Below are 56,876 nucleotides of genomic sequence, written 5' to 3' on the forward strand. Positions count from 1 at the left end.
CACTTCCCCGCGCACACCCGAGCCAGCCCAGGTCACCAGCTCCGCCAGCGGCCCGCGTACGACCTCCTCGTAGGTCTTGGTCAGCTCGCGGCACACGGCCGCCCGGCGATCGTCACCCCATGCGGACGCCATCGCGCGCAGCGTTGCGTGCGTACGGTGCGGGGACTCGAAGAACACCATCGTGCGTGGTTCGGTGGCCAGCTCGGCCAGCCGGCGTGCACGCTCACCACTTCGGCGCGGCAGGAACCCCTCGAAGCAGAAGCGGTCCACCGGCAGCCCGGACAGCGCCAGCGCGGTGAGCACGGCGGACGGCCCGGGTACGGCGGTGACCCGGATGTCGTGTTCCACGGCCGCCGCGACCAGCCGGTATCCGGGGTCGGACACCGACGGCATGCCCGCGTCGGTGACGAGCAGCACGCGCGCGCCGCCGAGCAGGGCCTCGACGAGTTCGGGCGTGCGGGCGGTCTCGTTGCCCTCGAAGTACGACACGACGCGCCCCTTGGGGGTGACGCCCAGCGCCTGGGTGAGGCGGCGCAGCCGCCGGGTGTCCTCCGCGGCGACCAGATCGGCCCCGGCCAGCTCCTCGGCGAGCCGGGGCGGGGCGTCGGAGATGTCGCCGATGGGGGTGCCGGCGAGGACCAGGGTTCCGGGAGTGTCTGTCACGGTTCCATCCTCGCAGGGGCCATGCACGGGACTCACACAGCGCCGTTCCCTACGATGGCGCGGTGACCAGTACCGCGTCCTCCACGGACACCCGGCAGGACCAGGCCGCCTCCGACCAGCGGCCGTCGTGGCAGCGGCGGCTGCGCCGTTTCGGCTGTGTCGCGGGCCCCCGCGGCGACGTCCGGGACCGGCTGGTGCCGCCGTACGCCGAGCCGAGCCCGCGGCTGTGGGCGGCACTCGGAGTGCCGGAAGGGCCGGCCGGCCGGCTGGTGCGCTGGTCCGGCTGGCTGGGGCCGCTGCTGGTGACGCTGTTCGCGGGGGTGCTGCGGTTCTGGAACCTGGGCAGCCCGCGCGCGGTGATATTCGACGAGACGTACTACGCCAAGGACGCCTGGGCACTCGTCCACCGCGGCTTCGAGGTCAACTGGGACAAGAACGCCAACGACCTGGTCCTGGACCTGGGGAGCAAGGTGCGGATCCCGGGGGACGCGGCGTACGTCGTGCATCCGCCGGTCGGCAAGTACGTCATCGGGCTCGGCGAGCTGGTCTTCGGCTTCGACCCGTTCGGCTGGCGGTTCATGACGGCGCTGCTCGGCACGCTGTCGGTGCTGCTGCTGTGCCGGATCGGCCGCCGGCTGTTCCGCTCGACGTTCCTGGGCTGTCTGGCGGGGGCGCTGCTGGCGGTGGACGGGCTGCACTTCGTGATGAGCCGCACGGCGCTGCTCGACGGCGTGCTGATGTTCTTCGTGCTGGCCGCGTTCGGCTGTCTGGTGGTGGACCGCGACAAGGCGCGCGAGAGGCTGGCCGCCGCGCTCCCGGCGGACGCCGACGGCCGGGTCCGCCCGGACGCCTGGACGGCGGAGCACACCCGCCTGGGGTGGCGGCCGTGGCGGTTGCTGGCGGGTCTGATGCTGGGACTGGCCATCGGCACCAAGTGGAACGGCCTGTACATCCTGGCCGCGTTCGGGGTGCTGACGGTCCTGTGGGACGTGGCCTCCCGCCGGGTGGCGGGCGCGCGGCGTCCGTACGCGACGGTGCTGCGGCGCGATCTGGGCTGGGCGTTCCTGTCGACGGTGCCGGTCGCGGTCGTCACCTACATCGCGAGCTGGACCGGCTGGATCCTCTCCCCGAGCGACGGCTCCGGTGGCTACTACCGCAACTGGGCCGCCACCGACGGCAAGGACAGCAGCTGGTCGTGGCTGTTCCCGGACTGGTGGCGCAGCCTGTGGCACTACGAGACCCAGGTGTACGAGTTCCATGTCGGCCTGTCCTCGCCGCACACCTACGAGTCGAACCCGTGGAGCTGGATCGTCGGCGGGCGGCCGGTGTCGTACTTCTACGAGTCGCCCGCGCCCGGCACGGACGGCTGCCCCGCGGACGCGGGCGAGAAGTGCGCGCGCGAGGTGCTGGCGCTGGGCACGCCGATGCTGTGGTGGGTGGCCTGCTTCGCGCTGCTGTACGTGCTGTGGCGCTGGTTGTTCCGCCGCGACTGGCGCGCGGGCGCGATCGCCTGCGCCATCGCCGCCGGGTATCTGCCCTGGTTCCTGTACCAGGAGCGGACGATCTTCCTTTTCTACGCGGTCGTCTTCGTGCCGTTCCTGTGCCTGGCGGTGGCGATGCTGATCGGCGCGCTGGTCGGCCCGCCCGGCTCGAGCGACTCCCGCCGGGTGGCGGGGGCCACGGGCGCGGGCGTGCTGGTGCTGCTGATCGCCTGGAACTTCATCTACTTCTGGCCCATCCACACCGGCACGGCCATCCCGATAGACGACTGGCGGTCGCGGATGTGGCTGGACACGTGGGTCTGAGCGGCCGGAAACCGCTGCCGGAGCAGCTGTCCCGGTAGCTGTATCTAACAAATGGAAAAACATCCGTCCTCGGTGTCACACCCCGCGCCTACAGTGCCAGGCACACAACGGGGAAACGGGGAGGGGAGCGCGGCATGCGCAAGGGGGTCAAGGGGGCCATCGTCGGCGCGGTGTTCACCGTGATGGTCGGCGGCGCCGGGTACGGGGCGTTCAACATCGTGTCCGCGCTGAACGGCGACGGGGGTGGGTCCGGTGGCTCGCAGCCCGTGAGGACCGGTCCGCCGAGCGGGGACGAGGTCGAGGAGACCACGCGGAAGTTCTTCGCCGCGTGGGAGCGGGCCCAGGGTACGACGGCCGCCTCCTACACGAACAACGCCGAGGCGGCCGGGCCGCTGCTGACGGCCTTCGGCGAGGACGCGCACATCACGGACGTCCGCATCACGCCGGGCACCGCCCGGGGCGCCACGGTGCCGTTCTCGGTGAAGGCGACGGTGTCCTACGACGGCAGGAGCGAGCCGCTGGCGTACGAGAGCCGGCTCACCGTGGTCCGCGGGGTCACCACCGGGCGGGCGCTGGTCGACTGGAAGCCGTCGGTCGTCCACCCGGCGCTGAAGGAGGGGGACACGCTCGTCACGGAGGAGTCGGCGAGCCCGCCCGTCAAGGCCGTGGACCGCGACGGCACGGTGCTGACCGAGGACGATTACCCCTCGCTCGGCCCGATCCTGGACGAGCTGCGCAAGCGCTACGGCGACAAGGCCGGCGGCACCCCGGGCGTCGAACTGGTGGTGCGGCACGCGGACGGGACCGGGGCGGCCGACACGTCGCTGCTGACCCTCGCCGAGGGCGAGGCCGGGCGGCTGCCGACGACGCTGAGCGCGACCGCGCAGGCGGCGGCCGAGAAGGCGGTGCGGCAGTACGCCGAGTCGTCGGTGGTCGCCGTCGAACAGAGCACCGGCGAGGTGCTGGCGGTCGCCAACAACCGCGCGGACGGCTGGAACGCGGCGTTCCTGGGGCAGGTGGCGCCCGGCTCGACGATGAAGATAGTCAGCGCGGCGACCCTCATCGACACCGGGCTGACCAGCATGGACGGGCCGGCCCCCTGCCCGCACACGGCGGTCTCGGAGAGCCAGACCTTCGGCAACCTGCCGGGTATGGAGCCCGACGAGACCGCCACCCTCTCGGAGAGTTTCGCCCGGTCCTGCAACACGGCCTTCGTCAAGTTCGCCGACGAGGTGCGGGTCGACTCCCTGACCCGCGAGGCCGAGGACCGCTTCGGGCTGGGCCGGGACGACTGGCAGGTCGGCGTCCCCTCCTTCGACGGTTCGGTCCCGGCCTCCGGCGGCCCGGACACCGCCGCCAACCTGCTCGGCCAGGGCCAGGTCCAGATGAGCCCGCTGAACATGGCGTCGGTGACCGCGACCGCGACGACGGGTGTCTTCCGGCAGCCGGTGATCGTCCCGCAGGACTTCGACGACCGGGCACTGGCCACCGCGCGGGGGCTCGACGCGAGCACGGTCCAGCAGTTGCGGGCGATGATGAACCGCACCGCCACCAGCGGCAGCGCGGCCGAGGTGATGGCCGGGCTGAGCGGCAGCATCGGCGCGAAGACCGGCTCCGCCGAGGTGGACGGGGCCAGGGCCAACAGCTGGTTCACCGGCTACCGCGACGACGTCGCGGCGGCGGCCATGGTGCAGCGGGGCGGACGCGGCGGTGACGCGGCGGGCCCGATCGTGGCGTCGGTGCTCCGCGCGGGCGGCTGACGGACGTCCTGAGGACGAGACTCCCCGAATGCGGGCGGTGGCTGATGTCACGCCCGCCGGACGGGACTCTAGGGTGGTGCCGTCGTTGCAGACGGTGGAGGCTGTGGGGCCGTAGAGGCCATGAGAGGCACCGGCGCTCCGGAACACCCGGGACGCCGCGGAGGATCGGGAACGCAGTGGGTAACAGAAGGCGCGTCGCCGAGCGACGGAAGACGAGACCCGCCGTCATCGGCGGGGTGATCGCCGTGGTCGTCGGCGGCGCCGGAGTCGGCGCCTACGCGCTGCTGGGCGGCGGGGCCGCGGCCGAGGACGGGACGGCCGGCGCCGCCGAGGCACACGTCAAGTCCGTGCCGGCGGGCCCGCTGTCCGCCACCGAGGTCACCGGTACGGCCCAGCGCTTCCTCACCGCCTGGCAGCAGGGCGATATCGCCCAGGCCGCCGCCGTCACGGACGACACCCCGGCGGCCACCGGCCTGCTCACCGGCTGGACCAAGAACGCCCATGTCGAGAAGGTGACCCTCACCCCCGGCCCCCGCACCGGCGACAGGGTGCCGTTCACCGTCAAGGGCACGGTCGCCTACAAGGGCGTCAGCAAGCCGCTGGTGTACGACAGCGCGCTGACCGTGGTGCGCCGCGCCTCGGACGGCAGGCCGCTGGTCGACTGGGCGCCGGCGGTGGTCCACCCGGAGCTGCGCGAGGGCGACACCCTCGTCACCGGCGAGGCCGGCACCCCGCCGGTGAGGGCGCTCGACCGGGACGGCGGCGAGCTGACCACGAAGAATTACCCGTCGCTGGGCCCGGTCCTCGACGGGCTGCGCGAGAAGTACGGCAAGACCGCGGGCGGCACGGCGGGGGTCGAGCTGCGGGTGGTGCGCGGCAAGGCGTCCGAGGCGAAGAAGCTGTCCGACAAGACGCTGCTGGAGCTGAGCGAGGGCACGCCCGGCACCGTGAGGACGACGCTCAGTCCCCGGCTGCAGGCCGCCGCGGAGGAGCAGGTCGCCGCCAGGGCGCGCGCCTCGGTCGTCGTCCTCAAGCCGTCGACCGGCGAGATCCTGGCGGTGGCGAACTCCTCGCCGGGCTTCAACACCGCCTTCCAGGGCTCGCTCGCGCCCGGCTCCACGATGAAGGTCGTCACTTCCTCGATGCTCATCGAGAAGGGGCTGGCCTCGGCGGACAAGGCGCACCCGTGCCCGAAGTACTTCACGTACGGCAACTGGAAGTTCCAGAACGACGACAAGTTCGAGATCAAGGGCGGCACCTTCAAGGCGAGCTTCGCGCGGTCCTGCAACACGGCCTTCATCAGCCAGGCGCCGAAGCTGAAGGACGACGACCTGACCAAGCAGGCCCAGCAGGTGTTCGGGCTGTCGATGAACAACTGGGCGGTCGGCGTGCCGACGTTCGACGGCTCGGTGCCGGTGGAGTCGAAGGCGCAGATGGGCGCGGCGCTGATCGGCCAGGGCGGGGTGCGGATGAACCCGCTGAACATGGCGTCGGTGTCGGCCACGGTGAAGTCGGGGGTGTTCCGCCAGCCGTATCTGGTCGCCCCGTCGGTGGACGGGCGCTCGCTGGCGACGGCCTCGCGCACGATGTCGGCGTCGACGCTGGCGCAGCTGCGGGACCTGATGTCCTACACGGCGGCGTACGGCACGGCCGCGGAGGCGATGGCCGGGGTGGGCGGTGACGTCGGCGCGAAGACCGGCTCGGCCGAGGTGGACAACCAGAAGAAGCCGAACGGCTGGTTCACGGCGTACCGGGACGATCTGGCGGCCGCGGGTGTCGTCCAGGCGGCCGGACACGGCGGTGAGACGGCGGGGCCGATCGTGGCGGCGCTGCTGAAGCTCGGGGGCTGATCAGCGGGTGGTGCCGACGGGGGTGGCCAGGTAGGTGCGGCGCAGGAAGCGCACCAGCGCCTTCGAGTCGAACTGGACGACCGCGACGCCGTCCGTGTCGTGGAACTCCACGACGGCCTGCACCCGCCCGCACGGCCACACCCGCACGCTCCCGGAGCCGGCCGGGGCGCGCAGGCCCTGTTCGAGGAGCGAGCGGTCGAAGGACCACTCGTGGGTGCCCGGCAGGTCTATGCGGACCGAGCGCGGATCGGAGTCCGGGTCGTACCGGAGGATGACCGGAACGACTCGCTGTTCGTCTTCCGGCCGGTCGTCGGTGTCGGTGAGGACATGGGCTCGCGCGCACTGCTCGACTACAGACATCGGACGGCCCCTTACCCAGCGTGACCAGTTCGGAAGCTGTGAACTCACTTCCCCTCCAATGTCCCATATTTTCCGTTTCGCGCCTCAGGAGAGCGGACGGATTCCGCAGCCGGACCGATATCACCTCGCTCTTGCAAAGGGTTTGCATTAAGCCACTATCATCGAACGGTGCACGTACCTGACGGTTTCATCAACGCCCCCACCTCCGTGGCCACCGGAGTCGTCGCCGCGGGCGCCGTCGCCGTAAGCCTGCGCGGCGCGCGCCGCGAACTCGACGAGCGCACCGCCCCGCTGGCCGGGCTCGTCGCGGCGTTCATCTTCGCCGTCCAGATGCTGAACTTCCCGGTCGCCGCCGGGACCAGCGGTCATCTTCTCGGCGGCGCGCTCGCCGCGATACTCGTCGGCCCCTACACCGGCGTGCTGTGCATATCCGTCGTCCTGCTCATGCAGGGCATCCTCTTCGCGGACGGCGGTCTGACCGCGCTCGGCGTGAACATCACCGACATGGCGGTGGTCACGGTGATCGTCGCCTACGCCGTCTTCCGCGGCCTGGTGAAGGTGCTGCCGCGCACCCGCCGCTCGATCACCGCCGCCTCGTTCGTCGCCTCGCTGCTCTCCGTGCCCGCCGCGGCCCTCGCCTTCACCTTCCTGTACTGGATCGGCGGCACCACCGACGTCGCCATCGGCAAGGTCGCCGGCGCCATGGTCGGCGTGCACGTCCTCATCGGCATCGGCGAGGCCGCGATCACCGCGCTCACCGTCGGCGCCGTGATCGCCGTCCGTCCCGACCTGGTCCACGGCGCCCACGATCTGCGCGCTCCGCTGAAGCTGCGGGTGGGCGGCGAACTCGTCGACGCGCCCGCCCCCGAGGCCCCGGTCGCGGCCCGCACCTCGCACCGCAAGGTGTGGCTCGCCGGGCTCGCCGCCTCCGTGGTGCTCGCCGGGTTCGTCAGCTTCTACGCCTCCGCCGACCCCGACGGCCTGGAGAAGGTCGCCGCCGACCACGGCATCGACCGGAAGGCCAAGGAGCACGCGGTCTCCGACTCTCCCCTCGCCGACTACGGCGTCAAGGACGTCGACGACGCCCGCCTGTCCGGTGGTCTCGCCGGGGTGATCGGCGTCGGCCTGACGGTCGTCGCGGGCAGCGCGGTGTTCTGGGCGGTGCGCCGGCGCCGCGCCGGCGATACCTCGCCGTCGTCCACCGCCGTCGAGAAGCTCTGACGCGGTCATGGGCGCAGGGCACGCGCATCGGCTGTACCGGCGGGGCGACTCGCCGGTGCACGCGCTGCCGCCGCACACCAAGCTCGCCGCCGTCTTCGCCTTCGTGGTGGTCGTGGTCTCCACCCCGCGCGAGGCGATGTGGGCGTTCGGGGTGTACGCGCTGCTGCTCGCGGTCGTCGCGTACCACGCGCGCGTGCCCGCCGGTTTCCTGCTCAAGCGGCTGCTGATCGAGGTCCCGTTCGTCGCGTTCGCGGTGCTCATGCCGTTCGTGGCGGAGGGCGAGCGGGTCGAGGTGCTGGGGCTGTCGCTCAGCGTCAGCGGACTGTGGGGCGCCTGGAACGTGCTCGCCAAGGGCACGCTCGGCGTCGCCGCCTCCGTGCTGCTGGCCGCCACCACCGAGCTGCGGGAGCTGCTGCTCGGGCTCCAGCGGCTGAAGCTGCCGCCGCTGCTCGTGCAGATCGCCTCCTTCATGATCCGCTACGGCGATCTCATCACTGACGAGATGCGGCGCATGCGGATCGCCCGGGAGTCCCGCGGGTTCGAGGCGCGCGGCGTGAAGCACTGGGGGGTGCTCGCGAAGTCGGCGGGCGCCCTGTTCATCCGCTCCTACGAGCGCGGGGAGCGGGTGCATCTGGCCATGGTGAGCCGGGGGTACGCCGGTGCCATGCCCGTCATCGACGAGGTGACCGCGTCCCGGGCGCAGTGGTCGTACGCCCTCGCCCTGCCCGTCGCCGCCCTCGTCGTCTGTCTGCTGGGATGGATGCTGTGACCGCTTCTGTGGATTCTCCGGCTCCCGGGGACGCTCCGGCCTCGCTGGAGGTCTCCGGCCTCGCCTTCGCCTACCCGGACGGGCACCAGGCCCTGTTCGGCGTGGACTTCTCGGTCTCGCGGGGCGAGCGGGTCGCGCTGCTCGGGCCGAACGGTGCCGGCAAGACGACCCTGGTGCTGCACCTCAACGGCATCCTGTCCGGCGGCACCGGCACGGTGACGGTGGCCGGGCTGCCCGTCGGCAAGCGGCACATGGCGGAGATCCGGCGCAAGGTCGGCATCGTCTTCCAGGACCCGGACGACCAGCTGTTCATGCCGACCGTGCGCGAGGACGTGGCGTTCGGGCCCGCGGCGGCCGGGCTGAAGGGCGCGGAGCTGGAGGCCCGGGTGGAGCGGGCCCTGGAGCGGGTCGGCATGGCGGAGTTCGAGGACCGCCCGCCGCACCACCTGTCCTTCGGGCAGCGGCGCCGGGTGGCCGTCGCGACCGTGCTGGCCATGGAGCCGGAGATCCTGGTCCTGGACGAGCCGTCGTCGAACCTGGACCCCGCCTCCCGCCGCGAACTGGCCGGCATCCTGCGCTCGCTGGACGTGACCGTGCTGATGGTCACCCACGATCTGCCGTACGCGCTGGAGCTGTGCCCGCGCTCCCTGATCCTCAGCGAGGGCGTGATCGCGGCCGACGGGCCGACCGGCGAGCTGCTGTCCGACGACGCCCTGATGCGCGCCCACCGCCTGGAGCTGCCGTTCGGCTTCGACCCGCGGTCCGTGACAATGGGCGCGTGACGCGCCGAGACGACGAGGGAGTCGAGCCGGCCGAGGGGCCGCCGCTCCTGGACCAGCAGCTGTGCTTCGCGCTGTACGCCGCCCAGCGCGCGGTGACCGCGGCGTACCGGCCACTCCTGGACGAGCTGGGCCTCACCTACCCGCAGTACCTGGTGCTGCTGGTCCTGTGGGAGCGCGGCGAGACGACCGTGAAGGAGCTGGCGGGCGCGCTGCGGCTGGACTACGGCACCGTGTCGCCGTTGCTCAAGCGGCTGGAGGGCGCCGGTCTCGTCCGCCGGGAGCGCGCACCGCACGACGACCGCTCGGTGCTCGTCGCGGGCACGGGGCGCGCGGAGGAACTGCGGGAGCGCGCGGCGCGCGTCCCCGTCGCCCTGCTCACGGCGACGGGACTCGGTGCGGCGGAGGCGGCCCGGCTGCGCGAGGAACTGTGGCACCTCGCCCACCGTGCCGAGGAGGCGGCGGCCCGCGCCCGCTGACCGCCCGCCCCCGGTCCGCCCCTACGCGGCGTGCCGGGTCCCCGCCGACGCCATCCCCAGCCAGGTGTGCGGGTTGCCCTCCCAGCACCAGCCCAGCTTGGGCATGCCCTGGCTGATCCAGATCGCCGGGACTCGGCGGTCGCCGGAGCGGGAGCCGCCGAGGGAGAAGCACTTGTTCTTCACCAGCACCTCGGGGAAGTGGGTGATCAGGGCGATGCCCTCCTCGATGGTGAGCAGCGTGCGGCCACGTCCGGCGACGGTCTCCATGGCGTCGTTCGGCACGACCCCGCAGAACTCCTCGCCGCGCTCCACGTCGCACACGAGATAGGCGCGGTGGCCGGGCATGGCCACCGACGGGACGGCGACGAACCGCTCCAGCGCGCCGGGCTCGAAGCTGTGGTCGACGAAGCCCGGCTTCTTCTTGCCGTGCAGCGTGGTGAGCGGCATCGTCCGCTCGACCGGTGCCGTCTCGCGGGTGACGACCAGCAGGAACGGCACCCGCCCGGCGGTCACGTCCGCCTCCTTCTCGGGCACCGCGGCGCGCAGGGGCGCGCACAGTGCCTCGAATTCCGCCGTGCCGAGCCCGCACAGGGCGGGGTAGCCCAGCTCGATCAGATTGCGTACCTGCCGGTCGAACTCGCGTGCAGTCATGAAGTCCCTTCGAGGGGAGAGGTTGACGGAACAAAATTAGGTTCGACCTAGAAATATGTCAAGCATAATTTTGTGCGCGACCTAGCTACACTGCCCGGCATGACCGATGCGAGGACCGGCCTGCGGGCCCTGAAGAAGCGCCAGACCAGGGAGAAGATCTCCAGCGAGGCCACCCGCCTCTTCCTGGAGCGCGGCTTCGACCACGTGACGATCGCGGACGTGGCCGCCGCCGCCGAGGTGGCCAAGATGACCGTCACCAACTACTTCCCGCGCAAGGAGGACCTGGCCCTGGACCTGGCCGGGGTCTTCGTCGAGACGCCGGCCCGCACCGTCCGCGACCGCGCCCCCGGCGAGTCCGCGCTGGCCGCGCTCCGCCGCGCCTTCCTGGCCGCCGCCGCCGAGCAGGACCCGGTGATCGGCTTCTCGGGCCTGCCGTTCGCCCGCATGATCACCGACAGCCCGGCCCTGGTGGCCCGGCTGCGCGAGTTCCACGACGCCCGCGAGAAGGCGCTGGCCCGCGCCCTCGTCGAGGAGACCGGCGCCGCCGGGGACGACATCCGCCCCCGGGTGGCCGCGGCCCTGCTGGGCGGCGTGCACCGGCTGCTGTTCGAGGAGACCCTGCGGCTGACACTGGACGGCCGCGCCAACGAGGAGATCTCCCGGATCGTCACCGGCCAGGCGCACACGGCGTTCGCGGCCCTGGAACCCGCCCTCGGCGACTACGCGGTACGCCCGGCCCGCTGACCGGCGGAGCAGCCCGGCGCCGTTACCCGCGGTTGCTCCCCCTCGCCGCACACGGCGTACCTACTGACCAGTACCTTGTGCACGATGCACCCGCACGTCCGTGTGCTGCCCGCCGCCGCGTCTGCCCTGGGGGAGGTCCCGCCGTGTCCGAAGGCGTCGCCGTCGACACCCGCCCGACGAAGATCATGTACGTGGCCGAGGCCACCGCGCACGGCGGCCGGGACGGCTATGTCACCAGCCAGGACGGCCAACTGGAGCTGAAGGTGGCGATGCCGCCGGAGCTGGGCGGCGACGGCAACGGCACCAACCCGGAACAGCTGTTCGCGGCGGGCTACAGCTCCTGCTTCCACAACGCGCTGATCCTGGTCGGCAACCGCGAGGGCTACGACCTCACCGGCTCCACGGTCGCCGCGAAAGTCGGCATCGGCCCCAACCGCCACCGCGGCTACGGCCTCGCGGTCGCCCTCAGCGTCTCCCTGCCGGTCCTCGACCCGGACCTCGCCTCGAAGCTGGTGGACGCGGCCCACGAGGTCTGCCCGTATTCCAACGCCACCCGCGGGAACATCGACGTGACGATTCTGCTTGGGTGAGTGGGGGACCCGTACCGGACCCGTACCGCAGGACGAGGAGGACGGACGTGGACGCGAACGGCACTGTGGCCGAGGGCTTCGAGCCGGTCAGGGACGCGTTCGTACGAAACTTCGGCACACTCGGCGACCGCGGCGCGGCCGTCACCGTCTACCGGGACGGGCACAAGGTGGTCGACCTGTGGGGCGGCACCCGGGACGTCGACGGCACCGAGCCCTGGCAGCCCGGCACCGCCCAGATCGTCCGCTCGGCGACCAAGGGCGTCGCCGCCGCCGTCCTGCTGCTGCTGCACCAGCGCGGCGAGCTGGACCTCGACGCGCCGGTGGGCACGTGGTGGCCGGAGTACAAGGCGGCGGGCAAGGAGCACACCCTCGTACGGCATCTGCTCGCGCACCGCGCGGGCGTGCCTGCGCTGGACCACCCGCTGACGCTCGCGCAGGCCGCCGACCCGGTGCTCGGCGCCGAGGCGGTCGCCGCGCAGGCACCGGCGTGGGAGCCCGGCACCGGGCACGGCTATCACGCGCAGACGTACAGCTGGCTCACGGCCGAGCTGGTGCGCCGGGTCACCGGCCGGCCGATCGGCGCGTGGATCGCCGACGAGATCGCGGGCCCGGTCGGGGCGGACTTCTGGCTCGGGCTGCCCGCGGCCGAGGCCGCCCGGGTGGGCCGGGTCGGCCAGGTGACGGCCGAGGAGGCGGCCGGTGCCCTGCGGACCCGCCCGAAGCGCGCCGTCTCCGACGCCTACGCCGACCCCGAGTCCCTGACCCGCCGCGCCTTCGGCGCGATCACCCCGCACCCCGACGAGAACGACCCGGTCTACCGCGCCGCCGCCCTGCCCGCCTCCAACGGCATCGCCACCGCCGACGGCCTGGCCCGGATCTACGCCTCCCTGATCGGCGAGGTGGACGGCGGGGTCCGGCTGTTCACCCCGGAGACGGCCGACCTGGCGCGCCGGGAGCAGTCCGCGGGACCGGACCGGGTGCTGGTGGTGAACACCCGCTTCGGCCTCGGCTACATGCTGCACGGCGGCGCGTCCCCGCTGCTGTCCCCCGGCTCCTTCGGCCATCCGGGCCGCGGCGGCGCGCTCGGCTTCGCCGACCCGGAGTCGGGGATCGCCTTCGGCTATGTGACGAACGGCTTCCGCAAGAGCGTCACGGCGGACCCCCGCGCGCAGGCCCTGGTGAGGGCGGTCCGCACCGCCCTCACCGGCACGTGACGCGCGCTCACACGTGGATGGGGTGCGAGGTGCGCCCCGACGCCGAGTCGATCTCCTCGTGCGCCTTGGTGAGCAGCCGCATCGCCAGGTCGTTCAGCGCCCGGGCGCCGGCGATCTCCTCGCCGACCCTGGGCTGATTCGCGTCCGTGTGGTGCCTGCTGGCATGGCCGTGGGAGCGCACCTCGCTGCCGTCCGGGAGCCGTACCAGCGCGGCGGCCTCGGTGTGCCGCTCGTCCTCCTTGAACTCCAGCTCGACGTGCCATCCCACTGCGGTGTGCATCGTCATGACGATCACCTCCGGAAGAACCTGCTTCCAGGGTGCGCCTGATGGCGTACGGATGCATCCAATCGGGACGTTCCGGCAATGCAGCGATGTCGCGGGCGCCCGGGATCTGCCTGACGCCTCTCAGCCCCCGCGCAGCATCAGGCCGATCCCGACGACCAGCAGCGCGGCCGCGGCGATCCGCGGCACGCCGAACCGCTCCTTGAAGAACACGGCGCCGATCGCCGCGCCCACGATGATCGACGACTCCCGCAGGGCGGCGACCGGTGCCAGCTCCGCGCGGGTCTGCGCCCACAGCACCAGCGCGTACGCGGCGACGGACATCAGCGCCCCGAGGAGACCGAGGACGGCGAAGGGCCGCACGGTGGCGAGGAAGACGCCGCGCCACCGGTGGAGGGCGTACGCCGGGATGATCGTCCCCTGAATCAGCATCAGCCAGGCGATGTACCCGAGCGACGAGCCCGAGGAGCGCACCCCGAGCCCGTCGACCAGCGTGTACGCGGCGATGGTCAGGCCGGTCGCCAGCGCGGCGCCGAGCGCGGCCCGGTCCGGGCGCCGCCCGCGCAGCCCCCACAGCGCGACCCCGGTCAGCCCGGCGCAGGACAGCGCGATCCCGGCGACGGCCCAGCCGCCGGGCACCTCGTGCGCGAAGACCGCGGCGAGCACGGTCACGACGAGCGGCGCGCTGCCCCGGGCGATGGGGTAGGCCTGCCCGAAGTCGCCGAGCCGGAAGGACCGCATGAGCAGGGCGTAGTAGGCGATGTGGAGGGCGGCGGAGCCGAGCAGGTACGGCCACGCGGCGGCGGCCGGCACCGCCGTGAACGGCACGAGCGCCAGCCCGGTCAGCGCGCCGCCGCCGGATATGAGGGCGAACCCGGCGAGCTTGTCGGTGATGCGGTGGGCGATGGCGTTCCATCCGGCGTGGGTGACCGCGGCCGCCAGGACCGCCGCGGTGACCAGCGGGGTCACCCGCCACCCGGCTCGCGGACGTCCACCGGGGTGCCGCCGGCGTGCGCGACGAGCGTCTTCGGTTCCATCGGGAAGACGGTGTGCGGGTCCCCGGCCGCCGCCCACACCACGTCGTGGTCGAGCAGGCCCCGGTCGGCGAGCACCCGGGTCCTGGTCCGGTGCCCGAACGGTGGCACGCCCCCGATGGCGTACCCCGTGGTCTCCCGCACGACGCCGGCCTCGGCCCGTGTCACCTCCCGCGCGCCCAGCGCCTGCCGCACCAGCTCCACGTCGACCCGTGAGGCGCCGTCCATCAGCACCAGCACCGGCTCCCCGTCCGCGGCGAAGACCAGCGACTTGCAGATCTGGCCCAGTTCGCAGCCGATCGCGGCGGCGGCCTCGGCGGCGGTTCGGGTCTCGTCCGGGAACCGGCGGACCCGCTCCAGCACCTCCGCGATGCCCATCTCCCGCAGGGCCTCGGCGAATCGGGGGTGGGCTCCACGGCCCTCGGTGTCGGTGGCTGCGCTCGTCATGCGGGCAACCTAGCGGTGTGTGTAGAGGGCACGCGACCGGGTTTCGCGCCGTGGAACGAGGAAGCCGGTGAGGGCACCCCGTCCCCACGGAGCCCTCACCGGCCGGTCCCCAGCCGCGAGCGTGATCGGACCGATCAGACGCGGACCAGTTCCCGGTCCTCGTCCGGGTCCTTGCGGCCGTCCCGGTCGGAGGCGGTGCGCAGGCCCTCGCCCTCGACGTCCACGTTGGGCAGCGCGCGGTCCAGCCACTTCGGCAGCCACCAGGCCGCCTTGCCGAGCAGCGCGAGCACCGCCGGGACGATCGCCATACGGACGACGAACGCGTCGAAGAAGACGGCGATCGCCAGGCCGAAGCCGATCATCTTCACCATGGACTCGCTGGAGCCGATGAAGCCCGCGAACACCGCCATCATGATCACCGCGGCGGCCGTCACGACCCGCGCGCCGTACTTGAAGCCGGTCACGACCGCCTGGCCGGGCTTCTCGCCGTGGACGTAGGCCTCACGCATCCGGGTCACGAGGAACACCTCGTAGTCCATCGCCAGGCCGAAGACCACGCCCACCATGAAGATCGGCATCATCGACATGACCGGGCCGGTCTCCTCCACGCCCATCAGGCCGGACAGCCAGCCCCACTGGAAGACCGCGACCACCGCGCCGAGCGCCGCCAGCACGCTGAGCAGGAAGCCGAGGGCCGCCTTCAGCGGGACGAGGATCGAGCGGAAGACCACGATGAGCAGCAGGAAGGCGAGACCCACCACGAGCGCCAGGTACGGCAGCAACGCGTCGTTCAGCTTCTGCGAGACGTCGATGTTCATCGCCGTCGCGCCGGTGACCAGCACCTGGCCGTCCTGGCCGGCGGTCAGATCGGCACCGGTGTCGCGGATGGCGTGCACCAGGTCCTCGGTGGTGGCCGAGGACGGCTTGGCGCCCGGGATCACGGTGATCGTGGCGGTGTCGCCGGCCTTGTTGGGCGCCGGCGGGGTCACCGTCACCACGTTGTCCAGGCTCTTGATCTCCCCGGCGACGTCGCCGAAGAGCGCCTTCGGGTCCTCGCTGCCCTTGCCGTCGACGACCACCATCAGCGGGCCGTTGAAGCCCGGGCCGAAGCCCTCCGAGAGGAGGTCGTAGGCGCGGCGCTGGGTGGTCGAGGCCGGCTGGGAGCCGTCGTCGGGCAGGCCCAGTTCGAGGGAGGTCGCGGGGACGGCCGCGGCGCCGAGGCCGACGACGCCGAGCAGCAGCACGGCCACCGGGCGGCGGACGACGAAGCTGGCCCAGCGGGTGCCCATGTTGGGGCGGTCCGCCTTCTTCGCGGCGCGCCCGCCGCCGAGCAGCTTGCTCTTCTCGCCGGCCGGGCGGACCTTGCGGCCCGCGTAGCCGAGCAGCGCGGGGATCATGGTGAGCGCGATCAGGACGGCGATGGCGACCGTGCCCGCCGCGGCGATGCCCATCTTGGTCAGCATCGGGATGTTGACCACCGACAGGCCGACCAGGGCGATCACGACGGTGAGACCGGCGAAGACCACCGCGGAGCCCGCGGTGCCGACGGCCCGTCCGGCCGCCTCCTCGCGGTCGCGGCCCTCGGCGAGTTCGGCGCGGTAACGGGAGAGGATGAACAGGGCGTAGTCGATGCCGACCGCGAGGCCGATCATCGTGGCGAGCGTGGAGGTGGTGGAGCCCAGGTCGAGGGGGCTGGCCAGCGCGGTGATCGTCGCGACGCCGATGCCGACGCCGATGATGGCGGTGAGCAGCGGCAGTCCGGCGGCGAGCAGCGAGCCGAAGGTGATGACGAGAACGACCGCGGCGACCGCGATGCCGATGATCTCGGAGCTGCCGGTGTGCGGCACGGCCTGGAGGGCGTCACCGCCGATCTCGACGGTGAGCCCGGTGTTCCGCGCGGCCTCGGCGGCGCCTTCCAGGGCGTCCTTGGTGGTGTCCTTCAGCTCCATGCCGGACACCTTGTAGGTGACCTGCGCGTAGGCGGTCGTGCCGTCCCGGCTGACGGACCTGGCCTGGTAGGGGTCGGCGACGGCGGCGACCTCGGAGCCGTCGGCCAGTTCCCGGACGGTCTTCTGGACGGTCGCCTTGTTGCCGGCGTCGGTCATCTTCTCGCCGGCCGGCGCCTTGAAGACGACGCGCGCGGTGGCGCCGTCGGCGCTCATGCCGGGGAAGCGTTCCTCCAGCAGGTCGAAGGCCTTCTGGGCCTCGGTGCCGGGGATCGAGAAGGAGGTGGTGCCGGGGGTGGGGGCGCTTGCCGCGCCGACGCCCGCGAGCGTCAGCAGCGCCACCCATATGAAGGCGACGATGTGCCTTCGCCGGAACGAGAACCGGCCGAGTCGGTAGAGAAACGTGGCCACGAGGGCGTACTCCCGGTCAGTCGTGGGGTGGTCAGGGCAGAAACGGTCGGCCCGACGACGTGAGCGGTCGCGTCAGGTGGTGCGGAGCAGGTCGCTCAGGTGGTGGTGGGGACGCCGAGGGCGGGGAGGACCACGGCGTCGATGTACGAGATGAGGAAGTTCTGCGTGGGCGGCAGTTCGTCGATCAGCGCACGGGTGACAAACGCACCCAGCAGCATGTGCACGACGAACTCCATCGCCGGGTTGTCCGCGCGGACCTCACCCCGGTCGACGGCGCGCCGCAGCACGCGCCGGAACTCCTCCAGCTCCGGCTCGATCAGCAGTTCCTTGAACGCCCGCAGCAGGTCGGGGTTGTTGTGGACCGCCATGGCCAGGCCGCGCATCAGCGCGGTGTTCTGTTCCATGGCGCAGTCGTCCTCGCGGGTCACGAGGGCGACCAGGTCGCCACGGAGGGAACCGGTGTCGACGTCGGCGACGCCGCCCGGCTTCATGTGCCGCATCGCGTGCGCCACCAGCTCGGCCTTGCCGCCCCACTGGCGGTAGAGGGTGGCCTTGCTGGAGTGGGTGCGGGCGGCGATGGCGTCCATGGTCAGGGCGTCGTAGCCGACCTCGCGGAGCAGGTCGAGTACGGCCGTGTACAGCTCGGCCGCGCGCTCGGGCGTGAGCCGGCTGCGACGCGCGGTTGCGGTTGCGGCCATGCCCCTCACCTTCCTTCGCGTGAACGAGACTGTTTCGTACACCACCACTGTAGTGCCCGGCCCTAGCGAAACGAAACCGTTTCGTACGTGCGCTGGATCACTTCTGTCGGAACCGCATAAGTCCCGCACCCCGAGGGGTGGGCGAGCAGGTAAAAACCGTACAAGTTGCCCGCCTCTCGCGCCGGGCAAAGCATGAAGAGGTGACCTATCTGCGCCTGCCCCATCTCCACGGTGACCTGCTGTGCTTCGTGGCCGAGGACGACCTCTGGCTCGCCCCCCTCGACGGTCCCGGCCGGGCCTGGCGGCTCACCGCCGACCGCACCAAGACCGGCCATCCGCGCTTCTCCCCCGACGGCCGCCATATCGCCTGCACCAGCTGGCGCAGCCTCGTCCCCGAGATCCACCTGGTCCCCGTCGACGGCGGCCGGGCCCGGCAGCTCACCTACTGGGGAAGCGCCGACACCCGCGTCTGCGGCTGGACACCGCCCGAAGGGGACGGCACCGGCGACATCCTCGCCGTCGCCTCGCACGGCGAGCCCTTCTCCTACTTCACCTGGGCGTACAAGGTCTCCCCCGACGGCGACCCCGGCCGCAAGCTCCCCTGGGGCCCGGTCTCCGACATCCAGGTCGCCGACCTCGCCGACGGGCACAAGACCCTGCTGCTCACCGGCACCCCGCCGCACGAACCCGCCGCCTGGAAGCGGTACCGGGGCGGCGCCATGGGCCGCCTCTGGCTGCACGGACAGCGGCTCCTCGCCGACCTGGAGGGCCATCTGGACGCGCCGATGTTCGTCGGCGACCGGATCGCCTTCCTCTCCGACCACGAGGGCGTCGGCAACCTCTACTCCTGCGCCCACGACGGCTCCGACCTGCGCCGCCACACCGACCACGACGCCTTCTACGCCCGGCACGCCGCGAGCGACGGCGCCCGGGTGGTCTACCAGTGCGCCGGCGACCTGTGGCTCGTGGACGACTTCTCGCCCGACGCCGCCCCGCGCCGCCTAGACATCCGGCTGAACGGGCCACGCACCGGCCGCCGCCCCTACCAGGTGCCCGCCGCCCACCACGTGGACGGCCTCTCCGTCGACGAGACCGGCCGGGCCAGCGCCGTCGTGGTGCGCGGCAGCCTGTACTGGCTCACCCACCGCGACGGGCCCGCGCGCACCATCACCGACACCCCCGGCGTCCGGGTCCGGCTGCCGGAGATGCTGGGCTCCGGCAGCCAGGTCGCCTATGTGACGGACGCGGAGGGCGAGGACGCGATCGAGATCGCCTATCTCCCCCGCGCCACCGGCGACCGTGAGCCCCGGCGGCTCGCCTCCGGCGAACTGGGCCGGGTCCTGGAACTGGTCTCCGACCCGCAGGGCGAACGCCTCGCCATCGCCGCGCACGACGGACGGCTGCTGCTGATCGACGCGACCGAGGACTCCAACGGCGAGGTCACCGAGCTGATCCGGTCGATCAACGGCCCGGTCCGCGACCTCGCCTTCTCCCCCGACGGCGCCTGGCTGACCTGGTCCCACCCGGGCATCGGCCGCACCCTGCGGCAGATCAAGATGGCCCGTATCGCCGGTGCCGGAGGCACCGGCGAAGGTGCCCGCTTCGTCGTCGACGTCACCGACGGCCGCTTCGAGGACGAGAACCCGGTCTTCACCCGCGACGGCCGTTACCTCGCCTTCCTCTCCTGGCGCGGCTTCGACCCGGTCTACGACGTCCACACCGGCGACCTGTCCTTCCCGCTCGGCTGCCGCCCCTACCTGGTCCCGCTCTCCTCCGCGACCCCCTCCCCCTTCGCCCTCGACCCCGACGGCCGCCCCGCCGCCGGCGGTCTCGGCCAGCTGGGCGACGCCGGGGACCTCGGCGACGGGGGCGGCGGCGAGAGCGGCGCCGTCACCGTGGAGGTGGAGGGCCTGGCGAGCAGGGTCACGCCCTTCCCGGTCGCCGCGTCCAAGTACTCGGCGCTGTACCCGGTCACGGGCGGCGGACTGGTCTGGCTGCGCTGGCCGATCTCCGGCGCGCTCGGCGAGACCTTCGTCAACCCGGACGACACCAGCGGCCGCCCCACCCTGGAGCACTTCGGCATCGCCAAGGCCAAGCGGTCAGAACTCCTCGCCCACCTCGACTGGTTCGCGGTCAGCGGCGACGGCAGCCGCCTGGTCGTCGTCGACGAGGGCGACCTGCGCGCGGTCCCGTCCACCGAGAGCGGCGACGGCGACACCACCACCTGGATCGACCTGCGCCGCATCCTGCACGAGGTCGACCCGGCCGCCGAGTGGCGCCAGGCCTACGACGAGGCCGGCCGCCTGATCCGCGCCCACTTCTGGGAACCCGGCATGTGCGGCATCGACTGGGACGCCGTACTGGAGCAGTACCGCCCGCTGGTCGACCGGGTCGCCTCTCCCGACGAGTTCGCCGACCTGCTGCGCGAAGTCCTCGGCGAACTGGGCACCTCCCACGCCTACGTCACCGCCGCCCGCCGCAACGAGGGCCCGCCCCACTACCAGCGCCGGCAGGGCCTGCTCGGCGTCAACTTCGTCCGCCGCGACGGCGGCTGGGCGGTCCAGCGCCTTCTGCCCGGCGACTCCTCCGACTCCAAGGCCCGCTCCCCGCTGGCCGGTTCCGGAATCCGCGAGGGCGCCGTCCTCACCCATGTCGACGGCCGCCCGGTGGACCCGGTCACGGGCCCCTACCCGCTGCTCGCCGGCGCGGGCGGCACGACCGTGGAGCTGACGTTCACCCCCGCCGAGGGCGAGGGCCGCGCCCGCCGGGTCGCCGTCGTCCCGCTCGTCGACGAACGGCCGCTGCGCTACCAGGACTGGGTCGCCAAACGCCGCGAGGTCGTGCGGGAGTTGAGCGGCGGCCGCTGCGGCTATCTGCACATCCCCGACATGGGCGGCTCCGGCTGGGCCCAGTTCAACCGCGACCTGCGCATGGAAGTCTCCCGGCCCGCCCTCATCGTCGACGTGCGCGGCAACGCGGGCGGGCACATCAGCGAACTCGTCATCGAGAAGCTGACCCGCACCATCCTCGGCTGGGACCTCACCCGCGACGCCCAGCCCGTGTCCTACGCCTCCAACGCCCCGCGCGGCCCGGTGGTGGCCCTCGCCGACGAGGCCACCTCCTCCGACGGCGACATGATCACCGCTGCCTTCAAACTTCTCAGGCTCGGCCCGGTCGTGGGCCAGCGCACCTGGGGCGGAGTCGTCGGCATGACCGGCCGCCACCGCCTCGGCGACGGCACCGTGATCACCGTGCCGATGAACGCGGCCTGGTTCGACGCGTACGGCTGGTCCGTCGAGAACAAGGGCGTCACCCCCGACCTGGAGATCCTGCGCACCCCCCTCGACTGGGCCGAAGGCCGCCACGCCCAACTGGACGACGCCGTCCACCTGGCCCTCGACCTCCTCAAGACCAGCCCCCCGGCGACCCCACCCGACTACACCAGCACCCCCGACCGCTCCCGCCCGAAACTCCCCCCACGCACGTTTTCCTGATGTGAGCGCGGCGGCCGCATTCGACACCGGCGGCCCCCACCCGCCTCAGGGGCGCGGGGAACTGCGCGAGAACCCCCACGGCCCACACCCGACGACGAACCGCCCGCCCGGCGCACCCGCGGCAACAGCAAAAGGATGGGCGCCCCCGGCGAACACCGGAGGCACCCACACCAGGAAAACCAGACCGCAGCGGTCAGACCTCGTCGAGGTCTTCGTCGAAGCGCTCCCGCTGGGACCGCTCCCGCTCGGGCCGCTCCCGCTCGGGCCGCTCCCGCGTCATCGGCTCGTCCTCACGACGCTGCCCGCGACGGTTCTGGACCTGCTCCTTGGCCTGGTCCATCTTCTCGCGAGCCTGCTGCTGCCACTGCTCGGACTGGTCCTGGAACTTGTCCTTCATACCCATGTGTCGTCACTCCTTGTGACTGGGGGGATGTGGGGCCCCGTGGGGGCTCCTCCAGATTCACATGGGCGGACACGCTGTGCATGTCGATCACCTACGCTGCGTAGCGGCAACGGCCCTGGCCTGCTCGTCCGCCGCCCCGCCCGCGCCCACCAGCCCGGTGCGCATGCCCTCCAGCCGGTCCGCGAACCGCCGCATCTCCCGCTGCCCGACCGTCCCGATGACCGCCGGCAGGTACCCGCGCACGCCCTGCATCCCGCGCAGCCACCACTGCCCGTACACATGGGCCGACCGCCGCTCGATCCCGGCGACGATCCGGTCCACGGCCGGGCCCAGCGGATACGTCTTGTTCGACGGCCACGGCAGCCGCTGCCGCAACTCCCGCATGACGTCGTCCCGGTCGGCGCCGCGCACCATGTCGGTGTCGGTCCAGGACAGATAGCCGACGCCGACTTTCACGCCCCGGTGGGCGACCTCCGCGCGCAGGCTGTGCGCGTACGCCTCGACACCCGACTTGGACGCGCAGTACGCGGTCATCATGGGCGCGGGGGTGATCGCGGCGAGGGAGGCGATCTGGAGCAGATAGCCGCGGCTCTCCATCAGCACCGGCAGGAAGGCCCGCGCGGTCACGGCCGAGCCGATCAGGTTGACCTCGATCACCCGCCGCCAGGCCTCCGGGTCGGAGTCGGCGAACGGCCCGCCGGTCGCCACGCCCGCGTTGGCGACGACGATGTCGACCTTCCCGAACCGCTCCTTGACCTCGCCCGCGACCCGGGCCATCGCCTCGTGGTCGGTGACGTCGGCGTACCAGTGGTCGCTGTCGCCGTACAGCCGCGAGGAGACCTCCTTGAGGGCGTCCGGCTCCAGCCCGACCAGCGCGACCTTCACCCCGCGCGCCGACAGCTTGCGCGCCAGCAGCTCGCCGACCCCGCGCGCGGCCCCCGTGACGACCGCGACCTGCCCTTCGAGGCTCACCCTGGTCATGCGCCCTCCCTCACCTTCACGTACGTCGTGACGAGTTCCCGTATCTTCCCGGTGATCAGCTCGGGTGCCTCCACCGGTGTCATGTGGCCGAGCCCGGGCAGCTCGTCGAGGCCGGTGCAGCGGGGCAGCGCGGCGGCGAGCGCCCGCGCGTGCGCCGGCGGGGTGAGCCGGTCGTGCGAGCCGACGACGACGGCCGTGGGCACGTGCAACTCCCGTACGGCGTGGTCGAGGTCGAGCGCATCGAGGACGCGCGACCAGGCGTGGCGTACGGCGCGCGGGCAGGCGTGCACCACCCTGGCGCACGCCTCCACCATGTGCGGGGCGGAACCGGCGCCCATGGTCCCGTACTTGAGGACGCGCCGGGCGAGCGGCGTCACCGGGCCGAGGGGCGCGCGCGAGCCGAGAACGCGCCGCGTGAGCCAGGTGCGCAACCGCCCCGGGCGCAGGGGCACGAGGGTGGCGGCGGCGACCAGCTGGGAACTCCCCGTGCTGCACAGCAGGACGGCCGCCGCGTGCTCCCGGACGCGGGGCCGGCCGGCCGCCGCCAGCACCGTCATGCCGCCCATGGAGTGGCCGGCGAGCACCGCCTTCTCGCCGGGCGCGAGGGTGGCGGCGAGGACGGCTTCCAGGTCGTCGGCGAGGGCGTCGGTGCTGCACAACCGGCTCGCGGGGCTGCGCCCGTGGCCGCGCTGGTCGTAGGCGATGACCCGGTGCCCGGCGGCCAGCGCGCGGATCTGCGCCGCCCAGAAGGCGGTCGAGCAGGTCCAGCCGTGGATGAGGACGACGGGGGGCGCCTGCTCGGGCCCGTGCACCTCGGCATGCAGCCGCGCGCCGTCGGCGGAGACGACGGTCAGCTCGCGGGCGGGGGCGGGCGGGGCGTAGGGGCCGGAGAGGACGTGCGGGAGCCGGCTCATATCGCGGCCTCGGCCTCGGCGGCACGCTCCCCGGACCCGGCGGCACGCGTCCCGGCCTCGGCGGCACGCTCCCCGGTCTCCGGGGTGCCCTCGCCTGCCTTCGCCACCGGCGGTCGCAGCACCTCGTACTCCATGAGGTCCACCCGTCGTGTCGCCCGCCGGAACTCCGCCGTCGTGCCCGGCCAGACGGTGGTGTTGCGGCCATTGGCGTCCAGGTACCAGCTGGTGCAGCCGCCGGTGTTCCACACCGTGCGCTTCATCCGCTCCTGCACCCGCCGGTTCCAGGCGCCCACGGCGCTGGGGCGGGCGTCGAGGGCCGCGCGCCCGCCGAGCACGTCGAGCTGGCGGACGAAGTCGGCCAGGTAGTTCAGCTGGGACTCGATCATCAGGATCATCGAGGAGTTCCCGAGGCCGGTGTTGGGCCCGATGATCGTCATCCAGTTGGGGAACCCGGCCGCGGAGGCGCCGCGCAGGGCCTCCATGCCGCCCTTCCAGACCTCGGCGAGGGTCCTGCCCTCCGCCCCGACGACCCGCTCGGCGATCGGCATGTCGGTGACGTGGAACCCGGTGCCGAAGATGATCGCGTCGACCTCGGCCTCACTGCCGTCGGCGGCGACCAGGGTCGACCCGCGCACCTCGGCCAACCCGGAGGCGACGACCTCGACGTTCGGCCGGGCGAGCGCCGGATAGTACTCACTCGACAGCAGGATCCGCTTGCAGCCGATCCGGTAGTCGGGCGTGAGCTTGGCCCGCAGCGCCGGGTCCTTGATGGCGCGGGCCATGTTCCGCTTGGCCAGCTGCTCGACGAAGCCCAGCTGGCCGGGGTGCTTGGTGAACGCCTGCACCTGCAACTCCCGGACGCCCCACAGCAGTCCGCGCCGGGCCTGAGTGGTGAACGGCAGTTTCCGGTGCAGCCACCGCTCGGCGCCGCTGATCGCGCGGTCCATCCGGGGCATCACCCACGGGGGCGTGCGCTGGAAGAGGGTGAGCTTACCGACCCGCGGCTGGATGGCGGGCACGATCTGGATGGCGGAGGCCCCGGTCCCCACCATGGCGACCCGCTTGCCCTTCAGGTCGTAGTCGTGATCCCAGCGGGCGGAGTGGAAGACCGTGCCGGGGAAGGAGTCAAGGCCCGGGATCTCGGGGATCTTCGGGTCGGACAGCGGCCCGGTGGCGGAGACGACGAGGTCGGCGGTGAGCCGGCCGGAGCTGGTCTCGATCTCCCAGCGCAGCTGCTCCGCGTCCCAGGTCATCAGCTCGACCTCGGCGTCGAACCGCAGATGCGGCCGCAGCCCGAAGACGTCCGCGACCCGCTCCAGGTAGGCGCGGATGTGCTCCTGCCCGGAGAAGGCGCGCGGCCAGTCGGGGTTGGGCGCGAAGGAGAACGAGTAGAGGTGGGACGGCACGTCGCAGGCGCACCCCGGATAGCTGTTGTCCCGCCAGGTGCCGCCGACGCTGTCGGCGCGTTCCAGCACCACGAAATCGGTGACGCCTTCCCGCCGCAGCCGCACCGCGGCGCCGAGCCCGCCGAACCCGGACCCGATCACCGCCACCCGTACATGCTCGTGCTCGGCCATCCCGTAGCCTCCACGCATCACTCGTAACCATGCCAGTGAACACTGGCGCAATGGGGAGAGTAGAGGAGAGCCGTACTCATCGGTAGGGGGCGGAACGAAGAAAGTTACCGACGGTACGACTTAGGGTTCGACCGTGGCAGACAAGGCAGAGAAGCAGGCGGGGACGACATCGCAGAACCCGTCCGAGAAGCGTGAATACCGCATGGAGGAGCTGGCCCGCCTGGCCGGCATCACGGTGCGCACCCTGCGCTTCTACCGCGAGCGCAAGCTCATCCCGCCGCCCCGCCGCGAAGGCCGCATCGCCTGGTACGACGACCACCACCTGGCCCGGCTGCGCACCATAGCCGCCCTCCTGGAACGCGGCCACACCCTCAGCGGCATCGCCGAACTCGCCGAGGCCTTCGACCACGGCCGCGACGTCGGCGACCTCCTCGGCCTCGGCGCCCCGACCGAGGAGACCCCCGTCCGCCTCACCCCCGAGGAACTCGCCGACCACTTCGCCGGCCAGGCCACCCCCGAGAACCTCGCCGCCGCCATGGAACTCGGCTACCTCGGCACCGACGGCGACGAGATCGTCCACATCAGCCGCCGCCTGCTGGACGTCTCCGCCACCCTCGTCCACGAGGGCATCCCCCTCGCCGAGGTCCTGGCCGCCGCCAAACGCGTCCGCGAACACGCCGACGCCCTGGCCGACCTCTTCGCCGGCCTGATCCTCCGCCACGCCCCCGCGGACCACGTCCACCGCCTCCGCCCCCTGGCCCGCAGCGTGGTCGAGGCGGAACTCTCCCTGGCCCTGGACCGCCGTCTCCGCTAGCCGGCCCCGGGAGCGAGACCGCCCTACAGGTCGTACACGACCGTGACGGGCGCGTGGTCCGACCAGCGCTCCGCGTGCGTGGCCGCGCGCTCGACGTACCCCTTGACCGCCTTGGCCGCGAGACCGGGCGTGGAGACGTGGTAGTCGATCCTCCATCCCGTGTCGTTGTCGAAGGCCCGCCCCCGGTACGACCACCAGGTGTACGGCCCGTCCACCTCCGGATGCAGTGCCCGTACGACGTCGACGTATCCGCCGGCCTCCGGGGTGAGGACCTGGGTCAGCCAGTCGCGTTCCTCCGGCAGGAAACCGGAGCTCTTGGTGTTGCCACGCCAGTTCTTCAGGTCGGCCCGCTGGTGGGCGATGTTCCAGTCGCCGCAGATCAGCACCTCGCGGCCGTCGGCGGCGGCGCGCTCGCGCAGTTCCTTGAGGTAGGCGAGGAACTCGCCCATGAAGCGGATCTTCTCGTCCTGCCGCTCGGTGCCTGCCTCGCCGGACGGGAGGTAGAGGGAGGCGACGGTCACGCCTGGGAGATCCGCCTCGACGTACCGGCCGCTGCCGTCGAACTCGGCCGAGCCGAAGCCGACACGTACCCGGTCGGGTTCGCGGCGGGTGTAGAGCGAGACGCCCGCGCGCCCCTTCGCGGCGGCGGGGGCGTGCACCACGTGCCAGCCCTCCGGCTGCCGTACGTGCTCGGGCAGCTGCTGCGGCTCCGCGCGGACCTCCTGGAGGCACAGCACATCGGCGTCGGTACCGGCCAGCCACTCGACGAAGCCCTTCTTCGCGGCGGCACGCAGCCCGTTCACGTTCACGGAGGTCACAGTCAGCACCCCGGCACGATACCGGCACACTGGACGAAGTCCAGATTCGTCGCCTGCATAGAAGTACGATGCCTCACATGAATATACGCCGCGTCCCCTTCGACCACCCCGACGCCGTCAAGCTCAACGACGAGGTCCAGGCCGAGTACCACGAGCGCTACGGCGACGGCGGCGATGCCACCGTGCTCGCGCCGGAGGACTTCGAGCCTCCGAACGGCGTGTACTTCATCGGGTACGACGAGCTGGGCCGCGCCGTGGCCACCGGCGGCTGGCGCCGCCAGGACAGGAACGACGAGGGCAACGAGGACGGCGACGCGGAGCTGAAGCGGATGTACGTGATCAGGGAGATGCGCGGCCTGGGACTCGCCCGGCGGATGCTCACCGCCCTGGAGGAGGACGCCCGCGCGGCCGGCCGCACCCGCATGGTCCTGGAGACCGGCACCGAGCAGCCGGAGGCCATCGGCCTGTACACCTCCAGCGGCTACGAGCCGTGCGCCAAGTTCGGCTACTACCGCTTCTACGAGTCGAGCCGGTGCTACGCGAAGGCGTTGTGACGCCTGCCACTTGAGGGCCCGTCACGGGCCCTCACCAGGGCAGGAAACACGATAGAGCCCCGTCGGTCTCCCGACGGGGCTCTATGCTGCGTGGACCTGAGGGGATTTGAACCCCTGGCCCCCTCGATGCGAACGAGGTGCGCTACCGGACTGCGCCACAGGCCCTTGCAACGAGTGAAACTTTAGCACCCCGATCGGCCTGCCCGGAAATCCGCTCCGGTGGGGCCGCCGGGAGCCCCTACTCGTTGGCCGCGCGGGGCCGGTCCCCGTCCTCGTACTGGTCGAACAGCGGCGTACGCCCCCGCTCCCGCGCCCGCCGCGCCGAGGCGGCGCGCCGCGCGTCACTGCGGCCGGCGCCCTCCGGGCGGTCGCCCTCGCGGTCCGCCTCCCCGTCGTCCGGATCCTCCGGGGACGGCTCGCCGGCCGCCCGGGTCTCCTCCTCGCGCGCGACGGAGCTCGACCGCGCCGAGCTCCACGCGTCCGGCGACCCGAGGTCGACGTCGGCCGTGGCGCGCGGCGCGACCGGCGCGGTCACATACGTCGGCAGCGGCACCGGGACCGGCTCCCAGCTGTCCCCGTGCCCCGGCCGCCGCTGCCGCTCGCGCTGCTGGTCGACCCACTCGGCGTGATCGGTCTGCTCGACGAGCGCCCGCCGGTCCGCGGCGAGCGCCGACAGACCCGGGTCGGACTCCGGTTCAGGGCCTTCGTCGGGGTCGTCGCTGTCGGTGGGCGCGGAGGGCTGCCGGCGCGGCTGGCGCGCCCGCTCCCGCAGCCGCCGCGCGGCGTCCTCCGCGCGGCGCCGGTCCATCTGGTACGTGAAACGGCGGCGTTCCTGGGAGCGCAGATAGGCGATGTACGCGCTGAGCAGCACGGCGGGCACGGCGGGCGCCCACAGGAAGGCGAGGCCTCCGACGGCGGCGACGACCGAGCCCAGCGTGAAGGCGAGGAAGAGCATGACCGTGGTACGCCGGCGGCGCGCAAGGACCTTCGAGCGCCGGGCGCGTGCCGCGGCGGCCTCCGCTCCGGGCGCGCGCCGGGCGCCCGGCACCTGCTTGCGCGCGGGTGTGGCGCCGGACGGGTGCCCGTCGGCGTGCGCGGGGGCCCGTTCGCGTGCCGGTTCCGACCGCTCGGCGACCCGCGCCGGCAGGGGCGCCTGGGTCTGCGGGCGGGTCGGGGGCACGGCGAAGGCCCGGACGTCCACCGAGTCGGTGACGGCGTCCGGATCGCTCACGGCGGGCTCCCCCTCGTCGGCGGAGCGCGCCTGCAGGTCCTTGGCGTACCGGCGCTCCATCCCGGCCCGTCCGGACAGCAACCGGATGGCTGTGCTGAAGCGTTCCGTCGGACGGGCCTCGTTCAGCTCGTCCTGCCTACGGAGCCACATCGGCACCAAGTAGGCGGCCCAGGCCCCGACGATGACTGCGTAGATGAGGCCGCTGCTGCTCACGCCTCACACGGTAGAGGGGTTTGCGTGAGGCCATCCGCCAATTGAGCCGGTGTGTCGCACGATCTGGCTGATATTTCGAGCTTTTTTTGCGATCGATGCGATCAGCGGTCCGCTTCGGTGGTGAATTCAAAGACCCGATCCGGTCACCGGGGATCAATTTCGAACGTATATTCAATTACTGCTGCGGGCGCGGCTGTGCCGCCACCGGTTCAGCAGCCCGTCGGGCACTTCCTCCGCGGTGAGCGCGAAGACGAGGTGGTCGCGCCAGGCGCCGTCGATGTGGAGATAACGGGGCCGCAGCCCCTCCTCGCGGAATCCGAGTTTCTCCACGACCCGGCGGCTGGGGCCGTTCTCCGGGCGAATGCACACCTCCACGCGGTGCAGTCCGACCGTGCGGAAACAGTGGTCCACGATGAGCGCCACGGCCGTCGGCATCACGCCGCGGCCGGCCACCGCCTCGTCCACCCAGTAGCCGATGTGCCCCGAGCACATCGAGCCCCAGGTGATACCGGCGACCGTCAACTGCCCGACCAGCCGCCCCTGGTACTCGATGACGAACGGCAGCATCCGGCCCGCGTTCGCCTCGGTGCGCAGATGGCGGACCATCTGGCGGTAGGTCGGCCGGTGGGTGACCGGTCCGCCGGGCCCGGGCGGCGGGATGGTGGCCTCCCAGGGGCGCAGCCAGTCCCGGTTGCGCCGGTTGACCTCACGCCAGGCCCGCTGGTCGCGCAGCTTTATCGGCCGGAGGACGACATCGTCTTCGACCAGCTCGACGGGCCAGGACGGGTGACCGTTCAGCTCACACCCCCAGGGTGTCCGGCGCGGCCGTCACCGCCCGGCGCGAACGCCCCGCCGGGCCCGGGATGGTCGCCGCCGCGGATCTGGTCGACGGCGTGCCTGAGCAGCGGCTCCAGCACGGCGAGCCCGTCCCGCACCCCGCCGGTCGAACCGGGCAGGTTCACGATCAGGGTGCCACCCGCCACGCCGGCCAGGCCCCGGGAGAGCACCGCGGTGGGCACCTTGTCGCGGCCGTACGCCCGGATCGCCTCGGCGATGCCCGGGACCTCGCGGTCGAGCACCGCGCGGGTCGCCTCGGGGGTGCGGTCGGTGGGCGAGATGCCGGTGCCGCCGGTGGTCACGATGACGTCGTATCCGGCGTCGACGGCCGCGCGCAGCGCCGCCTCCACGGGGTCCCCGTCCGGGACGACCTGCGGTCCGTCGACGGCGAAGCCGAACCTTGCGAGTCCGTCGGCGACCAGCGGGCCGCCCCTGTCCTCGTAGACGCCCGCGGCGGCCCGGTTGGAGGCGGTGACGACCAGCGCGCGGTACGGCGCCGTGCCCGACGGAGCGGGCGCGCTCACGCCCGGCTCCAGTCGCCCGACTTGCCGCCCGTCTTCTCCTCCACCCGTACGTCCGTGATGACCGCTCCCTTGTCGACCGCCTTGACCATGTCGATCACGGTGAGCGCGGCGACGGAGACCGCGGTGAGGGCCTCCATCTCGACGCCCGTGCGGTCCGTCGTCCGCACCGTCGCGGTGATCTCCACGGCGTCGTCCGCGACCGACAGGTCCAGTGTCACACCGGAGAGCGCGAGCGGGTGGCACAGCGGGATCAGGTCGGGGGTGCGCTTGGCCCCCATGATCCCCGCGATCCGCGCGGTGGCGAGGGCGTCACCCTTGGGGACCCCTTCACCGCGCAGCAGCTCGACCACGCGGGGCGAGACGAGGACGCGTCCGCCGGCGCGGGCGGTGCGGACGGTCACGTCCTTCTCCGACACGTCGACCATCCGGGCGGCGCCCGCGTCGTCGATGTGGGTCAGTCGGTCCTGCGTACTCATGCTGTGCCGCTCCCGGTCCGGGCCCGTGCGGTGCGGCGCGCGGGCCAGTTGTGCGCGACACGGTACCGCCAACCCCGGGGGGTCAGCCGAGCAGGACCACCTCGACGTCGGTGCCGGGCGCGACGGACTCCACGTCCTCGGGGACGACGATCAGCGCGTCGGCGCGCGCGAGGGCCGCGATCAGATGGGAGCCGGCCCCGCCGACCGGGGTCACCGTGCCGTCGGCGTAGGTGCCGCGCAGGAACTGTCTGCGGCCCTTCGGCGAGGTCAGCGGCTTGTCCGCCGTCAGGGTGGCGCGGGCGGTCGGCCGGTGCACGTCGGTGAGGCCCATGAGGGTGCGGATCGCGGGGCGGACGAACAGTTCGAAGGAGACATACGCCGACACCGGGTTGCCGGGCAGGGCAAGGAGCGGGGTGTGGTCGGGGCCGATGGAGCCGAAGCCCTGCGGCTTGCCGGGCTGCATGGCGAGCTTGCGGAACTCGACGCCGCTGCCCGGCTCGTCCTCGTCGGCGACGTGCGCGAGGGCCTCCTTGACCACGTCGTAGGCGCCGACGCTGACGCCGCCCGTGGTGACCATGAGGTCGGCGCGCACCAGCTGGTCCTCGATCGCGGTGCGCAGCGTCTCGGCGTCGTCGGCGACGGCGCCCACCCGGTAGGCGATGGCTCCGGCGTCGCGCGCGGCGGCGGTGAGGGCGAAGCTGTTGGAGTCGTAGATCTGGCCGCCGGCCAGCTCCTCGTCGGGCTGGACGAGTTCGCTGCCGGTGGACATCACCACCACGCGCGGGCGGGGGCGGACCCGGACCGTGCCGCGGCCGATGGCGGCGAGCAGCGCGATCTGCGGCGGGCCGAGGATCGTGCCGGCGTCGAGGGCGCGGTCACCGGCCTGCACGTCGCTGCCCTTCGCGCGGACGTGCGCGCGTGCCGCGCACGGCCGGTGCACGCGCACCTGGCCGCCGGCGCCCTCGGGGGCGAGGCTGCGGGCGCGCATCCCGGCGACGGGGCCCTCGCCGAGGCCGCCGTCGGTCCACTCCACGGGGACCACGGCCTCGGCGCCGGGCGGCAGCGGGGCGCCCGTCATGATGCGGGCGGCCTGGCCGGGCCCCACCTGGAGGAGGCCTGCCTGGCCCGCCGCGACGTCCCCGACGACGTCGAGGACGGCGGGGAACTCCTCGCTCGCGCCCGCGACATCCGCGACCCGCACCGCGTACCCGTCCATGGAGCTGTTGTCGAACGGCGGCAGGGAGACCGGCACCGTGATGTCGTCGACCAGGACGCAGCCCTGGGCGTCGAGCAGGTTCAGCTCGATGGGTTCGAGGGGGCGGACGGTGGCGAGGACGTCCTCCAGGTGTTCGTCCACCGACCACAGGTGGTCCTGGCCGGTGGCGTGGGGCGCGGCGGTGCTCAAGGTGGCTACATCTCCTCGGTGACGTAACTGCGGAGCCAGGTCCGGAAGTCCGGGCCCAGGTCTTCACGTTCGCACGCGAGTCTGACAATGGCACGCAGGTAGTCGCCGCGGTCGCCGGTGTCATAGCGGCGGCCCTGGAAGACCACACCGTGCACCGGGCCGCCGATCTTCTCGTCCTGCGCGAGCTGCTGGAGGGCGTCGGTCAGCTGGATCTCGCCGCCGCGGCCGGGCTCGGTCCTGCGCAGTATGTCGAAGATGTGCGGGTCGAGGACGTACCGGCCGATGATGGCGTAGCTGGACGGGGCGTCGGCCGCGTCGGGCTTCTCCACCAGGCCGTTCACCTTCACCACGTCGCTGTCCGCGGTGGCCTCGACGGCGGCGCAGCCGTAGAGGTGGATCTGCTCGGGCGCGACCTCCATGAGCGCGACGACGCTGCCGCCGCTCCGCTCCTGCACCTCGATCATCCGCCTGAGCAGCGGGTCGCGCGGGTCGATCAGGTCGTCACCCAGGAGGACGGCGAAGGGCTCGTCGCCGACGTGCGGGGCGGCGCACAGGACGGCGTGGCCGAGGCCCCTGGGGTCGCCCTGGCGGACGTAGTGCATCGTCGCGAGGTCGCTCGACTCCCGCACCTTCGCGAGCCGTTCGGCGTCACCCTTCTTCTCGAGGGCCGACTCCAGCTCGTAGTTGCGGTCGAAGTGGTCCTCCAGGGGGCGCTTGTTGCGGCCCGTCACCATGAGGACGTCATCGAGGCCCGCCGAGACGGCCTCCTCGACCACGTACTGGATCGCCGGCTTGTCAACGACCGGCAGCATCTCCTTGGGAGTGGCCTTGGTGGCCGGCAGGAACCGGGTGCCGAGGCCGGCTGCGGGAATGACAGCCTTGCTGATCCTGGGGTGCGACTGAGTCATGCCCGACACCATATCCGGAGCCTTTGTGAGGAATCTGAGGCTCCGGTTCGTTGGCGCTCATATGAGCACATTGGCACAGTACGGGAGTGACGAGTGAGCCACAACGGACCTTCGGCCGAGCCTGACAAGCGTGCGTTGCGACGGGATCTCATCGCCGTGAGGAACAGGTTGACGGCGGATGACGTGCGGGAATCCGAGGCGGCGCTGGCCGAGCGGGCGGGGGAGCTGCCCGAGCTGGCGGGGGCGCGCACGGTGGCGGCATATGTGTCCGTCGGAAGCGAACCGGGGACGCGCGCGCTGCTCGACGCGCTGCGCACGCGGGGCGCACGCGTCCTGCTTCCGGTCCTGTTGCCCGACAACGATCTGGACTGGGGCGAGTACGACGGTCCGGACTCGCTCGCCCGGGTCCGGCACGGCGGGAAGATGGAACTCTTGGAGCCCGTCGGCGACCGCCTCGGCGCCGGCGCGGTGACCGCCGCCGACGCGGTGCTCCTGCCGGGGCTCGCGGTCGACGCGCGCGGCATGCGACTGGGGCGCGGCGGCGGATCGTACGACCGCGTCCTGGCCCGTCTGGAGCGCGCGGGCGCCCACCCGGCGCTGGTGGTGCTGCTGTACGACACGGAGGTCGTCGAGCGCGTCCCGGCGGAGGCGCACGACCGGCCGGTGCACGCGGTGATCACGCCGTCCGGGGTGCGCCGCTTCCGTCCGCCCCGAGGCTGAACCCGCGGGGGAAGGGAAAGGGCCCTCCACGCGCGCGTGGAGGGCCCTTCCGGGCGGTGCGACGTCAGCGGCTCACGGCTTGAGCACGAGCGTGTCCTGCGTGCTCTCGTCGACCGCCTTCTCCGAGAAGGCCCACGGCAGCAGTTCGCCCTTGGCCCACTTGCCCGTCTGGTCGGTGTAGTGGGCGCTGTAGGCGTGCCCGGAGGCGCCGGTGAGGTTGATCCACCGCGACTTGTCGAGGTCGCCGAGATTGACCACCATCCGCATCGACGGCACCCAGACGACGCCGTAGCCGCCGGCGGCGTTCCAGCCGGTGGCGTTGACCGTGGCCTCGCCGCCGCTGAGCTTCCAGGGGCCGCGGTTCAGGGCGTACCGGAGGAAGCCGGGGCCTTCGGTGCCGAGGGTCTGGTTCTTCAGGAACAGGCGGTGCAGCCGGCCCCAGCTCCAGGTGTCGATGTCCTTGCCCAGCTTGGCGGTCAGCTCCCAGCGGGCGTCGATCATGGCGCGCTTGAACAGCTCGTCGCGGTTGTCCGCGCCGGGGCGGGTGCCGTTCTCGGGCGTCGTCCACCAGTCGCTGTCCTGGTCCTCCATCAGGGTGCGGACCACCTCGAACCAACGGTCGCCGCCGTCCGGCTGCGCCTGGCCGGCGTCGCGCCGGCCGCACTCGCGGACCCGGCGGTCGTCGTCCACCGGCCCGGTGGTGTCGACCGGCTCGACCCACAGGCACTGGCCCTTGACGCGCAGTTCCTTGGGCAGCTTGTTGCCGAAGGCGAGCTTGAGGACGTTGCGCCAGACGGCGTTGAAGTAGGCGGCAGCCGCGGAGTCGGCGTCCTGGGTGTAGTCCCAGCCCTCCAGCAGCTTCTGCGCCTCGCGGACGTCCTTGTCGCCGACGTCGATCTTCAGCAGCTGGGGCACCAGCAGCTTGGCGATCTCGCTGCTGTTGTCCGTCTGCATCAGACGCATGTCCTCGGTGGAGATCTTGCCGTCGCCCTTGATCTTCGACTCGATCAGGTCGGTGATCCGCTGGCTGCGGGTGCCGTATCCCCAGTCCGTGGTGAGCGTGTACGGGTAGTCCTTGCCGACCGCGGCCTGGTTGGCGGTGACGATGTAGCCGCGCTCCGGGTTGTACTCGTAGGGCAGTTCGTCCTGGTCGATGTATCCGGTCCAGCGGTACTTCGAGTCCCAGCCGGGCGCCGGGACGGAGCCGTCGTGGTCCTCCGCGCGCGTGGGGATCCGGCCGGGCAGGGTGTAGCCGATGTTGTTCCGGGTGTCGGCGTAGACGAGGTTCTGCGAGGGCACCTCGAACCGGGCCGCCGCCGCGCGGAACTCGTCCCAGTCGGCCGCCTTGTCCATCGCGAAGACGGCGTCCATGGTGGTGCCCGCCTCCAGCGCGGTCCAGCGCAGGGCGATGCCGTAGCCGTCGCCGCGGTCGGGGGCGGCGGTGTCGACGCCGGCCTTCTTGCCGACCTGCACCAGCTCGTCGTCGCGGTCGGAGAGCAGGGGGCCGTTGTTGGTCTCCCGGACGACGATCTTCTTGCTGGCGCCGCCGGCGACCTTGATGGTCTCCTCGCGGGTCTTGAAGGGGACCACCTTGCCGTCGTACAGGTAGCCCTCGCCGGTGAGCTTCTCCAGGTAGAGGTCGGTGACGTCGACGCCGGAGTTGGTCAGGCCCCAGGCGATGTCCTTGTTGTGGCCGATGACCACACCGGGCATGCCCGCGAAGGTGTAGCCGGAGACGTCGTACTGGCACTTCTCGGAGACCGTGCGGCAGTGCAGGCCCATCTGGTACCAGACGGACGGCAGCGACGGCGACAGGTGCGGGTCATTGGCGAGCAGCGGCTTGCCGGTGATGGTGTGGGCGCCGCCGACGACCCACGAGTTGGACCCGATGCCGTTGCCGTTCACGCCGACGGCCGTGGGCAGGTCGTCCAGGATCCGGTACAGACCCGACAGCTGGGTCTGGAGGGCGTCCGTGCCGGCACCGGTCCCCTCGGTGCCGGTCCCTTCGGTGCCGGTCCCTTCGGTGCCAGTGCCCTCGGTGCCGGTCCCTTCCGTGCCGGTCCCCTCGGTGCCGCCGGACGTGTCCGAGCCGTCACCCTGCTCGAACGTCTGCGTGAGTTCGTCGTACTGGCCCTCCTGGACGATGGCCTTGTTCCGGTCGTACGGGTACTCCGGGTACAGGTCGTCGATCTGCTTCGGGCCGAGGCGGCTGGTCATCAGGGCGCGGTCGATCTCGTCCTGCATGTTGCCGCGCAGATCCCAGGCCATCGCCTTCAGCCAGGAGACGGAGTCGACCGGGGTCCACTCCTGGGGCCGGTAGTCGTTGCTGAAGCCCAGGGCGGCGTACTCCAGGGAGATGTCCTCGCCTTCCTTGCCCTTCAGGTAGGCGTTGACTCCCTTGGCGTAGGCCTGGAGGTACTTCTTGGCGGAGTCCGACAGCTTGGTCTCGTACTCCTGCTTCGCGATCCGCTCCCAGCCGAGGGTGCGCAGGAACTCGTCGTTGTCGATCTGGCTCTTGCCGAACATCTCCGACAGGCGCCCGGCCGTCATGTGGCGGCGGACGTCCATCTCGTAGAACCGGTCCTGCGCCTGGACGTAGCCCTGCGCCATGAACAGGTCCTCGTCGGAGGAGGCGTAGATCTGCGGGATGCCGTTGCCGTCCCGCTTCACCTCGACCGGCCCGGACAGGCCGTCGAGCGTGAGTGAACCCTTGGTCTGCGGGAAGGAGGCACGGACGGTGCTGACGGTCCAGTACGCCCCGTAGGCGACGCCACCGATGATGGCCAGCACCAGCACGAGCACGATCAGCCGGGCTTTGCGCCCCTTCTTCCTGCCGGACTTGCCGGGCTTCTGACCCGTTGAGGCGGTGGTGTTGGGGGGCATCGCTGTCCTTGCTGTCCTAACGCGAGCGGCAGGCGGTCCTGGAGTGCTGGAGCAACCATAGGCGCAGGGCCCACTCCCCCTTGACGCGGAGTCGGGAACCAGCGCGCACGGACGTTCGATCTTGCCTTGGCGAACGTCAAGAAATCGTCAAGAGTTAGGTAAGGTAACGAAGTAACTTGTGCGGAGTGGGCTCGACTCCGTGTCGGATTCGTACACGAGTGTCCACGCGCGCGTGGGGCGCGTGAACCAGGGAAGGGAACGGCCGCTGACTGTCCACCACCTCAACCAGCTCCTGCTCGTCTGCTCGATCGTCCTGCTCGTCGCCGTCGCGGCGGTCCGGGTCTCGTCGCGCAGCGGGCTCCCCAGCCTGCTCGTGTACCTGGGGATCGGCGTCCTCATGGGCCAGGACGGGATCGGCGACATCCACTTCGACAACGCCGAACTCACCCAGGTCATCGGATACGCGGCCCTCGTCGTGATCCTCGCCGAAGGCGGTCTGGGCACGAAGTGGAAGGAGATCAAGCCGGCCCTGCCGGCCGCCTCCACGCTGGCGCTGGCAGGTGTGGCGGTGAGTGTGGGGGTCACCGCGACGGCGGCCCACCTGCTGATCGGGCTGGAATGGCGGCAGGCCCTCATCATCGGGGCGGTCGTCTCCTCGACCGACGCGGCGGCCGTCTTCTCGGTGCTGCGGAAAATACCTCTCCCCGCGCGCGTGACGGGCACCTTGGAAGCCGAGTCCGGCTTCAACGACGCGCCCGTCGTCATCCTGGTGGTCGCCTTCTCCACGGCCGGCCCGGTCGGGCACTGGTACGTCCTGCTCGGCGTGATAGCGCTGGAGCTGGCCATCGGCGCGGGCATCGGCCTCGCGGTGGGCTGGCTCGGCTCCTGGGGCCTGCGGCACGTCGCCCTGCCCGCCTCCGGCCTCTACCCGATCGCCGTCATGGCCATCGCCGTCGCGGCGTACGCGGCCGGCGCCTTGGCGCACGGCAGCGGCTTCCTCGCCGTCTACCTCGCCGCCATGGTGATGGGCAACGCGCGGCTGCCGCACTGGCCCGCCACCCGCGGGTTCGCCGACGGCCTCGGCTGGCTCGCCCAGATCGGCATGTTCGTCCTGCTCGGCCTGCTGGTCACGCCCTCCGAGCTGGGCGACGACATCGTGCCCGCGCTGCTGATCGGCCTCGTGCTGACCATGGTGGCGCGCCCGCTGAGCGTCGTGCTGTGCCTGACCCCGTTCCGGGTGCGGTGGCAGGAGCAGACCCTCATGTCCTGGGCCGGGCTGCGCGGCGCCGTGCCCATCATCCTGGCGACCATCCCGATGGTGAGCGGTGTGGAGGGCAGCCGCCGCATCTTCAACATCGTCTTCGTCCTGGTCGTCGTCTACACCCTCGTCCAGGGGCCGACGCTGCCCTGGCTCGCCCGCACGCTGCGCCTCGGCGACGACTCCGAGGCCGCCGACCTCGGCATCGAGTCGGCGCCCCTGGAGCGACTGCGCGGGCATCTGCTGTCCGTGGCGATCCCCGAGGGGTCGAAGATGCACGGCGTCGAGGTCCACGAGCTGCGGCTGCCCGCCGGATCGGCGGTCACCCTGATCGTCCGGGACGGGACGTCGTTCGTGCCGCTCCCCTCGACGGTGCTGCGGCGCGGCGACGAGCTGCTGGTCGTGGCCACGGACCCGGTCCGCGGCGCCGTGGAACGACGCCTGCGCGCGGTGGGCCGCGGCGGCAAGCTGGCCGGCTGGCTCGGGACGAGCGGGAACGGCGGCTAGGGCCTTTCCAGCGAGCACGCCTTGACCCCCGCTTCGTAGGCCGGGGCACGCATGGTGCCGCTTTTCACAGGTGCGACGCGCGTAGATTTGCGTATCATAAAGGTGCACCACACCAGATCGAACCAACTCTGCCTGACGCAGAGCTGGCGCGACCGTATGGCGGCCGGCCCGCTCCCCGCAGTGAGCGCCCGGTATCTACCGCAGTTCCGCGCAAGAGGACAGCTCTCGGCGCCGGCCCCCCACCCGCAGGGGCCGCGCTACCAGGCGGCAGAAAGGCACGGGCCGTGGCGTCCGCGGTCACCACCGAGCCGTCGAAGGACACGACGGCGCCCTCCCGCCCGGGCTACGGGCAACTGCTGCGCACGCGCGGCGCCTGGACGTTCCTGCTCCCCGGCTTCGCGGCGCGCCAGCCGTTCGCCATGCTCACGCTCTCCATCGTGCTGCTGGTGCAGCACACCACCGGCTCCTACGGCGCGGCGGGTGCCGTCGCCGCGGTCACCGGGGTCTCCATGGCGGTCTTCGCGCCCTACAGCGGCCGCCTCGCGGACCGCTTCGGCCAGCGCGCCGTACTGGTCCCCGGCGTCCTGGTGCACACCGTCTCCGGCCTCACCCTCACGGCGCTCGCGCTGGCGCACGCTCCCTTGTGGGCGCTGTTCGTGGCGGCCGTCCCCGCCGGCGCCTCGGTGCCGCAGGTCGGCCCCATGGTGCGCGCCCGCTGGGGCGTGAAGCTCCAGGGCTCGCCCCTGATGACCACCGCCGCCGCCTTCGAGTCCGTCACCGACGAGCTGACCTTCGTCGTGGGCCCGCTGCTGGCGACGGCCCTGTGCACCGCCGTGGATCCGGCGGCGGGCCTGGTCACCGAGGCCGCGCTCACCCTGGTCGGCGGTCTGCTGTTCGCCGCCCAGAAGAGCACCCAGCCGGCGGTCGCAGCGAGCGGCCACGCGCGCGTGGAGCACGCTTCGGCGCTGCGCGTGCCCGGCGTGCGGGTCCTGATCGTGGCCTTCCTCGGCATCGGCTCGGTCTTCGGCGGCATGCAGGTGTCGCTGGCCGCGTTCACCGAGTCGATCGGCGAGCCCGGACTGAACGGCGTCCTGTACGGCATCTTCGCCGCCGGCAACATGCTCTCGGGCATCGTCTGCGGCGCCATCGCCTGGAAGGCGGCCCCCCAGCACCGACTGGTCGCCGGTTACGCGGCGCTCGCGCTGGCCGCCTCCGGACTGTGGGCCGCCCACTCGGTGCTCGTCCTGGCGGGCCTCGGCCTGCTGGTCGGCATGTGCATCGCGCCCGCCCTGATCACCGGCTACACCCTGGTCGACAGCCTGGTCCCGGCCGGTGCCCGCACCGAGGCCTTCACCTGGCTGACCGGCGCGGTCGCGCTCGGCCAGGCGGCGGCCGTGACGGCCGCCGGACAGCTGGAGGACCGCTTCTGGGACGGCGCCGGTTTCCTGGTGCCGCTGGGCGGCACGGTGCTCGCCCTGGCGACCCTGGTGGCGCTGCGCTCGCGGCTCGCGGCGCGGTCCCCCGCCCGGACCGTCGCGCGTGGCGTGGGTCACCGCTCGCCGGTGACAGTGGACTGATCCGCTGGAATACGTCACTATGGACCGTCGTTAGCACTCATTGAGTGAGAGTGCCAGGAGGAAGACAGTGCCGACCTACCAGTACCAGTGCACCGAGTGCGGCGAGGGCCTCGAGGCGGTGCAGAAGTTCACCGACGACGCCCTGACCGAGTGCCCCAGCTGCGGTGGCCGCCTCAAGAAGGTGTTCTCCGCGGTCGGCATCGTCTTCAAGGGCTCCGGCTTCTACCGCAACGACAGCCGCGGCTCCTCGTCGAGCAGCTCGCCGGCGTCGTCGAAGTCGTCGGACTCGAAGTCGTCGGACTCCAAGTCCGCGACCTCGTCCTCGGACTCGAAGTCGTCGAGCTCCAGCACCTCGACCGGCACCGCCGCGTAGCGCGTATCACCGCGTCTTCGCGAAGACCCCGCACGTCTCCTGGACGGCGGGGTCTTCCGCGTTCCCGGAGTCCTGCGCGTTTCCCGGGTCCTCCGCGTTTCCCGGGTCCTCCGGTTTCCCAGGTCCTCCTGTTTCCCCGCTAACTACGGTTTCCCCGCTTCCTCCGGCTTCCCCGTTCCTCCGGCTTCCCCGTTCCTCCGGCTTCCCCGGGCCCCTCCCTGGGCGCGGACCGCGACGGCTAGTGTGCTGGTCATGGCGAACGCAGAGAGCGCAAGGGTCGCGGAGACCGACGGCAGCGCGGAGATCGGTGTCATCGGCGGGTCCGGCTTCTACTCGTTCCTCGAGGACGTGACCGAGGTGCGGGTGGACACCCCCTACGGGCCGCCCAGCGACTCCCTCTTCCTCGGCGAGATCGCCGGCCGGCGGGTCGCCTTCCTGCCCCGTCACGGCCGGGGCCACCATCTGCCGCCGCACCGGATCAACTACCGGGCCAACCTCTGGGCGCTGCGCTCGGCCGGGGTGCGCCAGGTCCTCGGCCCGTGCGCCGTGGGCGGCCTGCGGCCCGAGTACGGCCCGGGCACGCTGCTCGTCCCCGACCAGCTGGTCGACCGTACGAAGGCGCGCGTGACGACGTACTTCGACGGGTTGCCGCTGCCGGACGGCACCGTGCCGAACGTGGTGCACGTGTCCCTGGCCGACCCGTACTGCCCCGTCGGCCGGGCGGCGGCCCTGAAGGCGGCGCGCGGCCGGGACTGGGAGCCGGTGGACGGCGGCACGCTGGTCGTCGTGGAGGGGCCGCGGTTCTCGACCCGTGCCGAATCTCTGTGGCACCAGGCGCAGGGCTGGTCGGTGGTGGGCATGACCGGCCACCCCGAGGCGGCGCTCGCCCGCGAACTGGAACTCTGCTACACCTCGCTGACCCTGGTCACCGACCTGGACGCGGGCGCCGAGACCGGTGAGGGCGTCTCGCACGACGAGGTACTGCGGGTGTTCGCGGCGAACGTGGACCGGCTGCGGGGCGTGCTCTTCGACGCGGTCGCCGCGCTGCCCGCGAGCGCGGAGCGGGACTGCCTGTGCACGAAGGCGCTGGGCGGGATGGATCCGGGGTTCGAGCTGCCGTAGCAGGGCTGTGAAGCTGCGGACGTGCTCGTTCCGGTGAGGGAGTTGTCCACAACCGAGCGGTAGTCCACCGGGCTCGGCGGGCGGCGGCGCGAAGCCTCATCGTGGGGTCGAACCGATCGCTCGTCGAAGGTGGTGGCCCCCGTGTCCCTCGCTCCCTCGCCCGCTCCCCTGTCTCCCCGCCCTCCCGGCACCGACGTTCCCGCCACATGCGAGGTGCCGCACTTCGCTCCCATCCGGGTGCGCGGCGGACGCCATCGGCTGCGGCGGCTCGTACGGCACCGGCAGCGGGCGCTGGCCACCGGGCTCGCCGTCACCGCCGCCGCACTCCTCGCGGCCGGCTCGCGCGCCCCCGTGGAGCCGCCTCCCGGCGACCGGGCCCGCGGGCACCCGGTGGCGGACCCGCTGCCCGGACGGTCCGCCGCGGCGCGGGTGACCGCGCCGGTACGGATCGCGGACGCGGCCACCGTACGGCTGCTGCGGCCCGGCGACCGGGTCGACGTGATCGCCGCGGAGGATGCGGCCACCGGCGGCGAGGCCCGCGTGGTCGCGCGCGGGGCGCGGGTGACCGAGGTGCCCGAACCGCTGGACGGCACGGCGGACGGCGTCTCGGACCACTCGGTGGACGGCGGCGCGCTGGTCGTGCTGTCGGTCCCCCGGGCCACGGCCGCCCGTCTGGTCGGCGCCAGTGCGACGGCCCGGCTGGCGGTGACGCTGTGCTGAACCGGGGCGGGCACCTGCCGCGCGGGGCGCTGTCAAGTCGCTCGTCGGAGGGAGGGCATTGGACACGCCGACCGCACCGTGACGTAGGTTGCGGAGCGTTTTGTTCCACACCGTGCGCGTGCGAGGAGAGGCCCCCAGGTGAGCGAGAAGAAGGAACCGAGTGTCCTGCAGGGCTTCAAAGCCTTCCTGATGCGCGGGAACGTCGTCGACCTGGCAGTGGCGGTGGTCATCGGCGCCGCCTTCACCAACGTCGTCAACTCGGTGGTGAAGGGGATCATCAACCCGCTGGTCGGCGCGATCGGCACCAAGAATCTCGACAGCTACAGCTCGTGCCTCAAGGCCCCGTGCGAGGTGGCGGCGGACGGCACCGTGCGCGACGGCGTGCCGATCATGTGGGGCTCGGTCCTCGGCGCGACGCTCAGCTTCCTGATCACCGCGGCGGTCGTCTACTTCCTGATGGTCCTGCCGATGTCGAAGTACCTGGCGCGGCAGCAAGCCCGCAAGGAGGCGAGGGAGGGGACCAAGGAGATCGTCGAGGTGACCGAGCTGGAGGTGCTCAAGGAGATCCGCGACGCGCTGGTCGCGCAGCGGGGGCCGGGCCGCGCGGAGTCGTAGCGGCGGCCCACCAGGGTCCGCGGGCGGCGGCCCGCCGGGCCCGGCCGGCTCACAGGTGGTGCGGCGGCTTCTCGTCGAGGAAGCGCTTCAGGTCGTCCGCGGCGTCGCCGTCGCCCCGCCGTTCGCCCCAGCCCCGGTCCGTGTCGTCGGAGGACTGCTCGTCCAGCGGGTCGTCGAAGATCAGCGCGGCCTTGGGGTCGCGCGGCTCGGGGGTGGAGGCGGTGCTCATGCCCCCAGGGTACGGCCCCAGACAGGCGTTCCTGTGGGGCTACGGCTACTACCTGATCTTCGCCTCGGCCGCCGCGATCGGCGCGGGTCTGGAGGTGTCGGTCGAGCAGGCGATCGGCAAGGCGCACATCTGCACGCTGTCCGCCGCCGCGGTGGCCCTGCCGACGGCGCTCTGTCTGCTGACCGTGTGGGCGCTGCACTCCCGGCACTTCACGGTGGGCATCGTCCAGCAGGCGGTGCTGCCGACACGCACGGCGGGGCGGGCCAGACTGGCCCCATGACGCTCATGACGGTTGACGCACTGACGGACGTGGCGGGCCTGCGGGTGGGCCACGCGACGCGCACCGGCGACGGTTGGCTCACCGGCACCACCGTGGTCCTCGCCCCGGAGGGCGGGGCCGTCGCCGCCGTGGACGTACGCGGCGGCGGGCCCGGCACCAAGGAGACCGACGCGCTGGACCCCCGCAACCTGGTGCAGAAGGTCGAGGCGATCGTGCTCACCGGTGGCAGCGCCTACGGGCTCGACGCGGCGTCGGGGGTGATGGCCTGGCTGGAGGAGCGGGGGCGCGGAGTGCGCGTGGGGGCGGGCCCCGCGCACGTCGTGCCGGTGGTGCCCGCCGCGTGCGTCTTCGACCTGGGGCGCGGCGGCGACTTCCGGGCCAGGCCGGACGCGGCCGTCGGCCGGGAAGCGGTCGAGGCCGCGGCGGCGGGCGAGCCCGGCGCGCCGGTGCGGGAGGGATGCGTGGGCGCCGGGACGGGGGCCGTGACCGGCGATCTGAAGGGCGGGATCGGCACCGCGAGCGCGGTGCTCGACTCGGGGATCACGGTGGCCGCGCTGGTGGTGGCCAACGCGGCGGGCTCTGTGGTGGATCCGGAGACGGGGGTGCTCTACGGGGAGTTGTTCGAGGGGCGCGTGGACTATCCGGAGGCGGGTGTCCACGAGGCCGCGCGGCGGCGCCTCGCCGAGGCGGCGGCCAGGAACGTACCTCCGCCGCTCAACACGACCCTGGCGGTGGTCGCCACCGACGCCGGCCTGTCGAAGGCCCAGGCGCAGAAGCTGGCCGGCACGGCACACGACGGGATCGCGCGCGCCGTACGGCCGGTGCACCAGCTCAACGACGGCGACACGGTGTTCGCGCTGGCGACCGGGGCGCGGGCGCTCGACGCGGACAGCCCGCTCGCGCTCAACGAGATCCTCGCCGCGGGCGCGGACCTGGTGACGCGCGCGATCGTACGGGCCGTGCGCGCCGCGCGACCGGTGGACGGACCGGGCGGAATCTGGCCCTCTTACGGGGAGCTGTACGGTCGTACCGACCGACGGCTTCGGTGACGAACACCGCTGCCACCAGGTGTTTCTGGCGGATCGTCGGATCGTGTGGAAACTTTCCGCGCCGTCGGCTCGTTTTCCCCGCGTACGTTTTCCCGGTTCCCGGACACGATGTCCGACCGAGGGGCTACGGTATGCACCCACAAGGTGACATGCAGCAACGCCGGGAGAAACCTTGAGCGTTCCGTACGAGACCGCAACGTACGAACCACACGAGTCGCCCGAGTCTCCGGAGGAGCATCTCGCACGGTTGCTCGGCCGCGCGCTGAACTCGTTCGAGCTGCCCGACGAGACGGTGAGGCGCCTCGACGGTGCGCTGGCGTACGACAGTTCGCTGCACTCCGCGCACCACAGCGCGGGGCTGCATCGCGAGACGTACCGGCACACCTGGCTGCTCGCCGACGGCTCGGCGCTCACGCTGTGGGAGCTCGTGCACAACACCGCGCGAGGCCGTGCGGCCCAGCATGAGGTGTACGTCGACGAGGAGGAACTGCGCGCCGCGACCACGCGGCTGCCGCTGCCGCCGGACGCGCCGGACTTCGAACTGCCGGTGCTGGTGCAGCCGTCGCCGCTGCCGGGTCCGCGGCACGCGTATGTGCCGGACGACTCGGCGGACCATGCGCGCCGGCTGCTGCGCCGCGCGGAGAATCCGGACCGGCCGGGCGCGGAGACGGCGGCGCTGCTGGCCACGGCGTGCGCGCACCAGATCACCCAGGCGTTCGGCCGCCCCTGCCGTGCCGGCCGCGCCGGTCTGGGCTTCTCGCTCTACGAGCACGCGTTCCTGCTGAATGACGGCGCGGAGATCTCCCTGTGGGAGGTGGAGCACACCGCCACGCCCGACGGGCGGCACATGTGCGAGGTGTACGCCTCCGAGGAGGCGGCGCGGGAGGCGATGGAGCGCCGGGCGGCGCAGCTGTCCTGAGCCCCGGGCCGCCGGTGGCTCAGCCGCCGTCGGCGAGTCTGCGGACCAGGACCGCGAAGGCGGCCTGTTCCGCGGGGGTCAGTTCGACGCGCTCCAGGCGGGGAGCGGTCTGCCGCTGTTGAGGGAGTGCGGCGAGGGGATGTGCGCCGGTGCGTACGCCGGCCCACGCGCCGGCTCCCGTGGCGGCTCCCGTGGCGGACTCGGGGCGTCCGCGGCGCGGCATGCGGGTCAGGCCGATCACCCAGGCCGCGGCCGCCAGGGCGAGGACGGCGACACCCGCCCACTGGAGGATCGAGACATGCTCAGGCATGTGGTCCAGTAGACACCACGGTCCGGGACTTAGGCCCCGGACCGTGATCTATCTCGCAGGTGCGACACAGCACCCTCAAGTTCCTCAACGGGACATCAACGGGACATCGCCGTACGCGCCTTCGCGGTCCCATGCGCCCTCGCGCGCCTTACGCGGCCACCACCGGCTGTTGGGGCTCGGACGCCGCGGTGGCGGACGGACCACCGGTCACCGGAGCCGTCCCCGCCCCGGGTACCGCCTTGCGCAGACCCTTCAGCAGGATCACCAGACCGGCCGTGACCGCCGTACCGGCCGCGATGGCCAGCAGGTAGAGGAACGGCTTGCCGATCAGGAAGGTGACCCAGACACCGCCGTGCGGGGCGCGCAGGGTGGAGCCGAACGCCATGGTCAGGGCGCCGGTGACCGCGCCGCCCGCCATGGACGCGGGGATCACCCGGAGCGGGTCGGCAGCGGCGAACGGGATCGCGCCCTCGGAGATGAAGGAGGCACCGAGGACCCAGGCCGCCTTGCCGTTCTCGCGCTCGGCGGGGGTGAACAGCTTCCTGCGGAGGGTGGTGGCGAGCGCCATGCCCAGCGGCGGGACCATGCCGGCGGCCATCACCGCTGCCATGATCTTCATCGCCGAGTCGCTGGGCGCCGCGACCGAGATGCCGGCCGTGGCGAAGGTGTACGCGACCTTGTTGACCGGGCCGCCGAGGTCGAAGCACATCATCAGACCGAGCAGCACGCCGAGGAGGACGGCGTTGGCGCCGGAGAGCCCGTTCAGCCAGCCGGTCAGGCCCTGCTGGGCCTCGGAGATCGGCTTGCCGATGACCACGAACATCAGGAAGCCGACCACCGCCGACGACACCAGCGGGATCACCACCACCGGCATGATGCCGCGCAGTACGGCCGGGATCCGGACGCGCTGGATCGCGAGGACCACGCCACCGGCGATCAGACCGGCGACGAGACCACCGAGGAAGCCCGCGCCGATGGTCAGGGAGATCGCGCCGCCGACGAAGCCGGGCACGAGACCCGGCCGGTCGGCCATGCCGTAGGCGATGTAGCCGGCGAGGACCGGGACGAGGAAGCCGAAGGCCGCCGCGCCGATCTGGAAGAAGAGCGCGCCCCAGCTGTCGGCCTGGCCCCAGTCGAAGTGCTCGGTGACGGACTTCGCCTCGTTGATCTGGTAGCCGCCGATCGCGAAGCCGAGGGCGATGAGCAGACCGCCGGCCGCGACGAACGGGACCATGTAACTGACGCCGGACATCAGCCACTTGCGCAGCTTGGTGCCGTACCCCTCACCGGGCTCACCGGCGCGCTCCACCGGTGTGCCACCGGGCTTGGCGGCGCCCGTCACCTCGCCGCGCGCCGCCTTCTCGCGCACCTCGGTGATGAGTTGGGCGGGGCGGTTGATGCCGGCCTTCACGCCGACGTCGACGGTGGGCTTCCCGGCGAAGCGGTCCTTGTCGCGGACGGGGACGTCATGGGCGAAGATCACGCCGTCCGCGGCGGCGATGACGGCCGGGTCGAGCCGGGTGAAGCCCGCCGATCCCTGGGTCTCGACGACGACGTCGACACCTGCCGCGCGGCCCGCGTCCTCCAGGGCCTCGGCGGCCATGTAGGTGTGGGCGATGCCGGTGGGGCAGGAGGTGACGGCGACGACACGGAAGGGGCGCACGCCCGCGCCGCCCTCCGGCTCCGCGCCGGTGGGGTCCGTGGCGGCGTCGGCGGAGGCCGCCACCGGCGCCGCCACGGAGTCTTCGGATGCCGCGGAGGCCTCGGACCCGGAGGCGTGCTCGGCCGCCGCCGGGGGCTCCTCGCCGCGGATGAGCGCCGCCGCGGCAGCCGGGTCGCCGGCCGCGCGCAGGGCGTCGGTGAACTCGGAGTTCATGAGCTGCCGGGCGAGCGACGACAGGATCGTCAGATGGGCGTCGTCGGCGCCGGCGGGGGCGGCGATCAGGAAGATCAGGTCGGCGGGGCCGTCCGCCGCGCCGAAGTCGACGCCGGCCGCGCTGCGTCCGAAGGCGAGCGTCGGCTCGGTGACATGGGCGCTGCGGCAGTGCGGGATGCCGATGCCTCCGTCGAGCCCGGTCGGCATCTGCGCCTCGCGCGCGGCCACGTCGGCGAGAAAGCCTTCCAGGTCGGTCACCCGGCCCAGGGCGGCCATGCGCTGGGCGAGGGCGCGCGCCGCGGCTTCCTTGGTGTCGGCGGACAGGTCGAGGTCGACCAGGTCCGCAGTGATCATGTCGCTCATCGCGGGCTCCTTCGCTCGCGTATCGCCCGGGGAGTGGGGTGGGCGGGGGAGGGGACGGGGGTGCGGTGGGGGGTGTGGGAGGTGGTGACGGCCGTGCCTGCGGGGATGGTCGGGGCGGCCGTACCGGCGGGGGTGGTGAGGGCCGTACGGGTGTCGAGAGCCTGTCGGCCGGCGGAGGCGGGGCCGGGGAGACCCCGCCTCCGGGCGGGGGCGGGCCCACCGGGGTGCGTGGGCCGCCCGTGGGCCGCGGCGAGTAAGGGGGAGCCTCGCCGCTTCAGGGCCGGTCGGGGGTGCGGGACGCCGGGCGGCGCGGAGTGGTGGAGTGTGCGCGCCGTAGGTCGCGTCAGGCGTCGCGTCGGCCGTCGTGTCACAGGTCGTGTCACAGGTCGTGTCGCGCGTCGTCTCATGGCGCCTCCTTCAGAGCCCGGTCCACGGGGACGTCCGCCGTCACGTGCACGGCTGCCGGGTCGAGGTCGGCCGGGGCCGGCATCACGCTGCCGGGGAGCCGGACGGCGGCGGCACCGTGGGCGAGGGCGGAGGCGAGGGCTTCGGGGCCGCCGCCACCGGCGATGAGGAAGCCGGCGAGCGAGGAGTCCCCGGCGCCGACGTTGCTGCGTACGGTGTCCACGCGGGCGGTGCCGAACCAGGTGCCCGCGTCGTCGACGAGGAGCTGCCCGTCGGCGCCCAGGCTCGCGAGAACGGCGCGGGCCCCCCGCAGGCGCAGTTCCTCGGCCGCCTTCAGCGCGTCGCCCACCGTGGCCAGGGGCCGGCCGACGGCCTCCGCCAGTTCCCCGGCGTTCGGCTTGACCACGTCGGGCCGCGCGCCCAGGGCCTCCAGCAGCGCACGCCCCGAGGTGTCCAGCGCGATCCGCGCGCCCCCGGCGTGGGCCCGGGTCACGACATCGGCGTACCAGGACGGCGCGAGCCCTCGGGGGAGGCTGCCGCAGCAGGCGATCCAGTCCGCGTCGGGCGACTGCTCCCGCACCGTCTCCAGCAGCTGTTCCTGCTCCGCCGCCGACAGATCCGGGCCCGGCGCGTTGATCTTCGTGAGCACCCCGTCCGCCTCCGCGAGCGCGATGTTGGAGCGGGTGGCCCCGGCGATCGGTACGGGCGCGACCTCGATGCCCTGCGCGTCGAGCAGATCGGCGACGAGCGCGCCCGGCGCACCGCCCAGGGGCAGTACCGCCACCGTGCGCCGTCCGGCGGCGGCGACGGCGCGCGAGACGTTCACGCCCTTGCCGCCCGGGTCCACGCGCTCGGTCTCGGCGCGGATGACTTCACCGCGCTTCAGGGCCTGGACCTCGTAGGTGCGGTCGAGGGACGGGTTGGGGGTGACGGTGAGGATCATGCGCGCACTACTTCCGTGCCGCCGCGCTCGATCGCGGCGGCGTCTTCGGGGCTCAGCCCGCTGTCGGTGATCAGCAGGTCCACGTCGCTCAGGTCGCCGAAGCGGGCGAAGTGCTCCTGGCCGTGCTTGGAGGAGTCGGCGAGCAGCACGACCCGGCGGGCCGCGGCCATCGCCGCGCGTTTCACCGCGGCCTCGGCGAGGTCGGGGGTGGTCAGGCCGTGGTCGGCGGAGAAGCCGTTGGCGGCCACGAAGAGGACGTCGGCGCGGATCTCGCCGTACGCCCGCAGCGCCCAGGCGTCGACGGCGGCGCGCGTGCGGTGCCGTACGCGCCCTCCGACGAGGTGCAGCTGGATGCCGGGGTGGTCGGCGAGACGGGTTGCGATGGGCAGGCTGTGCGTGACGACGGTGAGGGAGGTCTCCAGCGGGGCGGCGGCGGCCAGGCGGGCCACCGTCGTACCGGCGTCGAGGATCATCGTGCCTTCGGCGGGCAGTTCCGCGAGGGCCGCCTTGGCGATCCGGTCCTTCTCGTCGGCGGCCGTCGTCTCGCGCTCGGCGAGGTCCGGCTCGAAGTCGAGGCGGCCGGCGGGGATCGCCCCGCCGTGCACGCGGCGCACCAGGCCGGCGCGGTCGAGGGCCTTGAGGTCGCGGCGGATGGTCTCCGCCGTCACCTGGAACTCCTCGGCCAGCGATACGACGTCCACCCGGCCGCCGTCCCGGGCGAGCCGGAGGATCTCCTGCTGCCGCTCCGGTGCGTACATGTCCGTTCGCCTCCGACTGTGCCCGAACGTGTGGTTTCAGTGGGAGGCTACGTCGCGATGTCCGGAAAGTAAACAGGTTCGGGCCGAAACAGGCATGATCGGGCACTCGGTGGCGGCACCGGGACCCAGGCATACGGAGGGGTCTGCCCCACCTCGGTGTCCGGGCTGCGGACGGCCTGCCCCCGTCTCGGTGCCCGTCCGGTGCATACGGAGGGCCCGGCCCTCGATCGACTCGAGGTCCGGGCCCTTCGACCACCGCACCCGGGTGCGAACCGCTCCGCTCAGGAGACCAGCTCCGGCTCGGCCGCCTTCGCCGCCATGGCGGGCCCCTCGGCGGCGGGGGCCGCCGGCTCGGCCTCCGCCCCCTCCACGTGCTGGGCCGGCCGCTTCGGCAGCGCGGCCATCAGCAGGAAGATCACGGCCAGCACCCCGGCCACCCACCCGAGGGCGTGCTCGAAGGCGTTCACGAAGGCCGGACCCGCCTCCGCCCTGCTGACATGCTCGTCGATCACGCCGAAGAACACCACCGACACCAGCCCGAGCCCCAGCGCGTTGCCCATCTGCTGCACCGTGTTGATCAGCCCGGACGCCGAACCGGAGTGCTCGCGCGGCACCTCCGACAGCACCGCGTCCGTCAGCGGGGCGACGATCAGCCCCATGCCGATGCCCATGACGACCAGCGGCAGTGCCATGTGCCAGGGCTCGATGGCGAGGCCGTAGTGGTCGGCCTCCCAGAGGTAGAGCAGAACACCGAGGGTCATGATCAGGGCGCCGGCCTGGAGGACCTTGCGGCCGAAGCGCGGTACCAGCTTCTGCACGGACAGCCCGGCCGCGACGGAGACGGCGAGGGAGAACGGAACGCCGGTCAGACCCGCCTTCAGCGCGCCCCAGCCCAGCCCGCTCTGCAGGTACAGCGTCCACACCAGGAAGAAGATGCCGAGCGCGACACCGAACACGGTCTGTACGGCGATACCGGCCGCGAAGCTCTTCACCCGGAACAGGGACAGCTCGACCAGCGGGGAGCCGTCCCGCGCGCCCTTGCGCCGCTCGTACGCCACCAGCGCCGCGAAGACGGCCAACGCGCCGGCCATGCACAGGTACCCCCACAGCGGCCAGTCCAGCTCACGGCCGCGGGTCAGCGGATAAAGCAGCATCAGCAGGCCCAGCGTCACCAGCGCGACACCGACGAGGTCCAGCTTGAGGGCGCGCGGCGCCTTCGACTCGGTGATGAAACGGCCGCCCAGGATCAGACCCGCGAGGCCGACCGGCAGGTTGATGAGGAAGATCGGGCGCCATTCGAGGCCGAACAGGTTCCACTCCGTCAGCAGTGCGCCCAGCAGCGGCCCGGACACCGCGCCGAGCCCGACGATCGCGCCGAACAGCCCGAACACCTTGCCGCGTTCGTGCGCCGGGAAGGTGGCGTGCACGATCGACAGCACCTGAGGAACCATCAGCGCGGCCATGGCGCCCTGGAGTACGCGGGAGGCGACCAGCATCTCGGGGTTCGCGGCGAGCCCGCACAGCGCGGAGGCGACGGTGAAGCCACCGATGCCGACGAGGAACACCCGCTTGCGGCCGTGGATGTCGCCGAGGCGGCCGCCGGTGATCAGACCGGCGGCGAAGGCGAGCGCGTAACCGGCGGTGATCCACTGGATCTGGGCGAGGGACGCGCCCTCCTCCCGCTGGATGGAGGGTATGGCGATGTTGACGATCGTGACATCGACGAGGTCCATGAAGGCCGCCGTCATCACGATGGCGAGCGCGAACCAGCGGCGCCGGTCCGGCGCCGAGGGGCTCTGTGGAGCTGAGTCGAGGGTCTCGGTGGAGGTCATGGCTCGAAATTAGACCCGGTATAGGTCAGATCACGTCCTACTTGTCCGGCATCCTCATCTCATGACGACGGACACCCCGGCCCGGCTGCTCCAGCTCCTCTCCCTCCTCCAGACCCCGCGCGAATGGCCCGGTGGCGAACTGGCCGACCGGCTGAGCGTCTCCCGGCGCACCGTCCGGCGGGACATCGACCGGCTGCGCGAACTCGGCTATCCCGTACAGGCGACCAAAGGCTCCGACGGCGGCTACCGGCTGGTCGCGGGCAAGGCCATGCCGCCGCTCGTCCTCGACGACGAGGAGGCGGTCGCGATCGCGGTCGGCCTGCGGGCCGGTGCGGGCCACGCCGTCGAGGGCGTGGAGGAGGCGTCGGTGCGGGCACTGGCCAAGCTGGAACAGGTACTGCCCGCCCGGCTGCGCCACCGCGTCGCCACCCTCCAGGCCGCGACCACCCCGCTGACCAGCGGCGACGGCCCCACCATCGCCCCCGAGACACTGACCGTCATGGCCTCGACGGTGGCCGGCCACGAACGGCTGCGGTTCGCCTACCGCGCCAAGGACGGCACCGAGTCGCGCCGCCTGACCGAGCCGTACCGCCTGGTGTCGACGGGCCGCCGCTGGTACCTCGTCGCCTACGACCTCGACCGCGCCGACTGGCGCACCTTCCGCGTCGACCGGATCAGCGACCCCTTCGCCACCGGGGCCCGCTTCACACCCCGCGAACTGCCGACGGGGAGCGCGGCGGAGTATCTGCGGCAGTCGATCAACCGCCGCAGCGAGACCTACGACTTCACCGTCACCTTCGCCGCCCCCGCCGAGGCCGTGGCGGAGCGCCTCCCGGCCTGGATGGGCACGCCGGAACCCCTCGACGGGGCGAACTGCCGGCTGCGGGGCACCACAGGGGATCCGGTGGAGTGGCTGGCGGTGCGGCTGGTCATGCTGGGCCATGGGTTCACGGTGCGGGAGCCGGCGGAACTCGTGGCGTGCGTACGGGAACTGGGCGGGCGACTGACCCGTGCGGCGGGGGGCTGAATCTCCTGGCCCGGCCCTGGCGAAGCCCGCTCGGAGAAACCCTTACCGCCCCTCCCACCTGAAGTCCCGCAGCGCCGCCAGGTTCCGCAGCGCCAGCGCGGCCGGCCCGTCCGGGCCGGCCGCCGGGGCGTCCCCCGTCGCCCAGCTCTCCACCGCCACCCGTACGGCCGCACTGGCGACGGCGGCGGCGAAGCGGAGGTCCGGCGAGGAGCGGAGGTCCGGCAAGGAGCCCGGCCCCTCGGCAACGTTGTCGGCCCTCCGGGCCTCACTGTCGCCGGCCTCACTGTCCCCGGCCTCACTGTCGCCCGCCTCGCGGTCCTCCCCGCCGCCCCGCTCCACCAGCACGCCCGCCAGCGTGTCCTCCGCCTCCTGGCACACCTCGGCCCACACCTTCCGCAGCGCGGGGCTGGCGGTGGCGAGGCGGATCAGGGTGCGGACCCACTCCCAGGAGGCGGCGGACACCCCGGCCCCGGGCGACAGGGTGTGCCGTACGGCGTGGTCGAGCGCCTCGGGGACGGCCAGTCCGGCCGGAGCCTCGCGCACCGCCTCGGCCCAGCGCTGGGCGCCGGCGGCGTAGAGCGGGGCGACGGCCTCTTCCTTGTTCGCGAAGTAGCGGTAGAAGGTGCGCGGGGCGATCCCGGCGGCCTGGGCGATGTCCTCGGCCCGGGTGGCCCGCAGCCCGTGCCGGACGAAGAGGCCCGCCGCGGCCCGGGCGATCTCCATCCGGGTGGCCGCTTTGCGCCGTTCCGTCAGCGACAGAGCGGGCGGAGCGCTGGAGGCGGACGCGGACGAAGCCGTCGGAGGCCGTGCGGGGGTGGTGCTGCTCACTCCGTCAGGCTATGCCGATGTGACACAATCTGCCATCCGGCGGGCCACCCCGGGGTTCAGGTACGGGGTGGCCCGCCGCCCAGTCGTGCCCCGGTCCGGAAACCCGCAAAAAGAGCCGGACTCCGACGCCCGGGGGAAGGCGCCGAAGTCCGGCTGGAAAGTCCCGGCGCCGGGGGGAGTGCGTCGGGACATGGCTCTTGGCGGGGCGGGGCGGGACCGGAGGGGGACCGTGCGGGCGGCCCTCTCACCGAACTCCCGTACCCGGAAGTCTTGTTCCCGGGCTCCCACCGGTTGAAGCGACGTTACATGGCCACATTTGCGCGGGCTTTCGCCACCCGGCGCACGCGGTACCGCGGACCGTACGCCGTCCGGCGCGTCGTCCGCGACCCAGGTGCGGCCGGCGCGGGCCCGGCTCACGCCGCCGCGTCGAACCCGGTGTCCCGCGCCAGCTTCTTCAGCTCCAGCAGCGCGTGCTTCTCGATCTGCCGGATGCGCTCGCGCGTCAGGCCGTGCTCCTTGCCGACCTCGGTCAGCGTGCGCTCGCGGCCGTCCTCGATGCCGTAGCGCATCTTGATGATGGAGGCCGTGCGCTGGTCCAGGCGGCCGATCAGGTCGTCCAGCTCCTCGCTGCGCAGCAGCGTCAGCACCGACTGCTCGGGCGACACGGCGGAGGTGTCCTCCAGCAGATCGCCGAACTGGGTCTCGCCCTGGTCGTCCACGGACATGTTCAGCGAGACCGGGTCACGCGCCCAGTCGAGCACGTCGGTGACGCGCTCCGGCGTCGAGCCCAGCTCCGCGGCGATCTCGACGGGCTCGGGGTCCCGGCCGTGCTCACGGTTGAATTCGCGCTGCACGCGACGGATCCGGCCCAGCTCCTCCACCAGGTGGACGGGGAGCCGGATGGTGCGGGACTGGTCGGCTATCGACCGGGTGATCGCCTGGCGGATCCACCAGGTGGCGTAGGTGGAGAACTTGAATCCCTTGCGGTAGTCGAACTTCTCCACCGCGCGGACCAGGCCGGCGTTCCCCTCCTGGATCAGGTCGAGCAGCGGCAGACCGCTGCGCGGATACCGGCGGGCGACCGCGACGACCAGACGCAGGTTGGAGCGGATGAAGGTGTCCTTGGCCCGCTCCCCCTCGGCGACCAGGGCTTCCAGTTCCTCGCGGGTGGCGTCGGCCGCGGACTCCTCGTACCCGTCCAGCACCTGTTGCGCGAACACACCCGCTTCGATGATCTGCGACAGCTCGACCTCCTTTGCGGCGTCGAGCAGCGGCGTCCGCGCGATCTCGTCCAGGTACATGCCGACCAGATCGCGGTCCGCGATCTCGCCGCCATGGGCGCGAACACTGCTGGCCGCGTCGAGGGTCTCGCCGGCGGCGGACGTACGACGGGCGACGGCACGGGTTGCCATGCGTGCTCCCTTGCGATGGTGAGGTCAGCGGGTGGTCCTTCGGACGCTCGGCACCGACCGCGGACCTACGAACCCTGTTCTCACGAACCTGTTCACGATCCTCTTCCGAGTGCCCTGCATCCGAGGGAAACAACGACTGGAATCCGGACAGAATTCCCAAGCCGCCCCTCAATTTTTCTGATCATGCAGTACCCTGTGTCGCCGCAGCGCATCGCGTGATGCCGCCGGGATGGCGGAGCCGCAGGTCACACCGGGGATCGGGGCCCGGCACACGGCCCCCGCCGGCCTCTCCCCACCCCCGCACATGAGACAGCCGTCACACCGGCGCCGCCCCTGCACCGGGGCCCTCACCCGGGGAGACGAGCCGCAGGACCCCGAAGGTTGCTCCGCTCAGCCGAACTGCACGGACCGCTTGGCCAGCCCCATCCAGAACCCGTCGATCACCGACCTCTGTTCCGTCAGCTCACCGGCCGCGTCCGCCGCGCCCAGGGTCACGAAGAGCGGGGCGAAGTGCTCGGTGCGGGGGTGCGCGTACCGGCCCGCCGGGGCCCTGTTCAGGAAGTCCAGCAGTGCGTCGACGTCCCGTGCCTCCAGTGCCCGCCGCCCCCAGTCGTCGAACTCGGCCGACCAGCCGGGCACACCCGGCCCGGGGTGCCTCAGGGCGGCGAGGTTGTGGGTGAAGAAGCCGGAGCCGACGATCAGCACGCCCTCGTCGCGCAGCGGCGCCAGCTTGCGGCCGACCTCCATCAGCCGCACCGGGTCGAGGGTGGGCAGGGAGATCTGGAGGACCGGGACGTCGGCGTCCGGGTACATCTCGACGAGCGGGACGTACGCGCCGTGGTCGAGGCCCCGGTCCGGAATGTCCTGCACGGGCATACCCGGGGCGCGCAGCAGCTTCCGTACGGACTCGGCGAGCGCCGGGGCGCCGGGGGCGTCGTAGCGGACGCGGTAGTAGTGCTCGGGGAAGCCCCAGAAGTCGTGGACGAGGGGCACCGGCTCGGTCGCGGCGAGGGCGAGCGGGGCCTCCTCCCAGTGGGCGGAGACCATCAGGATCGCCCTGGGGTGCGGCAGGGCGGCCGACCAGGCGGCCAGTTCGCCGGGCCAGACCGGGTCGTCCGCGAGCGGCGGGGCACCGTGGCTCAGGTAGAGCGTGGGCATGCGCATGTCCGGCAACTCCCTCCGGGGAGAACGGGGGCGGTTCGCACAAGGTGACACTCAAGGTGATACTTGAAGCTTCAAGCGCTCCATGTCCGACCGTACGCCCCATTTGTTCAACCTTCAAGGAGCGCCCTCGTAGAGTGGAACCCATGAACACGGCACCCGCACCCGCACCCGCGGAGCCCCGCTGGCTCACCGACGAGGAACAGCACGTCTGGCGCTCGTACATCGAGGCCGCCACCCTGCTGGAGGACCATCTCGACCGTCAGCTCCAGCGTGACGCGGGAATGCCCCACGTGTACTACGGCCTCCTGGTCAAGCTCGCCGAGTCCCCGCGCCGCCGGCTGCGGATGACCGAACTCGCCAGGCACGCCAAGATCACCCGCTCCCGGCTGTCGCACGCGGTCGCCCGCCTGGAGAAGAACGGCTGGGTCCGCCGCGAGGACTGCCCCTCCGACAAGCGGGGCCAGTTCGCCGTCCTCACCGAGGACGGCATGGAGGTGCTGCGCCGGTCCGCGCCGGGCCATGTGGCCGCCGTACGCCAGGCCCTCTTCGACCGGCTCACCCCCGAACAGCAGAAATCCCTCGGCGAGATCATGAGGATCGTCGCCGAGGGACTTCAGCCCAGCGAAGCGGGAGCGGACCTGCCCTGGCTCAGGTGAGTCACCCTCGGGCAAGCCGTCGGATCACCGGGCCCGGGCGGGTCCGGTGCTCAGTGCGCGACCACCGGCACCGGCAGCTCGTCCTCGGCCGCCGCGCCCGAGCCGGAGCCCGCGCCCGAGCCGGAGCGCGAGCCCGAGCCCGAACCGGCGACCGTGGTGGCGCCCGGACGGCCCGCGGTGACGAAGGTCAGGGCGAT

The 56,876-nt window shown here is 72.5% G+C and carries 54 protein-coding genes, 1 tRNA gene and 1 pseudogene (1 of these 56 running past the window's edge); 25 read left to right on the plus strand and 31 right to left on the minus strand.

Annotated features, from left to right (window positions below; genetic code table 11):
* Positions 1-663, minus strand: a 663-nt coding sequence (gene rsmI, locus VE614_RS17680) for a 16S rRNA (cytidine(1402)-2'-O)-methyltransferase (RefSeq protein ID WP_324937585.1), incomplete at its 3' end; no start/stop codon positions are given.
* A gap of 62 nt (positions 664-725) precedes the next feature.
* Here rsmI and VE614_RS17685 point away from each other — a divergent pair.
* The 3 genes from VE614_RS17685 (at position 726) to VE614_RS17695 (ending at position 6,078) form a co-directional block, all read left to right on the plus strand.
* Positions 726-2,468, plus strand: a complete 1,743-nt coding sequence (locus tag VE614_RS17685; RefSeq protein WP_324937587.1) for a dolichyl-phosphate-mannose--protein mannosyltransferase — start codon at positions 726-728, stop codon at positions 2,466-2,468.
* A 134-nt stretch (positions 2,469-2,602) separates the two neighbouring features.
* Positions 2,603-4,228: a penicillin-binding transpeptidase domain-containing protein gene (locus VE614_RS17690; protein ID WP_324937589.1), complete on the plus strand. Its 1,626-nt coding sequence runs from the start codon at positions 2,603-2,605 to the stop codon at positions 4,226-4,228.
* Between the two features lie 176 nt (positions 4,229-4,404).
* Positions 4,405-6,078 carry a penicillin-binding transpeptidase domain-containing protein gene (locus tag VE614_RS17695; RefSeq protein WP_324937591.1) on the plus strand — a complete coding sequence of 558 codons (1,674 nt, stop codon included), beginning with the start codon at positions 4,405-4,407 and terminating at the stop codon, positions 6,076-6,078.
* Here the strand turns inward: VE614_RS17695 and VE614_RS17700 are convergent, their stop codons facing one another.
* A complete protein-coding gene (locus VE614_RS17700; protein WP_324937593.1) occupies positions 6,079-6,438 on the minus strand; it encodes an SsgA family sporulation/cell division regulator in 360 nt (119 codons plus the stop codon).
* A 168-nt stretch (positions 6,439-6,606) separates the two neighbouring features.
* Between VE614_RS17700 and VE614_RS17705 the strand changes: the two genes are divergently transcribed.
* Genes VE614_RS17705 through VE614_RS17720 form a run of 4 tightly spaced genes read left to right on the plus strand, consistent with a single transcriptional unit; the run spans position 6,607 to position 9,686 of the window.
* Entirely contained in the window at positions 6,607-7,659 is a 1,053-nt protein-coding gene (locus VE614_RS17705; protein WP_324937595.1) for an energy-coupling factor ABC transporter permease, read from the plus strand.
* Positions 7,660-7,666: 7 nt separating this feature from the next.
* Entirely contained in the window at positions 7,667-8,428 is a 762-nt protein-coding gene (cbiQ, locus tag VE614_RS17710) for a cobalt ECF transporter T component CbiQ (RefSeq protein WP_324937597.1), read from the plus strand.
* Positions 8,416-9,210 (plus strand): ABC transporter ATP-binding protein, encoded by a 795-nt coding sequence (locus tag VE614_RS17715; RefSeq protein ID WP_324937599.1) that lies wholly within the window; start codon positions 8,416-8,418, stop codon positions 9,208-9,210. The genes cbiQ and VE614_RS17715 overlap by 13 nt, the downstream gene beginning before the upstream one ends.
* Positions 9,207-9,686: a MarR family transcriptional regulator gene (locus tag VE614_RS17720; protein ID WP_324937600.1), complete on the plus strand. Its 480-nt coding sequence runs from the start codon at positions 9,207-9,209 to the stop codon at positions 9,684-9,686. Before VE614_RS17715 ends, VE614_RS17720 begins: the two co-directional genes overlap by 4 nt.
* Positions 9,687-9,707: 21 nt before the next feature.
* Here the strand turns inward: VE614_RS17720 and VE614_RS17725 are convergent, their stop codons facing one another.
* On the minus strand, positions 9,708-10,337 hold the full coding sequence (locus tag VE614_RS17725) for a DUF5701 family protein (protein WP_324937602.1): 630 nt from the start codon (positions 10,335-10,337) through the stop codon (positions 9,708-9,710).
* 99 nt (positions 10,338-10,436) lie between these two features.
* On the opposite strand from VE614_RS17725, the gene VE614_RS17730 reads away from it, so the two are divergent.
* The 3 genes from VE614_RS17730 to VE614_RS17740 all read left to right on the plus strand — a co-directional run bounded on the left by VE614_RS17730 (position 10,437) and on the right by VE614_RS17740 (position 12,885).
* Entirely contained in the window at positions 10,437-11,081 is a 645-nt protein-coding gene (locus VE614_RS17730) for a TetR/AcrR family transcriptional regulator (protein WP_324937604.1), read from the plus strand.
* Positions 11,082-11,224: 143 nt separating this feature from the next.
* Positions 11,225-11,671, plus strand: coding sequence for an organic hydroperoxide resistance protein (locus tag VE614_RS17735; protein ID WP_324937606.1), 447 nt, complete (start codon positions 11,225-11,227; stop codon positions 11,669-11,671).
* A 47-nt stretch (positions 11,672-11,718) separates the two neighbouring features.
* Entirely contained in the window at positions 11,719-12,885 is a 1,167-nt protein-coding gene (locus VE614_RS17740) for a serine hydrolase domain-containing protein (protein ID WP_324937608.1), read from the plus strand.
* Positions 12,886-12,892: 7 nt separating this feature from the next.
* Here VE614_RS17740 and VE614_RS17745 read toward each other — a convergent pair whose 3' ends face one another.
* The 5 genes from VE614_RS17745 to VE614_RS17765 form a co-directional block, all read right to left on the minus strand.
* On the minus strand, positions 12,893-13,171 hold the full coding sequence (locus VE614_RS17745; RefSeq protein WP_324937610.1) for a DUF1876 domain-containing protein: 279 nt from the start codon (positions 13,169-13,171) through the stop codon (positions 12,893-12,895).
* A gap of 120 nt (positions 13,172-13,291) precedes the next feature.
* Positions 13,292-14,137 carry an EamA family transporter gene (locus VE614_RS17750; RefSeq protein WP_324937612.1) on the minus strand — a complete coding sequence of 282 codons (846 nt, stop codon included), beginning with the start codon at positions 14,135-14,137 and terminating at the stop codon, positions 13,292-13,294.
* Positions 14,134-14,649, minus strand: coding sequence for a YbaK/EbsC family protein (locus VE614_RS17755; protein WP_324937614.1), 516 nt, complete (start codon positions 14,647-14,649; stop codon positions 14,134-14,136). The genes VE614_RS17750 and VE614_RS17755 overlap by 4 nt, the downstream gene beginning before the upstream one ends.
* Positions 14,650-14,783: 134 nt before the next feature.
* Positions 14,784-17,006 carry an MMPL family transporter gene (locus tag VE614_RS17760; protein WP_324937616.1) on the minus strand — a complete coding sequence of 741 codons (2,223 nt, stop codon included), beginning with the start codon at positions 17,004-17,006 and terminating at the stop codon, positions 14,784-14,786.
* A gap of 95 nt (positions 17,007-17,101) precedes the next feature.
* Entirely contained in the window at positions 17,102-17,704 is a 603-nt protein-coding gene (locus tag VE614_RS17765) for a TetR/AcrR family transcriptional regulator (RefSeq protein WP_324937618.1), read from the minus strand.
* Between the two features lie 200 nt (positions 17,705-17,904).
* On the opposite strand from VE614_RS17765, the gene VE614_RS17770 reads away from it, so the two are divergent.
* Positions 17,905-21,198: a S41 family peptidase gene (locus VE614_RS17770; RefSeq protein WP_324937620.1), complete on the plus strand. Its 3,294-nt coding sequence runs from the start codon at positions 17,905-17,907 to the stop codon at positions 21,196-21,198.
* Positions 21,199-21,391: 193 nt separating this feature from the next.
* On the opposite strand, the gene VE614_RS17775 is transcribed toward VE614_RS17770, so the two are convergent.
* From VE614_RS17775 to VE614_RS17790, 4 genes are all read right to left on the minus strand, one after another.
* The gene (locus VE614_RS17775) at positions 21,392-21,601 is read right to left on the minus strand and encodes a hypothetical protein (protein ID WP_324937622.1); all 210 of its coding nucleotides are present in this window, start codon (positions 21,599-21,601) and stop codon (positions 21,392-21,394) included.
* A gap of 87 nt (positions 21,602-21,688) precedes the next feature.
* Entirely contained in the window at positions 21,689-22,582 is an 894-nt protein-coding gene (locus VE614_RS17780) for an SDR family oxidoreductase (RefSeq protein WP_324937624.1), read from the minus strand.
* Positions 22,579-23,496, minus strand: coding sequence for an alpha/beta hydrolase (locus tag VE614_RS17785; protein WP_324937626.1), 918 nt, complete (start codon positions 23,494-23,496; stop codon positions 22,579-22,581). The genes VE614_RS17780 and VE614_RS17785 overlap by 4 nt, the downstream gene beginning before the upstream one ends.
* Complete coding sequence (locus VE614_RS17790) at positions 23,493-25,073, minus strand: NAD(P)/FAD-dependent oxidoreductase (RefSeq protein ID WP_324937628.1); 1,581 nt, start codon at positions 25,071-25,073, stop codon at positions 23,493-23,495. Before VE614_RS17790 ends, VE614_RS17785 begins: the two co-directional genes overlap by 4 nt.
* A gap of 202 nt (positions 25,074-25,275) precedes the next feature.
* Between VE614_RS17790 and VE614_RS17795 the strand changes: the two genes are divergently transcribed.
* The gene (locus VE614_RS17795) at positions 25,276-25,887 is read left to right on the plus strand and encodes a MerR family transcriptional regulator (protein ID WP_324937756.1); all 612 of its coding nucleotides are present in this window, start codon (positions 25,276-25,278) and stop codon (positions 25,885-25,887) included.
* A 23-nt stretch (positions 25,888-25,910) separates the two neighbouring features.
* Here the strand turns inward: VE614_RS17795 and VE614_RS17800 are convergent, their stop codons facing one another.
* On the minus strand, positions 25,911-26,705 hold the full coding sequence (locus tag VE614_RS17800) for an exodeoxyribonuclease III (protein WP_324937758.1): 795 nt from the start codon (positions 26,703-26,705) through the stop codon (positions 25,911-25,913).
* Between the two features lie 77 nt (positions 26,706-26,782).
* Between VE614_RS17800 and VE614_RS17805 the strand changes: the two genes are divergently transcribed.
* On the plus strand, positions 26,783-27,259 hold the full coding sequence (locus VE614_RS17805; protein WP_324937630.1) for a GNAT family N-acetyltransferase: 477 nt from the start codon (positions 26,783-26,785) through the stop codon (positions 27,257-27,259).
* A gap of 91 nt (positions 27,260-27,350) precedes the next feature.
* Here the strand turns inward: VE614_RS17805 and VE614_RS17810 are convergent.
* The 7 genes from VE614_RS17810 to galU form a co-directional block, all read right to left on the minus strand.
* A tRNA-Ala gene (locus tag VE614_RS17810) sits at positions 27,351-27,424 on the minus strand.
* Positions 27,425-27,497: 73 nt separating this feature from the next.
* Positions 27,498-28,703, minus strand: a complete 1,206-nt coding sequence (gene glpR / locus VE614_RS17815) for a gephyrin-like molybdotransferase receptor GlpR (protein WP_324937631.1) — start codon at positions 28,701-28,703, stop codon at positions 27,498-27,500.
* Positions 28,704-28,874: 171 nt separating this feature from the next.
* Positions 28,875-29,501 carry a GNAT family N-acetyltransferase gene (locus VE614_RS17820; protein ID WP_414719594.1) on the minus strand — a complete coding sequence of 209 codons (627 nt, stop codon included), beginning with the start codon at positions 29,499-29,501 and terminating at the stop codon, positions 28,875-28,877.
* On the minus strand, positions 29,498-30,064 hold the full coding sequence (locus tag VE614_RS17825) for a MogA/MoaB family molybdenum cofactor biosynthesis protein (protein WP_324937633.1): 567 nt from the start codon (positions 30,062-30,064) through the stop codon (positions 29,498-29,500). The genes VE614_RS17820 and VE614_RS17825 overlap by 4 nt, the downstream gene beginning before the upstream one ends.
* The gene (moaC, locus tag VE614_RS17830; RefSeq protein ID WP_324937635.1) at positions 30,061-30,540 is read right to left on the minus strand and encodes a cyclic pyranopterin monophosphate synthase MoaC; all 480 of its coding nucleotides are present in this window, start codon (positions 30,538-30,540) and stop codon (positions 30,061-30,063) included. The genes VE614_RS17825 and moaC overlap by 4 nt, the downstream gene beginning before the upstream one ends.
* Positions 30,541-30,622: 82 nt before the next feature.
* Positions 30,623-31,945, minus strand: a complete 1,323-nt coding sequence (gene glp / locus VE614_RS17835; RefSeq protein ID WP_324937637.1) for a gephyrin-like molybdotransferase Glp — start codon at positions 31,943-31,945, stop codon at positions 30,623-30,625.
* 5 nt (positions 31,946-31,950) lie between these two features.
* Entirely contained in the window at positions 31,951-32,853 is a 903-nt protein-coding gene (gene galU / locus VE614_RS17840) for a UTP--glucose-1-phosphate uridylyltransferase GalU (RefSeq protein ID WP_324937639.1), read from the minus strand.
* 93 nt (positions 32,854-32,946) lie between these two features.
* Between galU and VE614_RS17845 the strand changes: the two genes are divergently transcribed.
* Entirely contained in the window at positions 32,947-33,573 is a 627-nt protein-coding gene (locus tag VE614_RS17845; protein ID WP_324937641.1) for a 5-formyltetrahydrofolate cyclo-ligase, read from the plus strand.
* A 72-nt stretch (positions 33,574-33,645) separates the two neighbouring features.
* Here the strand turns inward: VE614_RS17845 and VE614_RS17850 are convergent, their stop codons facing one another.
* Positions 33,646-36,456 (minus strand): penicillin acylase family protein, encoded by a 2,811-nt coding sequence (locus VE614_RS17850; RefSeq protein WP_324937643.1) that lies wholly within the window; start codon positions 36,454-36,456, stop codon positions 33,646-33,648.
* Between the two features lie 232 nt (positions 36,457-36,688).
* On the opposite strand from VE614_RS17850, the gene VE614_RS17855 reads away from it, so the two are divergent.
* The 6 genes from VE614_RS17855 (at position 36,689) to mscL (ending at position 42,628) form a co-directional block, all read left to right on the plus strand.
* On the plus strand, positions 36,689-38,221 hold the full coding sequence (locus VE614_RS17855) for a potassium/proton antiporter (protein ID WP_414719590.1): 1,533 nt from the start codon (positions 36,689-36,691) through the stop codon (positions 38,219-38,221).
* Positions 38,222-38,505: 284 nt separating this feature from the next.
* On the plus strand, positions 38,506-39,798 hold the full coding sequence (locus VE614_RS17860; protein WP_324937647.1) for an MFS transporter: 1,293 nt from the start codon (positions 38,506-38,508) through the stop codon (positions 39,796-39,798).
* Positions 39,799-39,865: 67 nt separating this feature from the next.
* Positions 39,866-40,171 (plus strand): FmdB family zinc ribbon protein, encoded by a 306-nt coding sequence (locus tag VE614_RS17865; RefSeq protein ID WP_324937649.1) that lies wholly within the window; start codon positions 39,866-39,868, stop codon positions 40,169-40,171.
* 252 nt (positions 40,172-40,423) lie between these two features.
* Positions 40,424-41,293, plus strand: coding sequence for an S-methyl-5'-thioadenosine phosphorylase (locus tag VE614_RS17870; protein ID WP_324937651.1), 870 nt, complete (start codon positions 40,424-40,426; stop codon positions 41,291-41,293).
* A gap of 141 nt (positions 41,294-41,434) precedes the next feature.
* Positions 41,435-42,013, plus strand: a complete 579-nt coding sequence (locus VE614_RS17875; RefSeq protein ID WP_324937653.1) for an RcpC/CpaB family pilus assembly protein — start codon at positions 41,435-41,437, stop codon at positions 42,011-42,013.
* A 138-nt stretch (positions 42,014-42,151) separates the two neighbouring features.
* A complete protein-coding gene (gene mscL, locus VE614_RS17880) occupies positions 42,152-42,628 on the plus strand; it encodes a large conductance mechanosensitive channel protein MscL (RefSeq protein WP_324937655.1) in 477 nt (158 codons plus the stop codon).
* Positions 42,629-42,677: 49 nt separating this feature from the next.
* Here the strand turns inward: mscL and VE614_RS17885 are convergent, their stop codons facing one another.
* Positions 42,678-42,857 (minus strand): hypothetical protein, encoded by a 180-nt coding sequence (locus VE614_RS17885; RefSeq protein ID WP_324937658.1) that lies wholly within the window; start codon positions 42,855-42,857, stop codon positions 42,678-42,680.
* A 19-nt stretch (positions 42,858-42,876) separates the two neighbouring features.
* Here VE614_RS17885 and VE614_RS17890 point away from each other — a divergent pair.
* The 3 genes and pseudogenes from VE614_RS17890 to VE614_RS17900 form a co-directional block, all read left to right on the plus strand.
* Positions 42,877-43,104 (plus strand): annotated as a pseudogene (locus VE614_RS17890) (low temperature requirement protein A); the annotation flags it as partial.
* Positions 43,105-43,142: 38 nt separating this feature from the next.
* Positions 43,143-44,186: a P1 family peptidase gene (locus VE614_RS17895; protein ID WP_324937761.1), complete on the plus strand. Its 1,044-nt coding sequence runs from the start codon at positions 43,143-43,145 to the stop codon at positions 44,184-44,186.
* Positions 44,187-44,358: 172 nt separating this feature from the next.
* Positions 44,359-45,105: a DUF6227 family protein gene (locus VE614_RS17900; protein ID WP_324937660.1), complete on the plus strand. Its 747-nt coding sequence runs from the start codon at positions 44,359-44,361 to the stop codon at positions 45,103-45,105.
* A 19-nt stretch (positions 45,106-45,124) separates the two neighbouring features.
* Here VE614_RS17900 and VE614_RS17905 read toward each other — a convergent pair whose 3' ends face one another.
* The 5 genes from VE614_RS17905 to VE614_RS17925 form a co-directional block, all read right to left on the minus strand.
* On the minus strand, positions 45,125-45,415 hold the full coding sequence (locus VE614_RS17905; protein ID WP_324937661.1) for a hypothetical protein: 291 nt from the start codon (positions 45,413-45,415) through the stop codon (positions 45,125-45,127).
* Positions 45,416-45,563: 148 nt separating this feature from the next.
* A complete protein-coding gene (locus VE614_RS17910) occupies positions 45,564-47,654 on the minus strand; it encodes a fructose-specific PTS transporter subunit EIIC (RefSeq protein ID WP_324937663.1) in 2,091 nt (696 codons plus the stop codon).
* Positions 47,655-48,057: 403 nt separating this feature from the next.
* The gene (gene pfkB, locus VE614_RS17915; RefSeq protein WP_324937665.1) at positions 48,058-49,002 is read right to left on the minus strand and encodes a 1-phosphofructokinase; all 945 of its coding nucleotides are present in this window, start codon (positions 49,000-49,002) and stop codon (positions 48,058-48,060) included.
* On the minus strand, positions 48,999-49,760 hold the full coding sequence (locus VE614_RS17920; RefSeq protein WP_324937667.1) for a DeoR/GlpR family DNA-binding transcription regulator: 762 nt from the start codon (positions 49,758-49,760) through the stop codon (positions 48,999-49,001). Before VE614_RS17920 ends, pfkB begins: the two co-directional genes overlap by 4 nt.
* Positions 49,761-50,041: 281 nt before the next feature.
* A complete protein-coding gene (locus VE614_RS17925) occupies positions 50,042-51,592 on the minus strand; it encodes an MFS transporter (protein ID WP_324937669.1) in 1,551 nt (516 codons plus the stop codon).
* 61 nt (positions 51,593-51,653) lie between these two features.
* Between VE614_RS17925 and VE614_RS17930 the strand changes: the two genes are divergently transcribed.
* Positions 51,654-52,619 (plus strand): YafY family protein, encoded by a 966-nt coding sequence (locus tag VE614_RS17930; protein ID WP_324937670.1) that lies wholly within the window; start codon positions 51,654-51,656, stop codon positions 52,617-52,619.
* Between the two features lie 42 nt (positions 52,620-52,661).
* On the opposite strand, the gene VE614_RS17935 is transcribed toward VE614_RS17930, so the two are convergent.
* The 3 genes from VE614_RS17935 to VE614_RS17945 all read right to left on the minus strand — a co-directional run bounded on the left by VE614_RS17935 (position 52,662) and on the right by VE614_RS17945 (position 56,023).
* Entirely contained in the window at positions 52,662-53,447 is a 786-nt protein-coding gene (locus VE614_RS17935) for a TetR/AcrR family transcriptional regulator (RefSeq protein ID WP_414719591.1), read from the minus strand.
* A 413-nt stretch (positions 53,448-53,860) separates the two neighbouring features.
* Positions 53,861-54,859: a sigma-70 family RNA polymerase sigma factor gene (locus VE614_RS17940; protein ID WP_324937672.1), complete on the minus strand. Its 999-nt coding sequence runs from the start codon at positions 54,857-54,859 to the stop codon at positions 53,861-53,863.
* A 390-nt stretch (positions 54,860-55,249) separates the two neighbouring features.
* Positions 55,250-56,023 carry a class III extradiol ring-cleavage dioxygenase gene (locus VE614_RS17945; protein ID WP_324937674.1) on the minus strand — a complete coding sequence of 258 codons (774 nt, stop codon included), beginning with the start codon at positions 56,021-56,023 and terminating at the stop codon, positions 55,250-55,252.
* Between the two features lie 143 nt (positions 56,024-56,166).
* Between VE614_RS17945 and VE614_RS17950 the strand changes: the two genes are divergently transcribed.
* On the plus strand, positions 56,167-56,679 hold the full coding sequence (locus VE614_RS17950; RefSeq protein WP_324937676.1) for a MarR family winged helix-turn-helix transcriptional regulator: 513 nt from the start codon (positions 56,167-56,169) through the stop codon (positions 56,677-56,679).
* 50 nt (positions 56,680-56,729) lie between these two features.
* Here VE614_RS17950 and VE614_RS17955 read toward each other — a convergent pair whose 3' ends face one another.
* On the minus strand, positions 56,730-56,876 hold the 3' end of the coding sequence (locus tag VE614_RS17955; RefSeq protein WP_324937678.1) for an MFS transporter. 1,461 nt of this gene lie beyond the right edge of the window; the window shows 147 of its 1,608 coding nt (coding positions 1,462-1,608); the start codon falls outside the window, past its right edge; it ends in the stop codon at positions 56,730-56,732.

It is taken from the genome of Streptomyces sp., assembly GCF_035645055.1.
Lineage (GTDB): Bacteria > Actinomycetota > Actinomycetes > Streptomycetales > Streptomycetaceae > Streptomyces.

Coding starts and splice junctions, on each gene's coding strand:
- pfkB (WP_324937665.1), bottom strand. CDS start 49,002: ATGATCCTCACCGTCACCCCCAACCCGTCCCTCGACCGCACCTACGAG.
- VE614_RS17940 (WP_324937672.1), bottom strand. CDS start 54,859: ATGGCAACCCGTGCCGTCGCCCGTCGTACGTCCGCCGCCGGCGAGACC.
- VE614_RS17850 (WP_324937643.1), bottom strand. CDS start 36,456: ATGCCCCCCAACACCACCGCCTCAACGGGTCAGAAGCCCGGCAAGTCC.
- VE614_RS17910 (WP_324937663.1), bottom strand. CDS start 47,654: ATGAGCGACATGATCACTGCGGACCTGGTCGACCTCGACCTGTCCGCC.
- VE614_RS17870 (WP_324937651.1), top strand. CDS start 40,424: ATGGCGAACGCAGAGAGCGCAAGGGTCGCGGAGACCGACGGCAGCGCG.
- VE614_RS17775 (WP_324937622.1), bottom strand. CDS start 21,601: ATGGGTATGAAGGACAAGTTCCAGGACCAGTCCGAGCAGTGGCAGCAG.
- VE614_RS17765 (WP_324937618.1), bottom strand. CDS start 17,704: ATGGCCGCAACCGCAACCGCGCGTCGCAGCCGGCTCACGCCCGAGCGC.
- VE614_RS17730 (WP_324937604.1), top strand. CDS start 10,437: ATGACCGATGCGAGGACCGGCCTGCGGGCCCTGAAGAAGCGCCAGACC.
- VE614_RS17945 (WP_324937674.1), bottom strand. CDS start 56,023: ATGCGCATGCCCACGCTCTACCTGAGCCACGGTGCCCCGCCGCTCGCG.
- VE614_RS17790 (WP_324937628.1), bottom strand. CDS start 25,073: ATGGCCGAGCACGAGCATGTACGGGTGGCGGTGATCGGGTCCGGGTTC.
- VE614_RS17700 (WP_324937593.1), bottom strand. CDS start 6,438: ATGTCTGTAGTCGAGCAGTGCGCGCGAGCCCATGTCCTCACCGACACC.
- galU (WP_324937639.1), bottom strand. CDS start 32,853: ATGACTCAGTCGCACCCCAGGATCAGCAAGGCTGTCATTCCCGCAGCC.
- VE614_RS17920 (WP_324937667.1), bottom strand. CDS start 49,760: ATGTACGCACCGGAGCGGCAGCAGGAGATCCTCCGGCTCGCCCGGGAC.
- moaC (WP_324937635.1), bottom strand. CDS start 30,540: ATGAGTACGCAGGACCGACTGACCCACATCGACGACGCGGGCGCCGCC.
- cbiQ (WP_324937597.1), top strand. CDS start 7,667: ATGGGCGCAGGGCACGCGCATCGGCTGTACCGGCGGGGCGACTCGCCG.
- VE614_RS17950 (WP_324937676.1), top strand. CDS start 56,167: ATGAACACGGCACCCGCACCCGCACCCGCGGAGCCCCGCTGGCTCACC.
- VE614_RS17780 (WP_324937624.1), bottom strand. CDS start 22,582: ATGACCAGGGTGAGCCTCGAAGGGCAGGTCGCGGTCGTCACGGGGGCC.
- VE614_RS17725 (WP_324937602.1), bottom strand. CDS start 10,337: ATGACTGCACGCGAGTTCGACCGGCAGGTACGCAATCTGATCGAGCTG.
- VE614_RS17925 (WP_324937669.1), bottom strand. CDS start 51,592: ATGACCTCCACCGAGACCCTCGACTCAGCTCCACAGAGCCCCTCGGCG.
- VE614_RS17895 (WP_324937761.1), top strand. CDS start 43,143: ATGACGGTTGACGCACTGACGGACGTGGCGGGCCTGCGGGTGGGCCAC.
- VE614_RS17905 (WP_324937661.1), bottom strand. CDS start 45,415: ATGCCTGAGCATGTCTCGATCCTCCAGTGGGCGGGTGTCGCCGTCCTC.
- VE614_RS17755 (WP_324937614.1), bottom strand. CDS start 14,649: ATGACGAGCGCAGCCACCGACACCGAGGGCCGTGGAGCCCACCCCCGA.
- VE614_RS17715 (WP_324937599.1), top strand. CDS start 8,416: ATGGATGCTGTGACCGCTTCTGTGGATTCTCCGGCTCCCGGGGACGCT.
- VE614_RS17785 (WP_324937626.1), bottom strand. CDS start 23,496: ATGAGCCGGCTCCCGCACGTCCTCTCCGGCCCCTACGCCCCGCCCGCC.
- VE614_RS17690 (WP_324937589.1), top strand. CDS start 2,603: ATGCGCAAGGGGGTCAAGGGGGCCATCGTCGGCGCGGTGTTCACCGTG.
- VE614_RS17745 (WP_324937610.1), bottom strand. CDS start 13,171: ATGACGATGCACACCGCAGTGGGATGGCACGTCGAGCTGGAGTTCAAG.
- VE614_RS17885 (WP_324937658.1), bottom strand. CDS start 42,857: ATGAGCACCGCCTCCACCCCCGAGCCGCGCGACCCCAAGGCCGCGCTG.
- VE614_RS17795 (WP_324937756.1), top strand. CDS start 25,276: ATGGAGGAGCTGGCCCGCCTGGCCGGCATCACGGTGCGCACCCTGCGC.
- VE614_RS17805 (WP_324937630.1), top strand. CDS start 26,783: ATGAATATACGCCGCGTCCCCTTCGACCACCCCGACGCCGTCAAGCTC.
- VE614_RS17930 (WP_324937670.1), top strand. CDS start 51,654: ATGACGACGGACACCCCGGCCCGGCTGCTCCAGCTCCTCTCCCTCCTC.